General features: G+C 67.1%; 62 protein-coding genes (1 of these 62 running past the window's edge). 22 read left to right on the top strand and 40 right to left on the bottom strand.

The annotated features are described in order from the left end of the window. The 5 genes from cyoB to A7X12_RS08430 form a co-directional block, all read left to right on the top strand. A protein-coding gene (gene cyoB, locus A7X12_RS08450; RefSeq protein ID WP_064311227.1) for a cytochrome o ubiquinol oxidase subunit I crosses the window boundary here: on the top strand, positions 1-892 show its 3' end. It extends 1,106 nt beyond the left edge of the window; 892 of the gene's 1,998 nt are visible here — the last part of the coding sequence; its start codon lies off the left edge, out of view; its stop codon occupies positions 890-892. Position 893: 1 nt separating this feature from the next. Beyond that, positions 894-1,529 (top strand): cytochrome o ubiquinol oxidase subunit III, encoded by a 636-nt coding sequence (cyoC, locus tag A7X12_RS08445; protein ID WP_064311226.1) that lies wholly within the window; start codon positions 894-896, stop codon positions 1,527-1,529. Next, entirely contained in the window at positions 1,526-1,909 is a 384-nt protein-coding gene (gene cyoD, locus A7X12_RS08440; protein ID WP_064311225.1) for a cytochrome o ubiquinol oxidase subunit IV, read from the top strand. Before cyoC ends, cyoD begins: the two co-directional genes overlap by 4 nt. A 14-nt stretch (positions 1,910-1,923) precedes the next feature. Further along, positions 1,924-2,637, top strand: coding sequence for an SURF1 family protein (locus A7X12_RS08435; RefSeq protein ID WP_064311224.1), 714 nt, complete (start codon positions 1,924-1,926; stop codon positions 2,635-2,637). An 86-nt stretch (positions 2,638-2,723) separates the two neighbouring features. Next, a complete protein-coding gene (locus tag A7X12_RS08430; RefSeq protein WP_064311223.1) occupies positions 2,724-3,134 on the top strand; it encodes a low affinity iron permease family protein in 411 nt (136 codons plus the stop codon). 42 nt (positions 3,135-3,176) lie between these two features. Here A7X12_RS08430 and A7X12_RS08425 read toward each other — a convergent pair whose 3' ends face one another. Then, positions 3,177-3,587 carry a response regulator gene (locus A7X12_RS08425; protein ID WP_084445235.1) on the bottom strand — a complete coding sequence of 137 codons (411 nt, stop codon included), beginning with the start codon at positions 3,585-3,587 and terminating at the stop codon, positions 3,177-3,179. A gap of 272 nt (positions 3,588-3,859) precedes the next feature. Here A7X12_RS08425 and A7X12_RS08420 point away from each other — a divergent pair, with 272 nt between their 5' ends. Then, on the top strand, positions 3,860-4,096 hold the full coding sequence (locus tag A7X12_RS08420; RefSeq protein ID WP_157105537.1) for a hypothetical protein: 237 nt from the start codon (positions 3,860-3,862) through the stop codon (positions 4,094-4,096). 65 nt (positions 4,097-4,161) lie between these two features. On the opposite strand, the gene A7X12_RS08415 is transcribed toward A7X12_RS08420, so the two are convergent. Then, positions 4,162-4,677: a hypothetical protein gene (locus tag A7X12_RS08415; RefSeq protein WP_084445233.1), complete on the bottom strand. Its 516-nt coding sequence runs from the start codon at positions 4,675-4,677 to the stop codon at positions 4,162-4,164. 53 nt (positions 4,678-4,730) lie between these two features. Between A7X12_RS08415 and A7X12_RS25450 the strand changes: the two genes are divergently transcribed. Together A7X12_RS25450 and A7X12_RS08410 are read left to right on the top strand one after the other, a co-directional pair. Next, positions 4,731-4,892: a hypothetical protein gene (locus A7X12_RS25450; RefSeq protein ID WP_157105536.1), complete on the top strand. Its 162-nt coding sequence runs from the start codon at positions 4,731-4,733 to the stop codon at positions 4,890-4,892. Between the two features lie 48 nt (positions 4,893-4,940). Then, complete coding sequence (locus A7X12_RS08410; RefSeq protein ID WP_064311221.1) at positions 4,941-5,780, top strand: GIY-YIG nuclease family protein; 840 nt, start codon at positions 4,941-4,943, stop codon at positions 5,778-5,780. A gap of 10 nt (positions 5,781-5,790) precedes the next feature. On the opposite strand, the gene A7X12_RS08405 is transcribed toward A7X12_RS08410, so the two are convergent. Then, complete coding sequence (locus tag A7X12_RS08405) at positions 5,791-6,348, bottom strand: hypothetical protein (RefSeq protein ID WP_064311220.1); 558 nt, start codon at positions 6,346-6,348, stop codon at positions 5,791-5,793. Between the two features lie 126 nt (positions 6,349-6,474). Then, positions 6,475-6,831 carry an HNH endonuclease signature motif containing protein gene (locus tag A7X12_RS26755; protein ID WP_443029300.1) on the bottom strand — a complete coding sequence of 119 codons (357 nt, stop codon included), beginning with the start codon at positions 6,829-6,831 and terminating at the stop codon, positions 6,475-6,477. Between the two features lie 335 nt (positions 6,832-7,166). On the opposite strand from A7X12_RS26755, the gene A7X12_RS08400 reads away from it, so the two are divergent. Both A7X12_RS08400 and A7X12_RS08395 read left to right on the top strand, forming a co-directional pair. Continuing rightward, on the top strand, positions 7,167-7,592 hold the full coding sequence (locus A7X12_RS08400; protein WP_064311219.1) for a LexA family protein: 426 nt from the start codon (positions 7,167-7,169) through the stop codon (positions 7,590-7,592). Beyond that, positions 7,589-8,860, top strand: a complete 1,272-nt coding sequence (locus A7X12_RS08395; RefSeq protein ID WP_064311218.1) for a Y-family DNA polymerase — start codon at positions 7,589-7,591, stop codon at positions 8,858-8,860. The genes A7X12_RS08400 and A7X12_RS08395 overlap by 4 nt, the downstream gene beginning before the upstream one ends. Positions 8,861-8,920: 60 nt before the next feature. On the opposite strand, the gene A7X12_RS26575 is transcribed toward A7X12_RS08395, so the two are convergent. Beyond that, a complete protein-coding gene (locus tag A7X12_RS26575) occupies positions 8,921-9,043 on the bottom strand; it encodes a hypothetical protein (protein ID WP_269747810.1) in 123 nt (40 codons plus the stop codon). 122 nt (positions 9,044-9,165) lie between these two features. Between A7X12_RS26575 and A7X12_RS26175 the strand changes: the two genes are divergently transcribed. Further along, positions 9,166-9,396, top strand: coding sequence for an SURF1 family cytochrome oxidase biogenesis protein (locus A7X12_RS26175; RefSeq protein WP_332308531.1), 231 nt, complete (start codon positions 9,166-9,168; stop codon positions 9,394-9,396). A 123-nt stretch (positions 9,397-9,519) separates the two neighbouring features. Then, entirely contained in the window at positions 9,520-9,672 is a 153-nt protein-coding gene (locus tag A7X12_RS25445; RefSeq protein WP_157105535.1) for a hypothetical protein, read from the top strand. A gap of 246 nt (positions 9,673-9,918) precedes the next feature. On the opposite strand, the gene A7X12_RS08390 is transcribed toward A7X12_RS25445, so the two are convergent. From A7X12_RS08390 to atpD, 13 genes are read right to left on the bottom strand one after another with little or no spacing between them, the layout of a single operon-like run. Next, the gene (locus A7X12_RS08390) at positions 9,919-10,611 is read right to left on the bottom strand and encodes a VIT1/CCC1 transporter family protein (RefSeq protein ID WP_084445229.1); all 693 of its coding nucleotides are present in this window, start codon (positions 10,609-10,611) and stop codon (positions 9,919-9,921) included. Positions 10,612-10,651: 40 nt separating this feature from the next. Then, a complete protein-coding gene (locus A7X12_RS08385; protein WP_157105534.1) occupies positions 10,652-11,716 on the bottom strand; it encodes a hypothetical protein in 1,065 nt (354 codons plus the stop codon). Then, complete coding sequence (locus A7X12_RS08380) at positions 11,689-12,066, bottom strand: STAS/SEC14 domain-containing protein (protein ID WP_064311215.1); 378 nt, start codon at positions 12,064-12,066, stop codon at positions 11,689-11,691. Before A7X12_RS08380 ends, A7X12_RS08385 begins: the two co-directional genes overlap by 28 nt. 58 nt (positions 12,067-12,124) lie before the next feature. Further along, positions 12,125-13,147, bottom strand: a complete 1,023-nt coding sequence (locus A7X12_RS08375; protein WP_064311214.1) for a zinc-dependent alcohol dehydrogenase — start codon at positions 13,145-13,147, stop codon at positions 12,125-12,127. Then, positions 13,138-14,058: a F0F1 ATP synthase subunit gamma gene (locus A7X12_RS08370; protein ID WP_064311213.1), complete on the bottom strand. Its 921-nt coding sequence runs from the start codon at positions 14,056-14,058 to the stop codon at positions 13,138-13,140. The genes A7X12_RS08375 and A7X12_RS08370 overlap by 10 nt, the downstream gene beginning before the upstream one ends. Beyond that, positions 14,055-15,569 (bottom strand): F0F1 ATP synthase subunit alpha, encoded by a 1,515-nt coding sequence (locus A7X12_RS08365; protein WP_064311212.1) that lies wholly within the window; start codon positions 15,567-15,569, stop codon positions 14,055-14,057. Before A7X12_RS08365 ends, A7X12_RS08370 begins: the two co-directional genes overlap by 4 nt. Beyond that, positions 15,556-16,302: a F0F1 ATP synthase subunit B family protein gene (locus tag A7X12_RS08360; RefSeq protein ID WP_064311211.1), complete on the bottom strand. Its 747-nt coding sequence runs from the start codon at positions 16,300-16,302 to the stop codon at positions 15,556-15,558. The genes A7X12_RS08365 and A7X12_RS08360 overlap by 14 nt, the downstream gene beginning before the upstream one ends. Positions 16,303-16,306: 4 nt before the next feature. After that, the gene (locus A7X12_RS08355) at positions 16,307-16,549 is read right to left on the bottom strand and encodes a F0F1 ATP synthase subunit C (RefSeq protein ID WP_064311210.1); all 243 of its coding nucleotides are present in this window, start codon (positions 16,547-16,549) and stop codon (positions 16,307-16,309) included. Then, the gene (locus tag A7X12_RS08350) at positions 16,546-17,235 is read right to left on the bottom strand and encodes a F0F1 ATP synthase subunit A (RefSeq protein ID WP_064311209.1); all 690 of its coding nucleotides are present in this window, start codon (positions 17,233-17,235) and stop codon (positions 16,546-16,548) included. Before A7X12_RS08350 ends, A7X12_RS08355 begins: the two co-directional genes overlap by 4 nt. Then, entirely contained in the window at positions 17,232-17,495 is a 264-nt protein-coding gene (locus A7X12_RS08345) for an ATP synthase subunit I (RefSeq protein WP_064311313.1), read from the bottom strand. Before A7X12_RS08345 ends, A7X12_RS08350 begins: the two co-directional genes overlap by 4 nt. Next, positions 17,492-17,773 carry an AtpZ/AtpI family protein gene (locus A7X12_RS08340; RefSeq protein WP_064311208.1) on the bottom strand — a complete coding sequence of 94 codons (282 nt, stop codon included), beginning with the start codon at positions 17,771-17,773 and terminating at the stop codon, positions 17,492-17,494. The genes A7X12_RS08345 and A7X12_RS08340 overlap by 4 nt, the downstream gene beginning before the upstream one ends. Then, positions 17,770-18,180 (bottom strand): F0F1 ATP synthase subunit epsilon, encoded by a 411-nt coding sequence (locus A7X12_RS08335; protein WP_064311207.1) that lies wholly within the window; start codon positions 18,178-18,180, stop codon positions 17,770-17,772. The genes A7X12_RS08340 and A7X12_RS08335 overlap by 4 nt, the downstream gene beginning before the upstream one ends. Next, positions 18,177-19,589, bottom strand: a complete 1,413-nt coding sequence (atpD, locus tag A7X12_RS08330; RefSeq protein WP_064311206.1) for a F0F1 ATP synthase subunit beta — start codon at positions 19,587-19,589, stop codon at positions 18,177-18,179. Before atpD ends, A7X12_RS08335 begins: the two co-directional genes overlap by 4 nt. A gap of 117 nt (positions 19,590-19,706) precedes the next feature. Between atpD and A7X12_RS08325 the strand changes: the two genes are divergently transcribed. The 3 genes from A7X12_RS08325 (at position 19,707) to A7X12_RS08315 (ending at position 22,741) form a co-directional block, all read left to right on the top strand. Beyond that, positions 19,707-21,209, top strand: coding sequence for a bifunctional aminoglycoside phosphotransferase/ATP-binding protein (locus tag A7X12_RS08325; RefSeq protein ID WP_064311205.1), 1,503 nt, complete (start codon positions 19,707-19,709; stop codon positions 21,207-21,209). Positions 21,210-21,328: 119 nt separating this feature from the next. After that, positions 21,329-21,775, top strand: coding sequence for a potassium channel family protein (locus tag A7X12_RS08320; RefSeq protein ID WP_064311204.1), 447 nt, complete (start codon positions 21,329-21,331; stop codon positions 21,773-21,775). A 156-nt stretch (positions 21,776-21,931) separates the two neighbouring features. Next, positions 21,932-22,741 (top strand): universal stress protein, encoded by an 810-nt coding sequence (locus A7X12_RS08315; RefSeq protein ID WP_064311203.1) that lies wholly within the window; start codon positions 21,932-21,934, stop codon positions 22,739-22,741. Here A7X12_RS08315 and A7X12_RS08310 read toward each other — a convergent pair. From A7X12_RS08310 to A7X12_RS08280, 7 genes are all read right to left on the bottom strand, one after another. Then, complete coding sequence (locus tag A7X12_RS08310; protein WP_084445225.1) at positions 22,689-23,348, bottom strand: NAD(P)H-dependent oxidoreductase; 660 nt, start codon at positions 23,346-23,348, stop codon at positions 22,689-22,691. The genes A7X12_RS08315 and A7X12_RS08310 overlap by 53 nt on opposite strands. A gap of 123 nt (positions 23,349-23,471) precedes the next feature. After that, positions 23,472-25,850 carry a phosphoketolase family protein gene (locus A7X12_RS08305; RefSeq protein WP_064311201.1) on the bottom strand — a complete coding sequence of 793 codons (2,379 nt, stop codon included), beginning with the start codon at positions 25,848-25,850 and terminating at the stop codon, positions 23,472-23,474. Positions 25,851-25,991: 141 nt separating this feature from the next. Further along, positions 25,992-26,738 (bottom strand): NAD(P)H-dependent oxidoreductase, encoded by a 747-nt coding sequence (locus A7X12_RS08300; RefSeq protein ID WP_084445223.1) that lies wholly within the window; start codon positions 26,736-26,738, stop codon positions 25,992-25,994. Between the two features lie 127 nt (positions 26,739-26,865). Further along, complete coding sequence (locus tag A7X12_RS08295) at positions 26,866-27,684, bottom strand: universal stress protein (protein WP_064311200.1); 819 nt, start codon at positions 27,682-27,684, stop codon at positions 26,866-26,868. Positions 27,685-27,753: 69 nt separating this feature from the next. Then, a complete protein-coding gene (locus A7X12_RS08290) occupies positions 27,754-30,369 on the bottom strand; it encodes a cation-translocating P-type ATPase (RefSeq protein ID WP_269747809.1) in 2,616 nt (871 codons plus the stop codon). After that, positions 30,366-31,355 (bottom strand): zinc-dependent alcohol dehydrogenase family protein, encoded by a 990-nt coding sequence (locus A7X12_RS08285; RefSeq protein WP_064311199.1) that lies wholly within the window; start codon positions 31,353-31,355, stop codon positions 30,366-30,368. Before A7X12_RS08285 ends, A7X12_RS08290 begins: the two co-directional genes overlap by 4 nt. A 57-nt stretch (positions 31,356-31,412) precedes the next feature. Beyond that, positions 31,413-31,943 carry a GNAT family N-acetyltransferase gene (locus A7X12_RS08280; RefSeq protein WP_064311198.1) on the bottom strand — a complete coding sequence of 177 codons (531 nt, stop codon included), beginning with the start codon at positions 31,941-31,943 and terminating at the stop codon, positions 31,413-31,415. On the opposite strand from A7X12_RS08280, the gene A7X12_RS08275 reads away from it, so the two are divergent. Genes A7X12_RS08275 through fabI form a run of 6 tightly spaced genes read left to right on the top strand, consistent with a single transcriptional unit; the run spans position 31,930 to position 38,947 of the window. Then, complete coding sequence (locus A7X12_RS08275; RefSeq protein WP_232318415.1) at positions 31,930-32,757, top strand: NAD(P)H-dependent oxidoreductase; 828 nt, start codon at positions 31,930-31,932, stop codon at positions 32,755-32,757. The two genes, A7X12_RS08280 and A7X12_RS08275, sit on opposite strands and share 14 nt — an antisense overlap. Positions 32,758-32,766: 9 nt before the next feature. After that, a complete protein-coding gene (locus A7X12_RS08270; RefSeq protein WP_232318414.1) occupies positions 32,767-33,741 on the top strand; it encodes a L,D-transpeptidase in 975 nt (324 codons plus the stop codon). A 47-nt stretch (positions 33,742-33,788) separates the two neighbouring features. Next, entirely contained in the window at positions 33,789-35,561 is a 1,773-nt protein-coding gene (locus A7X12_RS08265) for a PHA/PHB synthase family protein (protein WP_064311196.1), read from the top strand. A gap of 4 nt (positions 35,562-35,565) precedes the next feature. Beyond that, a complete protein-coding gene (locus A7X12_RS08260) occupies positions 35,566-36,981 on the top strand; it encodes a bifunctional enoyl-CoA hydratase/phosphate acetyltransferase (protein WP_064311195.1) in 1,416 nt (471 codons plus the stop codon). Next, the gene (locus A7X12_RS08255) at positions 36,978-38,177 is read left to right on the top strand and encodes an acetate/propionate family kinase (RefSeq protein ID WP_064311194.1); all 1,200 of its coding nucleotides are present in this window, start codon (positions 36,978-36,980) and stop codon (positions 38,175-38,177) included. Before A7X12_RS08260 ends, A7X12_RS08255 begins: the two co-directional genes overlap by 4 nt. Then, positions 38,174-38,947, top strand: coding sequence for an enoyl-ACP reductase FabI (gene fabI / locus A7X12_RS08250; RefSeq protein ID WP_064311193.1), 774 nt, complete (start codon positions 38,174-38,176; stop codon positions 38,945-38,947). Before A7X12_RS08255 ends, fabI begins: the two co-directional genes overlap by 4 nt. Positions 38,948-38,954: 7 nt before the next feature. Here fabI and A7X12_RS08245 read toward each other — a convergent pair whose 3' ends face one another. The 8 genes from A7X12_RS08245 to A7X12_RS08210 form a co-directional block, all read right to left on the bottom strand. Continuing rightward, positions 38,955-39,353 carry a hypothetical protein gene (locus A7X12_RS08245; RefSeq protein WP_232318413.1) on the bottom strand — a complete coding sequence of 133 codons (399 nt, stop codon included), beginning with the start codon at positions 39,351-39,353 and terminating at the stop codon, positions 38,955-38,957. A 101-nt stretch (positions 39,354-39,454) separates the two neighbouring features. After that, the gene (locus A7X12_RS08240) at positions 39,455-39,853 is read right to left on the bottom strand and encodes a response regulator (protein WP_064311191.1); all 399 of its coding nucleotides are present in this window, start codon (positions 39,851-39,853) and stop codon (positions 39,455-39,457) included. Between the two features lie 70 nt (positions 39,854-39,923). Beyond that, a complete protein-coding gene (locus tag A7X12_RS08235) occupies positions 39,924-40,493 on the bottom strand; it encodes a response regulator (RefSeq protein ID WP_232318412.1) in 570 nt (189 codons plus the stop codon). A gap of 55 nt (positions 40,494-40,548) precedes the next feature. Next, positions 40,549-42,120 carry a PAS domain-containing sensor histidine kinase gene (locus tag A7X12_RS08230; protein ID WP_443029298.1) on the bottom strand — a complete coding sequence of 524 codons (1,572 nt, stop codon included), beginning with the start codon at positions 42,118-42,120 and terminating at the stop codon, positions 40,549-40,551. Positions 42,121-42,378: 258 nt separating this feature from the next. After that, entirely contained in the window at positions 42,379-42,582 is a 204-nt protein-coding gene (locus A7X12_RS08225; protein ID WP_064311309.1) for a hypothetical protein, read from the bottom strand. A gap of 42 nt (positions 42,583-42,624) precedes the next feature. Continuing rightward, positions 42,625-45,627 carry a MobF family relaxase gene (gene mobF, locus A7X12_RS08220; protein WP_064311188.1) on the bottom strand — a complete coding sequence of 1,001 codons (3,003 nt, stop codon included), beginning with the start codon at positions 45,625-45,627 and terminating at the stop codon, positions 42,625-42,627. Between the two features lie 3 nt (positions 45,628-45,630). Further along, on the bottom strand, positions 45,631-47,934 hold the full coding sequence (locus tag A7X12_RS08215; protein WP_064311187.1) for a type IV secretion system DNA-binding domain-containing protein: 2,304 nt from the start codon (positions 47,932-47,934) through the stop codon (positions 45,631-45,633). Further along, on the bottom strand, positions 47,924-48,214 hold the full coding sequence (locus A7X12_RS08210) for a hypothetical protein (protein WP_064311186.1): 291 nt from the start codon (positions 48,212-48,214) through the stop codon (positions 47,924-47,926). Before A7X12_RS08210 ends, A7X12_RS08215 begins: the two co-directional genes overlap by 11 nt. A gap of 649 nt (positions 48,215-48,863) precedes the next feature. On the opposite strand from A7X12_RS08210, the gene A7X12_RS08205 reads away from it, so the two are divergent. Then, a complete protein-coding gene (locus A7X12_RS08205; protein ID WP_443029297.1) occupies positions 48,864-49,100 on the top strand; it encodes a hypothetical protein in 237 nt (78 codons plus the stop codon). Between the two features lie 114 nt (positions 49,101-49,214). Here A7X12_RS08205 and A7X12_RS08200 read toward each other — a convergent pair whose 3' ends face one another. The 7 genes from A7X12_RS08200 to A7X12_RS08170 form a co-directional block, all read right to left on the bottom strand. After that, the gene (locus A7X12_RS08200; protein ID WP_064311185.1) at positions 49,215-49,439 is read right to left on the bottom strand and encodes a hypothetical protein; all 225 of its coding nucleotides are present in this window, start codon (positions 49,437-49,439) and stop codon (positions 49,215-49,217) included. 396 nt (positions 49,440-49,835) lie between these two features. Then, on the bottom strand, positions 49,836-50,414 hold the full coding sequence (locus A7X12_RS08195) for a hypothetical protein (RefSeq protein WP_064311184.1): 579 nt from the start codon (positions 50,412-50,414) through the stop codon (positions 49,836-49,838). Positions 50,415-50,572: 158 nt separating this feature from the next. Then, positions 50,573-50,815, bottom strand: coding sequence for a hypothetical protein (locus tag A7X12_RS08190; RefSeq protein WP_064311183.1), 243 nt, complete (start codon positions 50,813-50,815; stop codon positions 50,573-50,575). Between the two features lie 274 nt (positions 50,816-51,089). Next, on the bottom strand, positions 51,090-52,067 hold the full coding sequence (locus A7X12_RS08185; RefSeq protein WP_064311182.1) for an SLOG family protein: 978 nt from the start codon (positions 52,065-52,067) through the stop codon (positions 51,090-51,092). A 616-nt stretch (positions 52,068-52,683) separates the two neighbouring features. Beyond that, a complete protein-coding gene (locus A7X12_RS08180) occupies positions 52,684-52,926 on the bottom strand; it encodes a hypothetical protein (protein WP_157105532.1) in 243 nt (80 codons plus the stop codon). A gap of 117 nt (positions 52,927-53,043) precedes the next feature. Beyond that, on the bottom strand, positions 53,044-53,379 hold the full coding sequence (locus A7X12_RS08175; protein WP_064311180.1) for a single-stranded DNA-binding protein: 336 nt from the start codon (positions 53,377-53,379) through the stop codon (positions 53,044-53,046). A 701-nt stretch (positions 53,380-54,080) separates the two neighbouring features. Continuing rightward, positions 54,081-54,374: a hypothetical protein gene (locus tag A7X12_RS08170; RefSeq protein ID WP_084445216.1), complete on the bottom strand. Its 294-nt coding sequence runs from the start codon at positions 54,372-54,374 to the stop codon at positions 54,081-54,083. Between the last annotated feature and the right edge of the window lie 258 nt (positions 54,375-54,632).

Below are 54,632 nucleotides of genomic sequence, written 5' to 3'. Positions count from 1 at the left end.
CAAGATTTTCAACTGGCTGTTCACAATGTACAAGGGTGATATCCGCTTCGAGCTGCCGATGCAGTGGGTCGTTGCGTTCATGCTGACCTTCGTGGTCGGCGGCATGACGGGCGTGCTCCTCGCCATTCCGCCTGCCGACTTCGTGTTCCACAACTCGCTGTTCCTCGTCGCCCACTTCCACAACGTCATCATCGGCGGCGTCGTCTTCGCGCTGTTCGCCGGCATGACGTACTGGTTCCCTAAGGCGTTCGGCTTCAAGCTCGACGAGTTCTGGGGCAAGGTCGCCTTCTGGGGCTGGGTGATCGGCTACTGGGTGGCCTGGACGCCGATCTATGTCGTCGGCCTGATGGGCGAGCCGCGGCGCGTCCACCACTTCGACGATCCGAGCATCCAACCGTACTTCATCATCGCCGCGATCGGCGCCGTCATCATTCTGGTCGGCATCCTCGGTTTCGTGATGAGCATCGTCATGGGCTTCGTGAAGCGCAAAGCGCTTGCAGACACGACCGGTGATCCCTGGAACGGCCGTACGCTCGAGTGGTCGACCAGCTCGCCGCCGCCAGCCTACAACTTCGCGATCACGCCTGTCGTCCACGACCTGGATGCCTGGTACGACATGAAGTCGCGCGGCTATGAGCGGCCCGCGGAAGGGTTCCGCCCAATCCATATGCCGCGCAACACCGGGACAGGCGTGATCCTGTCCGGTCTGGCCCTCGCGCTCGGCTTCGGGATGGTCTGGTACATGTGGTGGCTCGCTGCGCTCAGCTTCGCCGGCCTGCTGGTCGTCGCTGTCGGCCATACCTTCAACTTCAAGCGCGACTACTTCATCCCCCAGGAAGAAGTGACCCGCACGGAAAGCGAGCGGCGGCAGCTGCTGGCTGCTGGAGCCTGAGATGACCGACCACGCACTGAGCGCCCCGGAGACGGGCACCACCTGGCACCTTGCCGAACAGGAAGACCATGATCACGGCGGCAACGGCGCCACCGTGCTGGGCTTCTGGATCTACCTGATGAGCGACGCGCTCATCTTCGCCTCGCTGTTCGCGATGTTCGGGGTGGTGAGCACCAGCTATGCGGGCGGTCCGGTGCCGCGCGAGATCTTCGACCTGAAGCTCGTCGCGCTCAACACCGCTTTCCTGCTCGCCTCTTCCATCACTTTCGGCGAGGCCATGCCGCACATGGAGGCTGGTCGGGTTGGCCCCACCCGCTTCTGGCTGGCGATCACGGGCCTGCTCGGGCTCGCTTTCGTCGTAGTCGAGCTTTACGAGTTCTCGCACCTGATTGCCGAAGGAGCCGGGCCGCAGCGCAGCGCCTTCCTGTCGGCCTTCTTCACCCTGGTGGGAACGCACGGCGCCCATGTGACGGTGGGCCTGATCTGGATCGCCGCCTCGCTGGTCCAGATCGGTCAGCACGGTCTGATCCAGCCCATGAAGCGACGGCTGATCTGCCTGTCGATGTTCTGGCACTTCCTCGACATCATTTGGATCGGGGTCTTCACCTTCGTCTATCTGTATGGAGTGATCCGTTGAGTACCGAACCCTACGACGCCGCGCTCCACGCGCACGGCGACACGCACGGGCATGGCAGCCGGCTCGGCTATCGCATCGGGTCGCTCCTCGCGATCGTCCTCACGGTGGTACCGTTCTGGCTGGTCATGTCGCAGGATGGCCCTGCCCCGGGCTGGATCGCAGCTGTCATCTTCGCGCTCGCGCTCGTCCAGATCGTCGTTCACGTCGTCTGCTTCCTGCACCTCGACACGAGATCGGAAGGTGGCTGGACGCTCTTGGCGTTCCTATTCACCGCCGTGATCGTGGTGATAACGATCGGCGGTTCGATTTGGGTCATGTTCCATCTGAACACCAACATGATGCCGATGCCGGGCGGCGGCCACATAGGACCGGTGCGCTAACCTTCACCTGCGACATGGGCGAGGAACGTCAGTCTCGTAAGCGATGGCTTCTCGCCGGTCTGGCACTCGCCGGCATCGCCTTGTTCACCTCGCTCGGCATCTGGCAGGTCGAACGTCGCACCTGGAAGCTGGCCTTGATCGAGGCTGTGGACCAGCGGGTCCATGCGCCACCGATTGCAGCGCCTGCGCGGTCCGAATGGCAACGCTACTCACCGGCCGACTGGCAGTATCGCCGAGTCGTCGCAGTCGGTCGCTTCCGCCATGACCGGGAGACACTGGTCCAGGCCGTGACGGAGCAGGGCAACGGCTATTGGGTGATGACGCCTCTGGTCACCGACAAGGGAGGAACAATCCTTGTCAATCGGGGCTTCGTGCCGCCCGAGCGCTCGGTCCGTACCGCCCGCTCCGACGGACTGCCCGACGATGTCGTCCGGGTCAGCGGGTTGTTACGCATCAGCGAGCCCGGCGGCCGAGTCTTGCGCCCGAACCGGCCCGAGCAGGACCGTTGGTTCTCTCGTGACGTCGTCGCGATCGCCGCGGCTCGGGACCTTTCAAATACCCTCCCCTACTTCATCGATGCTGACGCAGGTGCGCCGGGCGAGTGGCCGGCGGGCGGTCTGACCGTGATCACTTTCCCGAACAACCATCTTGTCTACGCATTGACCTGGTTCGGTCTCGCGCTGCTCTGCGCCTATGCGGTCCGCCTCGTTCTGCGCCGCCAGCGCTGACGTGCCCGCCTAGCGTCTGTGCCCCGCTTAGGACCGTTCGTGCGGGTGCGCCGACGGCGTCCCCCGCTCTTCTTGAGGAACACACCATGCTCGACAAGGTCTTCACCCGCCTCGCGGGACGGACGGCGCAATTCGCCGGACAACCGCTCGCTTTTGTCGTGGCAGTCGGCCTGATCGTCCTATGGCTTGTCACCGGTCCGCTGTTCCACTTCTCCGATACGTGGCAGCTGGTGGTGAACACGGCCACCACCATCGTCACGTTCATCATGGTGTTCCTGATCCAGAATTCACAAAACAGGGACGCGGCTGCGATGCAGGCCAAGCTCGATGAGGTCATCCGTGCCCTGACCGATGCGCGCAACGAATTCATCGGGATCGAGCATCGAACCGATCGCGAGATCGAGGGAATACGATCACGGCTTGAGGATGAGTGCGCCGTAGCGAACCCGGCGCATTCACCCGCGCTCGCGGTTTCCAGGCTGCGAGAGCGCTATTGAACGCAGATCAAGAAGGCATTCCAGGTTGGTGCGGGATCGCCCCTATCTCACTTGGCGTTGACCGCGGCGATCGCATGCAGGAGCACGGCGGGTGGCAGCAAGGAGACCGGCCTTGATGTTGCTGAGCGTATAGGGCTTCGACACGACCGGAACATGGGCCAAAACAGAGGGGATCGGCTCGGCGGCGAAGCCGGTGACGAAGATGAAAGGAATCGCGCGCTTGTTCAGCTCCTCGGCTGCCGGGTAGCTCATCTCACCGAGAAGGTTGATGTCGAGCACAGCAGCGTCGAGCTCGGAGCATCTGGCTGCCTGCTGTGCCTCCGCCAATGTTCCGGCGGCTTGAACGACATGCGCGCCCAGCTCGCTGATCATGTCGTCGAGCAGCGCCGAGATGATCGGCTCGTCTTCAACAATGAGCACTCGTGCACCTTGTAGCCCCATTGCCGTCTCCATGGCGTCGTGCCGGGCGACACAGCGAAAGGCAACCTGAGCACCATATGGTTAACGCGTCGTTGAAGACCGGTCGCAGAGCGCCCGGGTAGCACAGGTTTCGACCACGGAAAGTCGAGCTCGCCGGGCACGTTCGAGGTTTACGCTGGTCGCGTTCGTGAAGGGCGATCGGACCGATTCGGGCCCGATAGAACCTTGTCTCATGAGCGCAATCGGAGGAGTCCTAACCCGGGTTACAAGTTCGATGAGGTTCCGATGCCAGAACGCAGGAAGTGTTGACCGCTGCAATCGAGCTTGTCCGTGAGGCGCTGGACCGTCTCGACAGCATCGATGCGCGAACCCCGGCGATCCACCTTCAGCATGCCATCGCGTTGATGACCAACGAGCCGGTGCCGCTGACCGAGGAAGACGCCGAACGAGCTCTCCAAGGCGAGGAATGTCAGGCGTTGATGCGGCGCTTGGGGTGGTCCCCCGGTGACCCCGATGCCGTTCTCGCGCTTGAAACTCGGTGAAGCGTTCAGACCGCGAGATTTTGCTTACGCGCCGATGGGCAGCACCAGAAGCTTGAAAGCCAATTCTAAGCTGTTCCGGTGAGCGATGAACCGGGCGTGAGCATCCGGATCTTCAACTGACCGTGCGTGCCGAGCTGTTCGAGCAGCGCAGCGCTGTGTTCCTTGAGATCGTCGAGATGCTCGAAGACCTCCATCGTGTAGCAATCGCGCGCCATGTCGCAGCCGGGGCTGTCCGAAGCGATGCGCGCGTACGGCTCGGGCCATCGGCAGACGAGCACCCAAGGCCATCCGTCTGCGGGTGGCTCATAGCGCGAGATGATGACGTGATCCGACACCACGGACGATGGACGCGTGTCGAGGAGGTCGGGCGCGATGACCGCGGGGCGCGGCTCGTCGAGGAACCGGTCGAGTTCGCCCCGCTCCTCGTCCGTCTCCAGGATGATCGCATAGTAGCGGCCGAGTGCCAGTCCCTCCCCGCGGTGTCGGACGGGCATGTCGATCAACATCACGCTCGGCGCGGCGATCATCGGCGAGGCGTAGAGCATGCGCTCGCGCGCGAGGGTCTGCGAAAGGGGGTACATGGTGCTTGTCGGCCATTTCCAATTTACCTGTGCGGTCGGTGAGATATGGTCGCATGATGACCGACACCGAGCAACTCTCCGCGGAGCAAGGGCGCGAACGGATCCAATCGCTTGGCGATCGTGAGGTGATCGCGCTGTACGAGGGGGAGGAAGGACGCGGGCCGATCGCCGACTTTCCCGCGGATGAGATGGAGCGCCGCAATCTCGATTATTGACGCTCGGCCGACCCGCGCTGCCACAACCTTGCTCGTGATCTTCAACACATGGCGCTGACGTTCAATGCCCTGCTGGACGACGCCGGCGTTGCGCCGGCTGAGGTGCGGCTCCTCCGGCATCAGACCCAGGCGGGCGCTGGTCGCACTCCCTATTCCCTGTGGCGCGACGATCGAGCGGGCTTCCTGACCTACCAGAGCCTGCAGACGGCGCAGAATCGGCCGCGCCTCGCCGGCAGCTATTGGGCGAGCTTCGTCGTGACGCCCGCGGCCGCGACGCTGTTCGTCGGTCTTTACGAGGTATCCCTGATCGGGGACGCTCCTGACGATCTGGTCGACCCCTTACGTCACAAGCTCGCCACCGAAGGCGGCGCGCGGCCGCTTGATCTCTATGCGCAGCGCTCGATTGCCGCCCTAGAGGACCTGGTCGGTCGCGTGACGATCGACTGGGGTGCCGGCACCCGCAGCTGGATCCAGCGCGCTGGTAGTCAGTCCAAGCCGATCCTCGAACTGAGCCGGTCCTTCCAAGAGGAGGCCTTCCCCGGCTACGTGCGGTTCCTCGGCAATTTGTCGACGCTCGAGGCGCTACCGAAAGGGTGGATCGCGGCGCTGATGGCCGCGCGCGGTGTGTACCTGCTGACCTGCCCCCGCACCCGCGAGCAGTATGTGGGCTCGGCAACCGGCGAGACCGGGTTCTTCGGCCGCTGGCTGACCTATGCCGGCGACGGTCACGGCGGGAACGTCGGATTGAAGAGCCGCGACCCGAGCGATTATCAGGTGAGCATCCTCGAGGTGAGCGGATCGACCGCCACGGTCGAGCAGATCATCGGCGCCGAGCAGCTCTGGAAGGCCAAGCTGCAAAGCCGCGAGATGGGCCTCAACCGGAACTGAGCGCCGGCCATCAACGCCCGGGGTGAAGCGCGCGACGCGCCTCGTCCGTGATGGTGTAGACCGCCTGGCGTTGGGCGCCGCGGTTGTGATGATCGACCCTGTAGCCCTGATAGTGTCGGCGGACCAACCCGGCCCTGACGAGCTCGGAGACAGCACGGCTGACGTTCGTCCGGCCGGACTGGCGGACCCGCTTGCGGACCTGCGCGTCGACGATCCGCTCCGCCGCGTCGGGGTCCAGCGGGAGCGCGCGCTTCGCTTCGAGCTCCTGGCGCACCTTGTCCGCGATCGCGCGTCGGCGGGGATCGCGCTGCGCGACCGGCACCAGCGCGTCGCAGAGCCAGTCGCGCACCGGAATGCGCCGGCTTCCCTCTCGGATGTACGGACCGGCCGAGCCCGTTTGCGCGCTCGCCTGGGCGATTAGGTTCAGCACCATGAAGCTGTAGCGCGGCCGCTCGCAGACAACGGTCAACCGTTCGAGGATCGCCGGCAAGTCCAGCGGACGCTCCTGCACCTCCGCTTCGACTGGCCGAGCGCGCTCCTCAAGGGAGAAGAGGTCAGGCTGAAACATGGAACATTAAGAGCACAGACGGCCCATCAAGTGAATCCCGCACGGCACACCGGGATGAACTTTGACCGCTCGCGGCACTTCACCGGGAGGCAAAGTGCCGCTGGCGATCCTGTGTTTGGCACATCGTCACGCCGTTGAGGCGTTGCTGCTTTCCGCGCCGTTAGAGTTGGACGACTGACGACGGCGAGGCGGAGTGCCGCCTCTGGCAACGTCGACTAGCGGCCAGAAGCCGTGCCAGGCTTTGCGCGCCCGGCGGCGCTGAACGTGGGCGCGGTACTTGGCCGGTGACAGAGCGGGTGTTGCGCGGCCCCGTCGGTGCCGGTGATGGTTGCAGTAGGAGCACGCGGCGGCGATGTTCGCCGCGACGTCTCGTCCTCCATCGCTTTTCGGTCGGAGGTGCTCGGCGGTTGCCTGATGGCGGGCGGCTTGCCTTCGCGACAGGCCCCATCGCGCTGCAAAAGCCGTCGGATCGGCCAGCCACATCGGCTGATCGCAGTAGAGGCACCGTCCTTCTTGCGTGTGAAAACTGGCTGAGCGGTGGTTATTGATACTCGGCATGACCGGGCTCCTTGATGTTGATCAAGGTGGTGCGCCGCGGCTTACGCCGGTTGGGAGATGAGCTGCTGCTCGCGCACAGACGGCCTTCGGCTCGTCCCACGATCCCATGAACGTGGCTGTTGCCTCCATTCCGGTGCAGAATGTCACGCCGGAGCGGCGGCCGCAAGCCACCGCTTTGCGCTAGTCCGATCCGCTACCCCGTTCCCAAAATGTTCTCATGCGCGTTATGACGGGTCGATTGCCCGCACGAGACCCGATTCATGTATGCCGTTCGCCTGACAGAGATCCCCTATGAGATGGTCCCGCGCGAGGTCCGCATCCTGCTGTGCCGGACGCCCGCCGGCTTTCCCTCCCCTGCGCAGGACGATCTCGAGGAGCCGATCGACCTGGGCGAGTGGCTGATCGAGCAGCCGGCCGCGAGCTACGTCATGCGGGTGGACGGTCACTCCATGACCGGCGCCGGCATCAACGATGGCGATCTGATCGTCGTCAGCCGCGCCAAGGCGCCCCGGCCGGGGCATATCGTCGTCGCCCTGGTCCATGGCGACCGCACCCTGAAGCGGCTGAAGCGGATGGATGGTCGCCTCTGGCTGGTCCCCGAAGCGGAATGCTATCCGCACACCGTTGTTGACGAGTACGTCGAGATTTGGGGCGTCGTCGTCGGTCTCGCGCGTCGGTATGTATGAGCACCCCGATCGCGCTTATCGACTGCAACTCCTATTACTGCTCGGCCGAACGCGCCTTTGATCCAAGGTTGAAGGGCGTGCCCGTGGTTGTCGCCTCTAACAACGACGGCTGTGCTATTGCTCGTTCCGACGAGGCCAAGGCACTCGGCATTAAGATGGGTGATCCCATCCACAAGATCAAAGATAAGATCAAAGCGCACGGCATCCATGTTCTTTCGTCAAACTACACCCTCTACGGCGACATGCAGCGTCGGGTGCTTGCAGCGGTCGAGCCGTTCGCTCGGGACATAGAGGTGTATAGTATTGACGAGAGCTTCTTGGATCTTGCGGGCTTCGAGGATCGTGATCTTGTGGCGCACGCGCAGGCGATGCGCGCCCAGGTGCTGCGGTGGACCACCATCCCGACCTGCGTGGGCATCGGTCCGACGAAGACGCTAGCGAAGCTCGGCAATGCGGCTGCCAAAAAGAACCCGCTGTTCGACGGTGTCGCCGACCTCCGTGACGAGCCGATCCGCGATTGGGTGCTGGAGCGGTTTCCTGTGGAGGACGTCTGGGGCGTGGGCAGCGCAACGGCGCGCAAGGTGAAGGATCTCGGCATCCACACCGCGGCGGCGCTTCGCGACATGCCGGTCAAGCAGGCCAGGAGCATGGGGACGGTCGTGTTGGAGCGCCTGGTGGCTGAGCTGCGCGGCGTGCGGGCAGCGGTGGTCGAGACGATCGAGCCCCAGCGGAAGGGGATGGCGGTGACGCGATCGTTCGGTCAGCCGGTTACGGAATTCGACGTACTGATGGGCGCGATTGCCCAGTACGCAATGCGCGCCGGCGAGAAGCTGCGGTCGCATGGCCTGGTCGCTGGTCGACTCACGGTCCTGTTCCACACCAACCGCTTCGCCGATCGCCCGCAATATGGAGCGTCGAGGACGCTGGGCCTCCACCCGATGACGGCCGACGGGCTGGAGCTGGTCCGTGTAGCGCGGAAGGGAGCCGAGCATGCCTGGCGCGATGGCTACGCATACACCAAGGCCGGCGTGATGTTGGAGGATCTCGTCTCGGCCGAGCTACGCCCGCGCACGCTGTTCGAGGGCGATATCGACACAGGGCGGCGCGAGCGGCTTATGGCGGCACTGGACGACATCAACGGCAAGTTCGGTCGCTTTACCGCCGTTCCGGGCACCCAGGGGTTCAAGCGGGAGTGGCGGATGCGGGCGGCCGCGAAGTCGCCGGCGTACACAACGCGGATCTCCGACGTGCCGGTGGTGCGCGCTTAGCGACCGGGCGCGAGTCCGACCGGCGCTTGATCCCGCCCGGTGAAGCGCCTCGCATCGCCGCTAAAGCAGGCCGCGTCGGCCCAGTTCGTCACGGCCGACAAGTCGCGCCAAAAGATCGATGTGTCCGGCTTTGAGTTCAAACGCTTCCTGCGTCGGATCGGCACCTGGGATCAGCGTAGCCATTTGTGCTTTCACCAGATCGCGTGCGACGCCATTTTCAATGATCGCGACAATGCCCTGATAGGAGAAGACCCGAGGGACCCTTCGTCGGGCTTCTCCGGGTCAGCGAACCGCACGGCCGCTTTCTGCGCACCAATCAGCCGAGCGAAGATCGTTGGTACTCCCGCGATGTTCTGGCGATCGCAAGGGCGCGCGGTCTCACCTTTGTGGCTCCGTTCTTCATCGATGCGGACTCCACACTCAATGCCGGCGGTTGGCCGGTAGGAGGACTGACGGTCATCTCCTTCCCGAACAACCATTTGCCTATGCCCTCACTTGGTTCGGGCTTTCGCTGCTCTGTGGATATGCCTTCTTGATGGTTTGGCGCCGCACACTTTGATTTGGCGGCACGGTTCCGGTGACAACGTCGAAGCGGTCCAATCCGCTACTGTCTCCAGCTCGACCTTTTGCCGCTTTCCAAGACACTCGACCCGGCGCACATGCGCGACAACGCTGCAGCAGACTTCACCATCTCCGATGACGACATGGCCGCACTGCACAGCACCCGCGAGAGCACCGACTATGGCGAGGCGAGCGTGTTCTCCGTCTTCGGCAAGAAGCGGCAGCCCGGGCCTGCTAGGCCGGATGGCTGAAACATGAATGACGGGATCTGAGCCACGTGAGGAACAGGCGCGCGGCATGGTACGAACCTGGCGGAGCATTTCCAGCCCGGCGCCGCTCCGCTAACCAGGAATGGCATAACATCGACCGCGACGTCCGGCGTTCCGGCGGCGCTGTCATCGGTAAGAGTGGGTCCTGTCACAGGCCGCATCACCCTCGTTCCGCACGCGACCGGAGCGAAAGCGGCTCAATTTGGGGAGTTCCACAGACCGGCGGCATCACACTCCGCCGACCACACTCATGCCACGCAGCATAACGCCCACCGCATAGGCCAGCGTTGCGGCTGAGCCGCCGATCAGGGCGGTGATCGCTGCCGACCAGAACCAGTTCTGGCTCAACGCCAGTCCCTTCCCCGCCCCGAGCGCGAAGAAAGACGCCAAGGCCAGCGCCGCACTGACCCCGAGCGGGTAGGCCTTGCCGCCGAGAAGGAAGGGCAGCAAGGGCATCAGCCCGCAAAGCACGAACGCGCCGAGCGTTGCCGTCGCGGCGCGGAGAGGACGCACCACGGCATCGTTGAGCCGCAGCTCCTCCGACATCATGGTGTCGATCCAGACGTGCCGATCGGCCGTGATGCGGGCCACGACGTCGTCCAGCAAGTCCCCACTCAGCCCCTTATGCGCGAAGATCTCCCGTACCTCGCGGCGCTCCCCTTCGGGAAAGGCGTCGATCTGGCGGGCCTCGTCGAGCCGCGCCCGCTCGATCGCCTGTTGGCGACTGCGCGTGCCCAGATAGCTGCTTGCCGCCATGCTGAACCCGTCCGCGAGCAGGTTGGCGACGCCGAGGACGATGATTGTCGCGGCCGGCAGCCGACCTCCCGCGCTTCCGGCGATCACTGCAAAGGTGGTAACCACGCCGTCGACGCCGCCCAGCATCAGGTCGCCGAGGATGCTCTCCGCCGGCGGGTTCGCCAACCGAGAGCGAACGTTCTCCGGCTCATGCGCCACTCGAGGATCAGGCGTTCGCGCCGCCACCACGACCCTCCGCAATATGCTCCACGACCTTATTCCATTCTCGAGAGCAGATCACGCACCGCGATCGGTACGACCGCGGCATAGCTGTCGGCGACGCCATAGGCCAGAACCAGCCAATTTCCGTGGACCAGCCCTTCGCAGCTATAGACGGCGTTGGGCACATAGCCGCGTCCGTCGGCACTAGGATCAGTTCACGGTTGCGGGCGAGCAGTCTCGTGGGGTCGCGCTTGTCAAGCAGGCACGCGCCCAGGCGGTAGCTGCGGATCGCACCGACGCCGTGTGTAATGACCAGCGATCCCTGGTCCAGCTCGATGGGCGGGCCGCAATTGCCGATCTGGATGAACTCGTACGGCCAGCGCGGCGCGACCGCCGCACCTGCTTCCCAGCGATACAAGTCGTTGGAGGTGAGCAGCCAGATATTTTCATGGTTCTGCCGCCCCAGCATCGCGAACCAACCCCCGATCCGGCGCGGAAACAACGCCATCCCCTTGGTCGGCGCATAGCGGCCTTGCAAGCCCACGAGGTCAAAGCTGTCGAAGTGCGTGGTACGCAGCAGCTCCCGGCCGACACCGGTATAGGCGCCGAGATAGACGGCGTGCCCGCCCTCCTCGACGAAGCGCGTCAGGCGCGGGTCCTCAGGGCCATGGCGATGGCGGTAGGCGACTGGAAACAGCACGAGCGAGGACAGGTGGCCGTCCGGCCCGCAGCTGAGGGGCGCGCCCGGATCGTCAGGCGCGCCGCCCGGTATCCGTTCGACGGTAGGGGAGATCACCATGCGGCCGGGCTCGGCGATCGTCACGTGGCCGGCCGCGCCCACCATGCCGACGCGGAAGATGGTAGACGAGATATGTCCCTCTCCCACCGCGCGCAGGGACATCAGCACGCGAAGCTCGCCCGCGCCGACGCCGTCTGGTCGGGGTGCCGCGCTATACTGGGATTGAACAGCGCCGCGCCAGGAACGCATGTTCGATGAGGAGATACCCGAGCGAAACGGATCGACCAAGGCACGAGCCGGCTTCACGACGCGGTCGTGCCGCGCACCCAAGCCAGCGCCTCGTCGCGCTGGTCGGGCGTGAAGGTCCGGTAGCTGATGAAGGGAAGCAGCAAGCTCTCGACGCGCGCCGCTATCCGAACCCAGGTCTGGTCGGCGACGATCGCCACGCGGCCGAAGCGCGGCAGCCGGGTGAGGATCGGCACGGCGCGGGCAAGATAGGAAGGCAGGCCCGACACCTCGATCCCGTCGATCGTCCGTGTTTCGACGAAGACATGCGTCTTCTCGTTCTTCGCGAGGGCCGGCTCCAGGCGGTCCATGATCGCGTCAAGTTCCGCCGTCGTGATCTTACCCGAGATGCTCAGGGCGATCACGTCGTCGGCGCTGTCGATGAATTCGAACATCTGGTTACTCCACCTGTGTTGTTCGTCCCGTCGGAGCTCCCTTTCAGCCGATAGCCGTTCAGGGCTCCAGGACGATCCGGCCCTCGACCTTGCCTGCGCGGAGCCGGTCCAGCACCTCGTTGACCGCGGAGAGCGGCTCCACCGCGACGGTGGTCCGCACCTTGCCTTCGGCAGCGAACGCCAGCGCCTCGGCGAGATCCCGGCGCGTGCCGACGATCGATCCGCGGACGGTGATGCGCTTCAGCACCACGTCGAAGATCGGCGTCGGGAAGTCGCCCGGTGGAAGGCCGACCAGTGCGACGGTGCCGCGGCGGCGAGCACAGCCGATGGCCTGCGCGAAGGCGGCGCGCGACACCGCGGTGACGAGCACGCCATGGGCGCCACCGCCGGTTGCCGCGACGACCTTGGCGACCGCGTCTTCGGTCGCACAACTGGCGACGAGATCGGCGCCGAGCTCGGTCGCGAGGTCCAGCTTGTCCTGCGCGACGTCGAGCGCGGCGACGTGCAGCCCCATCGCCTTGGCGTACTGGATGGCGACGTGACCAAGTCCGCCGATGCCGGAGATGACGACCCATTCGCCCGGCTTCGCTTCGGTTTCCTTCAGGCCCTTGTAGGTGGTGACGCCGGCGCACAGGATCGGCGCCAGTGCGGGGAAGTCGGGGTTCGGCGGCAGGTGGCCGACATAGGGTGCGCTGGCGATCGCATATTCCGCATAGGTGCCGTTGACCGAATAGCCGCTGTTGTTCTGCCGCTCGCACAGCGTCTCCCAGCCGGTCTGGCAATATTCGCAGGCCCCGCAAGCGTCGTGCAGCCACGGTATGCCGACGGCATCGCCTTCCTTCAGGCCGACGATGCCCGCACCGAGCGCCGCGACATGCCCGACGCCTTCGTGGCCCGGGATCAGCGGCATGATCGGCTTGACCGGCCAGTCCCCGTCAACCGCGTGGAGATCGGTATGGCAGACGCCCGTCGCCGCGATCTTGACCAGCACCTCGCCGGGGCCGGGATCCGGGATCGGAAGTTCGTCGATGCTGAGCGGCTGGCGGAAGCCGTGGGCCACGGCCGCCTTCATCATGGGCATGTTATCTTCTCCTCTTGCTGCGGGGCGGCGGGTGTCGAGGCTGCCGCATCGGGATGGGTGCGCGCCGATCGGGCTCGGGAGCGCGCACCGGCCGCGAGTTCGACGATCTCGGCGGTGATCTCCTCCTGCCGGGTCTGGCGTTCCTCCGCCTGGAGCGCGGCGAGGCGGGATTCGACGTTCGCCTCCGCCGCCGCCATGGCTTGCAGCCGCGCCTCGTTCTCCGCGGTGAACGCCTCCGCGGCGGCTTCGCAGAGCTGGGCGAAGACATGCTCTTCCCCGAACTGCGCGAGCAACTGGCCGACGGACAAGTTGATGAGCGGCGGCTCGGCAGGCGCTTGCGGCAGCGTGGCGGCGAGATCGAGCGGAAGCAGGCCGCGCCGCGTCATCGTCGTGCCCCGTTCGGCCGTGGAGATCGGGTAGATCATGCCGATCGGCACGGCCCCGGTCCGGTCCAGATAATCCTCGATCGCAGCGGCGATCAGGATGGCGGTGGCCGGCAGCGCCTCGGCCCGGCTCGGCATCGGTGCCGTCCAGGCGACGGCATAGCCATGCTCCCCGGCCAGTATCGCCGCACGTGTCCCCAGCAGGAAGAGGTCGGCGCCGTCCAGTTCGGGCGCGGCCGCATCGAGCGCCTGCTCGACGAACGCGCCGGCGAAGCCCTGCTCGGCCCCGAACACGATCAGGCCGCGCCTGCCCGCCGTCCTGAGATCCGCCATCGCGGCACCCCCCGCAAGCCGCTGCGCCTCTCGGATCGCACGCGCCGTCGTCTCGGCATAGGCTTGGATCGCCGGGAGCAGCGCACGGCCCTGTCGCGCACGCGCCGCCGCGATCCCGCGCATCGCGTTCACCACTGCGCCGAGCTGGCCGATGGCAGCGATACGCTGGCCGATCTCCGCCAGCCGTTCGCTCATGCAGCCGCTCCCGTCGCATTGCGGGGAAGGCGGCCGACCGTCGCGACCAGCTCCGCGCGTTGCGCCTCGTCGAGCCGCCCGCCCGCTTCCACCTGCCGCACGAGGCCGGCGGCCTGGGCATCGAGCCAGGCCGGCAGGGCAGCGCGGACCTCGCCGATCTCGGCCACGGGCGCGGCGTCAAACACTCCAGCGTTCAAGGCGAGCGCGAGCGCCACCTGATCCGCCACGCGAAGTGGCTGGAACTGCGGCTGCCCGAGCAGCGCGCGCAGCCGGCGACCACGCTCGATCTGAGCCTTGACGCGCGGCTCCGGCTGTTCCCCGAAGCGGGTGAACATCTCGAGCTCCAGGAATTGCGCATAATCGAGCCGGATCGTCCCCGTCGCGTCGCGAAGCTCACGCGCCTGCGTCTTGCCGCCGACTCTGCTGACGCTGGTGCCGGCATCGACCGCAGGCTTCTGCCCCTCGGCGAACAGCCTGGCGTCGAGCACGATCTGCCCGTCGGTGATCGAGATCAGGTTGGTCGGGATGTAGGCGCTGAGATTGCCCGCGTCGGTCTCGGCGACCGGCAGCGCGGTGAGCGACCCGCCGCCCCTTTCCGGCGAGAGCTTGGCCGCGCGCTCCAGCAGCCGCGAATGGAGGTAGAAGACATCGCCCGGATAGGCCTCGCGGCCCGGAGGCTGGCCGGTGAGCAGCGCGATCTCGCGGTGGGTGGCGGCATGCTTGGTAAGATCGTCGAGAACCACCAGCGCATGGCCGCCACGGTCGCGGAAATATTCGGCGATGGTGAAAGCGGCGAATGGCGCGACCCACTGCAGGCCCGGGGCGGCGGCGGGACTGGCGACGACGAAGATGCACCGCTCCGGGGCGCCATGGCGGCGGACCTGATCGATCACCCGCGCCACGCTCGACGACTTCTGCCCGATCGCGACATAGACACAGACCATGTCGCTCGATCGCTGGTTGATGATCGTGTCGACGGCGAGCGCGGTCTTGCCGGTCGCGCGGTCGCCGAGGATCAGCTCGCGCTGGCCGCGTCCGAGCGCGAACATCGCATCGACGACAAGGATGCCGGTCTGGACCGGCTGGGTGACCAGATCGCGGTCGATGATCGCCGGCGCCGGGCGCTCGACGGGGTCGAAGCGCGCGGGCCGGATCGCCGCACCGCCGTCCAGCGGGCGGCCGAGCGGATCGATGACGCGGCCGAGCAGCGCCTCGCCCACGGGCACGCGGACCACCTCGCGCGTGCCGGTGACGAGGTCGCCCGCCTTCACGCCGTCCGCATCGTCGAGGAGCACGCAGCCGATCGCGTCGTGATCGAGCGTCTGAACGAACCCGGCCTGTCCGCCCGCGAAATGCAGCAGCTCTTCCAGCCGCGCGTCGGCGAGACCCGAGACGAGCGCCACGCCGTCACCGATCGATTCGACGCGACCGACCTGATGCACGCTCGCACCGATCGCCGTTGCCGCCACCGCCGCGCCGGCCCGCGCCAGCCAGTCCTCAGCCGCCGGCATGATCGGCCTCCTGCCGCACATGGCCGAGGAGATCGTCCAGGTCCGCCCGCCAGCTGTTGCGGACCAGAGCATGCCCGCCGCGAAGCTCGAATCCGGCGATCAAGTCCGGTTCCACGCGGAAACCATCGAGGCGAAGTTCCGGCAATGTCTCGGCGAGCGACGCCACATATCGCGCCTGGTCCTCTTCGCTCAGCGGCTGCGGGGTGACGGCTTGCAGCTCACCCTGAGCGAGCTTGCGACGATCCTCCTCCGGCAGGGACCGGAGCCGGTCGAGCAGCGTATCGAACATCGGTCGCGTCGTGCTGTCGGCGGGCAGCCGCCCGAGCAGCTTGCCCGCCATCGCCGCCGCCAGAACGGCCGCCTCATCTTCCAGCACCCGCTGCTGCCGCGCCCGTTCCGCTTTGGCGGCCGCCTCGGCCTGCACGGCCAATGCTGCCGCCTCTTCGCGTGCCTTGTCGACCAGGCGGACCCGGTCGGCCTCCGCGCCGGCGCGAACCTCGGCCCGCAGTCGCTCGGCTTCTTGCGCGAAAGCCTCGTCGCGGGCGAAGAGTGCCGCCTGCTGCGCTTCCGCCGCCGCCTTTGCCTGGGCAGCGTCGGCCAGCAGCGCTTCCGCCGCCGCCTGCCGGGCTGCGATCGCATCCGTCACCGGCCGGAACAGGAAGCGCTTGAGCAGCCAAACGAGGATGAGGACGTTGATCGCCTGAAGCGCCAGCGTCCACCCGTCGATGCGCATCGCGTCAGGCGAACGGGTTGGCGAAAAGGAGCAGCAGCGCGATGACGAGACAGTAGATCGCCATCGTCTCGATCATCGCGAGGCCAACGAACAGCGTCCGCGACACGGTATTCGCCGCTTCCGGCTGGCGCGCGATCGCGTCCATCGCCGCGGCCACGGCGCGCCCCTGCGCCAGTGCCGGCCCAATTGCCCCGAACGCGACCGCGAGCGCGGCGCCGAGAATGCTGGCGAGCTGTATCCAGTTCATGTCGTGGCCTCTCGGCTGGGTTCGTGGGCTTCGGAGAGGGCACCCCCGATGAACACCATCGCGAGCGCGCCGAAGATGTAGGCCTGGACGGCGCCTGTTAGCAGTTCGAGCGCCATCAGCGGGATCGGCACGAGCAGCCCGGCGAGGCTGAGCACGACGCCAATCATGAACACGCCGCTCATCACGTTGCCGAAAAGGCGGATCATCAGCGAGAAGCTGCGCGTGAACAGCTCGATGAGGTTGAGCGGCGCGAGCAGGATCGAGGGCCGCGCGAAGCTGCGCAGATAGCCGGCCGCCCCCAGCTCGCGCACGCCGAACCAGATCGTTGCGCCGAACACGATCAGCGCAAGGGCTGCATCGGTCTCCAGTGCGGCCGTGGGCGGCTCCACGCCCGGGATCAGCGAGGACCAGTTGGCCACCAGCACGAACAGGAACAATGTCCCGATGAGCGGCAGATAGCGCGCCGGCGGCACCTCCATCGTTTCCTGGATCTGGAGGCGGATCGTATCGACGACCAGTTCCAGCGCCGCCTGCGCGCGGGAGGGGTGCAGCGACGGCTGCCGAGTGACGCCCCAGAAACCGAGCGCCAGCACTGCCATGATAGCCCAGGTCGTCACGACCGGCTGCGCGATCGGCACAGGCCCGATCGAGAACAACACATGGCTTTCAAGCGGCGAGGCGATCATCCGACCACCCCTCCGATGCGACGGATCACCAGCGTGCGCGCGACCGCGAAGCCGAGCGCCGCGGCGAGCAGCGTCGGCCAGCCCTGCCTGGTGGCCAGCACCAGTACCACGACGATGAGCGCGATCCGCGCGAGGCGCAGCGCCATTGCCAACGTCGGCGATTCACCCCGCACCAGCAGGTCGGTGTCGCGGGCGAGCGCCACGAAATGCACCGCGCCCGCCACAACGCCGAGCGTGAGGAAGAGAGGGATCGCGATCATTGCCGCCGCACCCACCGCCACGCCGACCAGCAGCCCGCCGCCAGCCCCAGCAGCATCAGCGGCGCGGTCCAGAAGATCCCGCCTCCGAATCTGCCATCAAGCCAGCGCCCGAGCGCCATCCCGACCAGCGCCGGCACGACCACCTGCCAGCCGAGCACCCCGATCTGGCCGAGGTTGCGTGCCACCGACGGCAGCCCCCGTGCCCGGCGCCGGCGTTCCGCCCGCACCTCGACGGCTTCGGCGAGCTTCTTCGCGCTCGGTGGAAGCTTCCCGGTCACAACCCGATCTCCGCGGGGCCGCCCTGCAACGCCTCCACCATACGCCGGATCGCCTGCATCCGGAGCCTGGCCGAGGCTGTGCGGCCGGTGCGTTCGGCCTCAACATGCGCGCGATAGCCGGCAAGCACGACGCTCTGAAGCGCGTCCAGATCGTCGCCGACATGGGCCTCGCGCGTCGCTACGGCGACATCCTCGCCGCCGCTGACGGTCAGGATGCCGCCGCGCACGGCGCAGTAACCGGCCCGGCCGTCCGCCTCGCGCCACGACACGACCGAAATGGCAAGCGCGGTGAGGAAGTCGGCATGGCCGCGCAGGATGCCGAAGCTGCCACTGGCATCCTCGGCACGGACCGACACGACCTCACGATCGACGACGATGGCCATGGGATCGGTGATGCGCAGCCTCATGCGGCCACCCCCGCCTTGACGCGCGCCTCCTCGATGTCGCCGACCATGTAGAGCGCGCTCTCCGGCCAGTCGTCGGTCTCGCCAGCCAGGATCGCCCGCACGCCCGCCAGCGTCGCCCCCAGCGACACCGATCGGCCGGGCTGGCCGGTGAAGGCCTCCGTCACCACGAACGGCTGGGTGAGGAAGCGTTGCAGCCGGCGGGCACGGGAGACGATCAGCCGGTCCTCCTGCCCCAGCTCTTCAAGCCCTAGCAGCGAGATGATGTCCTGGAGCTCGCGGTTGTGGGCGATCGTCTCGCGAACCTTCTGCGCCAGCGCATAATGCTCCTCCCCAACCACCAGCGGATCGAGCAGGATCGAGGAGGAGCCGAGCGGATCGACCGCCGGATACATGCCCTCCGCCGCCATCGCCCGCGAGAGCAGGACATTGCTGTCGAGGTGCGCCGAGATCGCGGTTACGGCCGGATCGGTGAAGTCGTCGGCGGGCACGTACACCGCCTCGATCGCGGTGACCGAGGCGCCCTCGACCGAGGCGGTCCGTTCCTGCAGCGCCGCCACCTCGCTCGCCAGTGTAGGCTGGTAGCCGACGCGCGACGGAAGGCGGCCGAGCAGCCCGGACACCTCGCTGCCCGCCTGGACGAAGCGGAAGACGTTATCCATGAGCAGGAGGACGTTGCGCTTCTGCTCGTCGCGGAAATGCTCGGCGATGGTGAGCGCGGTCATGCCTACGCGCCAGCGCGCGCCGGGCGGCTCGTTCATCTGGCCGAAGACGAGCACCGTCTTGTCGATCACGCCCGATCCGCGCATGTCGGTGAGCAGTTCATGCCCTTCGCGCGACCGTTCGCCGATCCCGGCGAAGACCGAAACGCCCTCGTAGCGGGCGACCATCGCGCGGATCAGTTCCATCACCAGCACGGTCTTGCCGACCCCGGCACCCCCGAACATCGCCGCCTTGCCGCCCTGGGCCAGCGGGCTGAGTAGATCGATCACCTTGATGCCGGTCTCGAACATGCGGGTGGCGGCGCTCTGCGCCTCCAGCGGCGGGGGCGCGCGGTGGATCGGGCGGCACGGCACGTCGGCGGGCAAGGCCCCGCCGCCATCGCCCACCTCGCCGGTCGCGGTCAGCAGCCGGCCCAGTACCGCATCGCCCACCGGCACCGCGATCGGCCCCGCCGTCGCCTCGGCGGCAATTCCGCGGGCGAGACCGTTCGTCGCCTGCAGGGCGACGGCGCGCACGGTCTCCTCGTTGACATGGCTCTGCACCTCGGCGATCAGCGGGGCCGCCCCGGCACGGATGCGGATCGCCTCGTTGACCGGCGGCAGCGCACCCGCGGCGAAGCGGATGTCGATCACCGGCCCGCGCACGGCGACGACACTGCCCATCCGCAACGCGACGTCCGCCTGTCCCATCCAGCCTTAGGACCAGCATCGCCGTTCCCTTTCCATGCGGAAAATCCCGTATGGCGCGGGCCCGAGGAATCGCTACGCCAAGGGCGTCGGCGATCCGGACCGGGGGTGAAGCCATCCATGCCCGCATCTGACGATGCCTATGGCCGTGCGCTCGATCTGCTGGAGGCGATCGCGCGGGCGGGTGCAGATTTCGAACGGATCGACACTCACGCCGCCACCATCCTGCTCCACGGGAAGAGCGCCTGGAAGCTGAAGCGTCCGATACGGTTCGGCTATCTCGACTTTTCGACGGCGGACCGTCGCCATGCCGCCGTTCAACGCGAATTGGAGCTCAACCGGCGGACTGCACCCGGGCTCTACCATGGCCTGCGCTGTGTCCGACGCGACGAGGACGGAACCCTCTCGCTGGACGGCGCCGGCACAGCGGTCGAGTGGCTTCTGGAGATGGAGCGCTTCCCGGATCGGGCGCTTCTCGCCCACCTCGCCGATGCGGGAATGCTGGACGACCGGCTGCTGACCCGGCTCGCCGACACGCTTCATTCCTTCCACGAGCACGCGCAGATCGTGCCCGGCGGCCGCGGAGCCGAGCGCCTGGCGCGGGTGGTCGAAGGGAATGCGGCCAGCATCGCGGCCTGTCCCGAGGTGCTCGACACTCGCCAGGCACAGGCGTTGATCGAGCGGCAGCGGAGCCTGATCCGCCGCTTCGCCCCGCTGCTGGACGCGCGCGCCGAAGCGGCACGCGTCCGCGTTGGACACGGCGATCTCCACCTCGCCAATATCGCTCTGATCGCCGGCGAGCCCGTACCGTTCGACTGCCTGGAATTCGATGAGGCGCTGGCCTCGATCGATGTGCTCTACGACCTCGCCTTCCTGCTGTTCGACCTGTGGCGCCGCGACCTGCGGCACGAGGCGAACCTGGTGTTCAACCGCTACCTGGACCTGTCTCCTGCCGACGAAACGGGCGCGGCGTTGATCCCGCTATTCGTATCGATCCGGGCAGCGATTCGGGCGCACGTGGCCGCCGCGACCCCCTGCCAGGCGGTTGAGGCGCGCAACCTGCTGGCACTCGCAGGGGCGGTGTTGATGCCGTCCTGTCCCGTGCTGCTGGCGATCGGCGGTTTGTCCGGGACGGGCAAGTCGAGTCTGGCCCGCGCGCTAGGGGATCTCGGCGGCGTGCCGGGCGCGCGCATCCTGCGCAGCGATGTGCTCCGCAAACGGCTGGCGGGCGTCCAGCCCGAAACCCGCCTTCCGCCCGCCAGCTACACCCCGGAGGCGAGTGCGGCCGTTTACCACGCACTCGGCAAGGGCGTGGCCGGTGCGCTCGCCGAGGAGCGGAGCGTGATCGCCGATGCGGTCTTCGCGAAGGAGGACGAGCGCAGGGCTATGGCGGTACTGGCGGAGCGAGCCGGCGTCCCCTTCCGCGGGATCTGGCTAGAGGCGCCGGAGACCGTCCGCCTGGCCCGCGTCGACGGCCGGATCGGCGATGCGTCGGATGCAGGTCGTGCCGTGGCCGCGGCGCAATCCGGCCAGACCCCGGACGGCGTCGAGGGATGGACCGTGCTCGACGCAGCCCGCCCGCTCGCGGCGCTCCTGACTGACGCCCGTGCCCTCCTTCGCTGACCGGCTCCAATGCACGAGCAGCGGCACCGGCACCACTCCTCCTCGACGCGCATGGAAACGACTGCCTACGTACATCCACGCATGGGGACCGTTTTCGCGGCCTCCTACTCTACCTGGCGATGAGCTTGATCGCGCAGCTCGGGATTGCAACCGCCATGGTACTGGCGACCACGCTCGTCCATCTCGCGGGGCTCTCCAGCCTCCTGCTGCTGCTGTCGCGGCAACCGTCGGGCGAGTCGCCCAATCGCGCGTTGCGCTATGAGGTTCTGGCGATCATCGGCGCCGCACTGGGATTGTTCGCGCTGCACGGTCTCGAGATCTGGGCCTATGCTGCCTTGTTTGATCTGCTCGGCGCCGTTACCAGCTTCGAGGCGGCGCTCTATTATTCCACCTCGACCTATACCACGGTCGGTTACGGCGACGTTGTGCTTGGCAGGGCATGGCGGTTGATCGGCGCCATCGAGGGTGCAAACGGGATGATATTGCTCGGATGGTCCACCGCGTTCTTCGTGGCGCTCGTCGGTCGTATCCGTCTGATAGAGCGAATCCTGGAACGCAGGCGCTGAAGACATCGCAGCCGGATCGATCTGACTACCAGGGGCTCGCCTCGTCTCGCGACGACCGAGTCCTCGCCGCGTAAGCGGCTCCGTACAATCCCGGATGCCGAACAGTAGATCGAGAGCATAACAACGTAGCGCCCACGATATGCTGGATGGCAACCGATGAAAAACGTTCTCCTTCTCGTCCATGACGATGGCGGGCAAGAGGCGCGCTTCCAAGCTGCGCTGGACCTCAGCCGCGCGGTCGATGGCCACCTCACCTGTCTGGACGTGACCTATACTCCGACGTTCGCCGGCGGCGATCCCTTCTACAACGACGCCTATCTGACCGCGGACCTGGTGACGGAGGAGGCAGCACGCGAAGCCTCCAACAAGAACAAGCTTCAGCAGCGCCTCGCCGCTGAGGACGTGGCCTGGGACTGGGTTGATGCGAAGGGCGATATCGCCGGCTGCCTGAAGAATGCCAGTGAACTGGCCGATGTCATCGTGACCAATCGCGAGCTCGAAGCATACGGGGCTCCCGACATGCGCGCGGCGACCGGCGATCTGGTGGTGCGCTCGGGCAAGCCGGTGCTGGCTGTCCCCGCCGACCTCAATCGTCTGGACCTCAGCAACGTTCTCGTCGCCTGGGATGGCTCGCTATGTGCGGCTTGCGCCCTGCGAGCCGCCGTGCCGCTCCTCAAAGCGGCAAGCGGGGTCACGATCCTGGAAATACAGGACGGTTCGGTGGCGGCTCCCGCCGAGGAGGCGGCGGCGTACCTTTCGCGCCATGATATCCACCCGACGGTTCGCCGGCTTCCAGTTGGCGCGCATGGTGCTGGCAAGGTGCTGACCGAGGAACTGTCGCGCGGGGAACATGGCCTACTGGTCATGGGCGGCTTCAGCCATCTCCGCTTCGTCGAGGCGCTCTTCGGCGGTGTCACTCGCGAGATGCTGACGAACAGCCCGGTTCCGCTGTTCCTCGCTCATTGAGCAGGCCACACATCCGGTCGGCAGCCGATGAGACCTCCGCCAACGCCCGCTCGGCGTGGGCGGTGCTCATGTTGGAGAAGATCTCGTCGAAGCTGACGTGGCCGGCATCGCGCAAGCCGAAACCACGCTCGATATAGACGTCGAAGCCCTCGCGCAGCGCGCGCCGCTGGCCCCGCTCCTCCAGCCAGCCGGCCGGGGTCCCGGACGTCGTGATGCTGAGCAAGAATCGTCCTCTCAGCGGCGGCTGGGCGCCGCCGTCGCGGAAGGAACGAAAGCCGCAATGGGCACCCATGACCCGGTCGACATAACCCTTCAGGATCGCGGGAGGCCCGCCGAACCAGATCGGATAGATGAGCACCAGCGCACCACTCGCCGCGAGCCGTTCGAGCTCAGCAGCGATCCAGGGATGGTGCCGGTCGCCATGGTCGAAGCGCTCCGAGTCCCGCAGGACCGGATCGAAGGCCATCGCGCACAGATCGCAGATCGTTGCGGTGTGCCCAAGACGCTCGACCGTCGCCGCATATCTGCGAGAGAGAGCGTGACAAAAGCTCTGCGGCGAGGGGTTCGCGAGGACGATGTAGTGCTGAGGTGCGGACGGCTGTTGCATGGTTCGACCATCACCCTCGGAGAAATGGAGGGAATGCGTAATGTCCCGGAGCCCCGGATCGCGGCAGCGAGACGAACGCTGCCGGCTTCAACCACTCCGTCCCGTCGGAACATCCGCGACCATTCACGGGCACCAGCGCCACTCGGCCACTTCGGGCATGTCCTCGCCGTGCTCGACGATGTAGCGCCGATGGCGATCGAGTGCCCCCGTCAGGTGCTGGCGGGTGTGAGAAGCCCGTTCCGCCAACCCCGGCACAAGGTCGATCGCGGCGATGGCAAGATGGAAGCGGTCGACCCGGTTGCGCACCACCATGTCGAACGGGGTGGTCGTCGTCCCCTCCTCCGTATAGCCGCGCACGTGGAGGTTGGCGTGGCCCCGGCGTGAGTAGGTCAGCCGGTGGATCAGGTGCGGATAGCCGTGGAAGGCGAAGACCACCGGGCGATCCGTGGTGAACAGCGCGTCGAAGGCAGCGTCGGAGAGACCGTGCGGGTGCTCGCGCTCCGATTGCAGCACCATGAGGTCGACCACGTTGACGACGCGGATCGCGAGCGTCGGGCAATGGCGCCGAAGCAGATCGACCGCCGCCAGCGCCTCCATCGTCGGCACGTCGCCGCAGCATGCCATCACCACATCGGGCAGCGCCCCGTCGCGATCGCTGCCCGCCCATTCCCAGATGCCAGCACCCGCCGCGCAATGCGCCTCGGCCGCCTCGGCGTCGAGCCATTGCGGCATCGGGGCCTTGCCGGCGACGACCACGTTGATCCGGTCCCAGGTGCCCATGCAGTGATCCATCGTGCGCAGCAGGCAATTGGTGTCGGGCGGCAGATAGACGCGCACCACGTCGGCCTTCTTGTTAGCGCCGTGATCGATGAAGCCGGGGTCCTGATGGCTGAAGCCGTTATGGTCCTGCTGCCAGACATGGCTGCTCAGCAGCGTGTTGAGCGAAGGGATGGGCCGGCGCCAGTCGAGGCCCCGCGTCACCTTCAGCCACTTGGCGTGCTGGTTGACCATCGAATCGACGATCGGCGCAAAGCCTTCGTAACAGTTGAAGAGGCCATGCCGGCCGGTGAGGACATAGCCTTCCAGCCATCCCTGGCAGCAGTGCTCGGACAATATTTCCATGACGCGGCCGCCGGGCGCCAGATGCTCGTCATAGGGTTCGACCGCCTCCAGCCACGCGCGGTCGGTCTGGTCGAGCACGGCACCGAGACGGTTCGAGACGGTCTCGTCAGGGCCGAAGATGCGGAAGTTGCGCGAGCGCGCGCTCATCCGCATCGTCTCGGCGAGCCAGGAGCCGAGCGTGCGGGTCGCCTCGCCCGTGACACCGCCGGGCTGCGGCACCGCGATGGCATGGCTGCGCCAGTCAGGCCGGGCAAGAGGCGAATGGCGGCTGCCGTCGCTATAGGCGCTCTTGCTCATCGGACGATCTGGAGCGAGATCGAGCAGATCCTGCCTCGGGCTGCCATCGATGTCGAACAGTTCGTCGGGACGATAGCTGCGCAACCATCCCTCCAGCTGGTCCAGGTGGGCCGCGTCGCCCCTTGCGTTGGCGATCGGCACCTGATGGGCGCGCCAGAACCCCTCTACGCGAAGGTCATCGACACGCTCGGGGCCGGTCCATCCCTTCGGGCTGCGCAGCACGACGATCGGCCACCGGGGAACGCCTTCGGGTGCCGTACCCGCGCGCGCCGCAGCGCGGATCGCGTCGATCGTCGCGAATGCCTCGTCCATCGCTTCCGCCATACGGCGGTGCATCGGTGCCGGATCGTCGCCCACGACAAAAATCGGCCGGTAGCCGAGGCCGGTGAAGAACTGCTCCAGCTGCGCATCGGGCATCCGCCCGAGGATCGTCGGATTGGCGATCTTGTAGCCGTTCAGGTGCAGGATCGGCAGCACCGCGCCATCGCGTGCCGGATCGAGAAACGCGATCGAGTGCCACGCCGCGGCGAGCGGTCCAGTTTCCGCCTCCCCGTCCCCGACGACGCAGGCGACCGTCAGGTCCGGATTGTCGAAGGCCGCGCCGAAGGCATGGGACAGAGCATAGCCGAGTTCGCCGCCCTCGTGGATCGAGCCCGGCGTCTCTGCCCCGGCATGACTCGGCACCCCGCCGGGAAAGGAGAAGCGGCGGAACAGTCGTGCCATGCCGGCCTCGTCGCGGGTCACCTCCGGGAAGACGCGCTCGTAGCCACCATCCAGCCAGGCACAGGCGAGCACCGCCGGGCCTCCATGGCCGGGTCCGCAGACGAACAGCACATCGCGATCGTCGCGCCGGATGATCCGGTTGAGGTGTGCCTGGATGAAGGTCAGTCCGGGGCTCGTTCCCCAGTGGCCAAGTAGCCGCGGCTTGATGTCCGCCGGTGCCAAAGGCCGACGGAGCAAGGGATTGTCGAGCAGATAGATCTGGCCGACCGACAGGTAGTTGGCGGCGCGCCACCAGCGGTCGATCGCGGCGAGTTCCTCGTCGGCGCTGACCTGGGTGGGCAGTTCGACCAGCGCACTCATCGACACGACCTCGTCGGCAGAGCTCTTACGGCTTGCTTCGGTCCGGTCGCGATCAGATGGCGGGACTGGAATAAGGGAGCGGCTGCAACGATCGACCGGAACATGAGGGACACCCCTTGTGAAGCGATGGCACTGACCACGCTAGGACGACAGCTTGGCGCGCTTCTCGCGCTTGTGCGCCTCGCTCAGCAGCACGCTGCAGGTCGCCCGCGCACGATCTGCTGCCCGGCCCAGGCATTCCGCGGCGTAGGAGGGCAGCAGCGGAGAGACGATCGATTCAAAATGCTCATGCTCGCAGTTCGCAAACGAGAAGATCGATTCGAGGTAGAAGTCGAATGCTTCGCGCAGTCCGTGCCACTGCCCGCGTTCCGCGAGCCACGGCAGTGTCGAGCCCGAAGTCGTCAGCAGCACCAGTTGCTTGCCGGTCAGCAACGGATTGTCCTCGCCCGCCCGGATCTGCCGGGCGCTGAACCCCGCGCCCAGCACACGGTCCACATAGCCTGTGATGACGGCCGGCGGCATCCCGAACCAGATCGGATAGACGAGGACGATCGCGCTCGCCCGCTCGACTTGGGCCAGTTCCTCCACCACATCAGGCGACAGGCGAAATTCTGGGGTTTCTGGCCGTTCGTCCGCTCTGAGCAGCGGATCGAAGCCGGCAACGTAGAGATCGCGCAGAACCGCCGCCTGCCCGGTTGCCTGGACGGCGTCGCAATAGGCCGCGGCGAGTGCATGATTGAAGCTCCCCGGGGCGGGGTGCCCGACGATGACGAGATGACGGAGGTGAGCGGGGTCCGCATCGGTGCCGAAGGAGGGAGTGGAGTGGTGGCACGCAAGCGCCGGCGCCTGGTCTGCCTCACGCCGCTCGCTTTGATCGACGTCGTCCATATTACCTCCTCTTGCCCCCGGCGGGGTGGGCTAAGTCTGCGACCCGCCGTCCCCATCGCGTCAGTGTTCCCCGTGCTGAGCGCCATCCGGCTGCCGCACGCGCCTAAGTTTATCAGGCTCCCCCTTATCAGTGGGCGAGGAGCAGCGGCACGGACGCCTCATCGATCAGGTCGCGGGTGATGCCGCCGAGGATCATCTCGCGCCAGCGCGAATGGCCATAGGCGCCAATCACGAGCAGGTCCGCGGAGCGACGTCGCGCGTGCGAGACCAAGACCTCGGAGACAGGCGCCCCGTCCGAGGAGATGCCGAACACCTCGACCTCGTGGCCGAGCCGCACCAGGTGACGGGCAATGTCGGCACCCGGCTCGGAGCCGTGGGTCTTGCCGGACGGCTCGGCATCCACCGCGACGATGTCGACGCGTGCCGCGGGCGCGATCAGCGGCAGCGCGTCGTTGAGCGCCCGCGAGGATTCCCGCGTCGCGTTCCAGCCGACAGTGATGTGATCGAATGCGCGTGGCGTCACGCCCGCGGGAAGAACCAGAGCCGGCCGCCCCGACGTCAGAGCGACTGCCTCCAGCGCCTGTCGCCTGAGGCCCTCCGAACCATAGGCATCGGCCGGCCCGAACAGCACGGCGTCGAAGTAGCGCGCCTGCACGACCAGTGTCTCGATCATGGCCGCCATTTCGTCGCTCAGCGTGCGGACTTCGACAGCCGCCTTGCCGGCCGGCTTCGCCAGTCTGGCCTCCTTCTCCTCGCTGAGCCGGACGAACTCGTCGAGGATGATATAGGGCGAGCCGAAGGCGAGTGCGTAATCAGGGGTGGGAATAGGCGAGAGGATGGCAATGCTCAGATGCGCACAGTGAAATTCAGCGAACGCGATCACATCCTTGATGAACTGATCGTCCTTGTCCGCGGTGTCGACAACTGCCAGCAGGTCCTTGAGCATCGCTACCTCCTTGTTGCCCAGGAACGTAGCAGCGGCCCGAAATCGGCTCGCTTGGGACATATACGTAGATCAGGGTAGCGAGCGGGCGCACAGGCGCTTGGTCCCCTCGATCACCACGGCCAGCCCGATCGCGGCCGCTGCGCTGAGGGCGTAGAGAGGTGCCCCGAGCGGCTTCGTGCCCAGGATCAACGCACCCACGGCGAGGTGCTGGACCAGGATCTGGAGCAGCAGGGCGCCCGCTACCCCGGCGACCAGCCAAGGGTTCGACAGCAGCGGGATACGCGTCACCGGCCGCGTCTCGGACCGCATGCAGAGCACATAGACGTTCTGGAACAGGACGGTCGTGAACAGCACCAGGTTGCGCGCCACCTCCACCGTGTCGCCCGCCCCCAAACGCCAGTGGAAGAGCAGGATGGCCGCGGTCGCCATGTAGAGCGCGGGCGGCGCCATCAGGCGCAGCGCGCGGCCGTCGATCAGACGTGAGCCGGGGGATCGAGGCCGACGGGAGAGCGCGTCGCCAGCCCCGCGCTCGAATCCCAAGGTCACATCCTGCAGCCCGTTCGTCACCACGTTGAGCCAGAGCAATTGCACCGCGGTCAGCGGCATCGGGAGCCCGACGAGCAGCGCCAGCAGGAACATCGCGATCTCGCTGAAGCCGGTCGCGAGCATGATCATCACGATCCGCCGGACATTGTCCTGCGTAACCCGTCCTTCCTCGATGCCGGCGACGATCGAGGCGAAATTATCGTCGGCGAGCACCAGATCCGCCACGCCGCGCGCGACGTCGGTGCCGCCGCGCCCCATCGCGATGCCGATGTGGGCAGCCTTAAGCGCCGGGGCGTCGTTCACGCCATCGCCGGTCACCGCGACCAGCTCGCCCTGAGCCTGCAATGCCTCGACCAGCGCCAGCTTCTGCGCCGGGGCGAAGCGGGCGAGGACGGTCGCGTGCTTCAGCCGCTCCCGGCCCGCCGCACCGCCCGACGTTTCCAGCTCCGCTCCCGTGACGACGATCGCGCCGTCATCGGCAATCCCAAGCCGGCGGGCGATGGAGAGCGCGGTCGCGGGATGATCGCCGGTGACCATCCGCACGCCCACACCCGCGCTGCGGCAGGCGGCGACCGCAGCCGGCACTTCCGGTCGCAACGGATCGGCGAGGCAGACGACGCCGAGCAGGGTCAAGCCTTGCGGGTCGGCGACGTCCGCCTCCGCTGCTGACGGGCCCGACGCGAGGGCGAGCACGCGATAGCCCTCTCTGGCGAGCCGCGCAGCAGCGGAGAGGGCATCCTGTGGGGGAGCGTCGCACATCGGCAGGACGACCTCCGCCGCGCCCTTCACGTGGAGGCATGCGCTGCCGTCGGCGCCGATCAAGGCGGCAGCGAACTTCAGGGCGGGCTCGTAGGGGCGGCGCGCGCGGCAGACTTCATGGGTGCGTGCAGCGTCCACATCGATGCCGGCCTCCCCGGCAAAGCGCAGCAGGGCCACGTCGACTGCATCGCCGGTGAAGGTGTCACCGCTGCCGCTCGCCTCGTTGCACAGCACCGCGGAGCGGGCGAGCGCGACGAGAGCCGGGACGGCCGGTCCGCTTCTCCAGTTCTCAGGCGCGTATTCGCGCCCGTCGCCGAGCCACACGCGCTCCACCGTCAGCCGGTTCATGGTCAGCGTGCCCGTCTTGTCCGTCGCGATCAGGGTGCAGGCGCCGAGCCCTTCGACCGCCGGCAGGTTGCGCACGATGACGTTGCGGCGCGCCATGCGCCAGGACGCCGCGGACAGCGCCACCGTCACGGCAATCGGCAAGCCCTCCGGGATCGCGGAGACCGCCAGCGCGACCGCGAGCAGGAACACCTCCTGCACCGGCGTGCCGCGAAGCAGCAGCAGCCCGGAAACCGCTGCGATCAGCAGCATCACCCCTATAGCGATCTGACGGCTGAGCTGCGCAATCCGCAGCGTCAGCGGCGATGGTGCGTCGGCGGCGCGGGACAGCGATCCCGCGATCGCTCCGAGCGCCGTGTCCGCTCCCGTAGCGACCACCACGCCATGCGCCCGTCCTTGCGCGACGACCGTGCCGGCGTGGAGCAGGGTCACCCGGTCTGCCACCGGCGTGTCGACGGCAATCACCGCCCCTGCGTCCTTGGCGACCGCCACCGACTCGCCGGTCAGCAGGCTCTCGTCGGCAGAGAGTCCTAGTGCATCAAGGAGGCGGAGGTCGGCCGGCACGTTCATGCCGCCTTCCACTTCCACCACGTCCCCGGGGATCAGCTTCTCCGCCGCGATCTCGGTTACCTGCCCGTCCCGCCGCACGCGGGCCACATCCCGGATCAGCTTACGCAGCGCCGCGGCGCTCGAATCCGCCTTCTTCTCCTGAACGGCGCCGACCGCAGCGTTGAGTAACAACACGCCCAGGATGAAGGCCGCATCGACCTCGTCGCCGACGAGCAGCGCGACCAATCCCGCGGCGAGCAGGAGATAGATGAGCGGGTTGACGAACTGCCGCGCAAAGAGCCGGCCGAAACTCGCTGCCGCTGGCTGCGGCAGGATGTTGGGGCCTGTCCGGAGCAGCCGGGCTTCCGCCTGCGCGGCATCCAGCCCTTCGTGCCCGCTGCGGAGCATATCCAGACACTGCCCGGCCGTCCTGGAATGCCACGGCTCGGCCCCAGCCGAGATGGTTCGGTCGCTGCCCAAAATCACTCGTCCGCCGGCAGGAGAACGGCAGCACCGTCCAGTGCGCCCGCCCGCACCGCGTCCAGCGCCTCGTTGGCGCGGGCGAGCGGAAACGTCGTGACGAACGTCCGCACCGGCACCCGGGCGGCGATGTCGAGGAAGGCATGGCCGTCGGCACGGGTCAAATTGGCTACGGAGAGGATCGCACGCTCGCCCCAAAGCTCGGCATAAGGAAAGCTCGGGATGTCGCTCATATGGATTCCGGCGCAGACGACTCTGCCGCCCTTGCCGACTGCTCTCAGCGCGGCTGGGACGAGGGCTCCGACCGCCGCAAAGATGATGGCGGCGTCGAGCGGAACCGGCGGGGGCTGGTCCGATCCCCCCGCCCAGACGCAGCCAAGGGATCGGGCGAACGCCTGACCGGCATTGTCTCCCGGCTTGGTGAAGGCGAACACTTCGCGTCCTTGCCAGGCGGCGACCTGAGCGACGATGTGCGCGGCCGCGCCAAAGCCGTAGAGGCCGAGCCGACGTCCCTCTCCAGCCATCACCAGCGATCGATAGCCGATCAGGCCGGCGCAGAGCAAAGGCGCCGCCTCCGCGTCGTTGAAGGAGTCAGGAATGGGAAGGCAGTAGCGGGCATCCGCCACGACATGCGTCGCATAGCCGCCGTCGCGGCTGGCGCCCGTGAAGACCGGCCTGTCACACAGATTCTCACGGCCAGCATGACAATAGCTACATAGGCCGCACGTCCCGCCGAGCCATGGCACGCCCACGCGATCCCCGACGTGAAAGCCACGCGCAGCCGAGCCAATCGCCGCCACCACCCCGACGATCTCATGCCCTGGCACGATCGGTCTCTTCGCCGCCACTTCGCCGTCGACGATGTGTAAATCGGTTCTGCATACGCCGCATGCCTTGACCCGCAGCAGCAATTCGCCGGAAGCAGGCTCGGGCATCACCCTGGTCGATCGCACCAGCTTTTCGCCGGTTGCCCGCAGTTCCATGGCGATCATCGGGTCACGATCGCTCCGCTAGGCCGTCGCCGGGTCCGATCCTCCCGGTCACGTCGCCTAGTCATCCGGAGCGGCGTTCGCGTTGAGCACGCGCCGCACCATGACCAGCGTCGGATCGCCGGGATAGTCGCTGACCGAGAAGCCCATTTCGCGCTCGAGTTCGATCGCCTCGCGATTGGCGCGGCTCTCGATCGAGATCAGCGACCCGACGCCGAGCGCCTCGTCGAAGCGCGCTGCATGATCGAGGAGCGTCCAGGCGACACCTTTGTGCTTGTAGTCCGCGCGCACGCTGATCGCGACCTCGGCGGTAGACAGCTCCCGATCGCCTGCCAGCATAGCGACGGCGACCAATGTTTCGGTGGCCGCCTCGAAGGCGACGAAGGTCTCCGCCTGCCTGTGGTCGACCGACAGCATGGCGACGAGTTGCTCGTGCCGCACCTTTGCCAGACCCGTCAGGAAGCGGAACCTGAGATCGTCGGGCGCGACATGCGAGAAGAAGTCAGCAAGCTCGGGCTCATCTTTCGGGCTCGCCGGGCGCACGCGAAGCCGAACCCCGCCTCTGGTGGTCAGTTCGGTGCTCTCACTCATTGCGGCACTCCTCGTTCGAGGAGGTCCTGCCCCGAATCCGCCTGTCGGCTCCATCCGTATCAACCCGTATTTCGGCGGCTCGCATCAACCGGCAACGATGCCTGGTGCGGCACAGCAGGGAGGAAATGCCATGGCAGGGAGGCGACCACCGAAGCATGTCGTGATCCTCTGCCATCCGGAGGAGGGCAGCTTCAATGCGAGCGTGGCGGAACGCTACTGTGCCACGGTCCGCACTATCGGGCATGAGGTGGTTCTCCGTGATCTCTATGCAATGGGCTTCGATCCCGTGCTTCGGGCGCGTGAACAGCCGGGCAGGGCCGACTTCGAGCTGAGCTCGGATGTGGCCGAGGAATTGACACTGCTCTCCGGCGCCTCGGTTTTCGTGCTGGTCTACCCGATCTGGTTCGGCGCGCCGCCCGCGATGCTGAAAGGCTATGTCGAGCGGGTTCTCGGCGCCGGTTTCACGCACCGGAACGTTCGTGACCGTGCCTTCCACCCGATCGCCGAGGGCGCGCACCTGCTGAGTTTCACCTCGTCCGGCACGACATCGCAATGGCTATCCGAGCAGGGCGCAATGCTCTCGCTCCGTCAGGTATTCGACGAGTATATCAAGAACGCCTTCTCCTTTGCCTCGACCGATCACGTGCACTTTTCGGCGATCGTGAAGGGCACGCGAGCCAACTATATCCGCGAGTGCCTCGCTGAGGTCGAGCAGAAGGCACGTACGATCGCAAGCATCGCTGCCCGCGATGGGTGGCGCAGTGCGCGTGTGTCGGTGCCCGCCGCTGACGATCCGTCCCCACATTCTGGCTGAAACCGCAGCATGATGACCCATCGCTTGTTTCATCTTCTCCTGTCCGGCCTGGCTCTGGCCACGGCGCCTGCCGTGCCGGTATCGGCGCAGGCTGTGCTTCCGGCGAACGTTTCCGACGCGGTCGCGCGATTGAAGCCGGGCGAGTATCTCTGGGCGCCGCAACTCGCCCCCACCGGACCACTGCTGATCGTTGTCAGCCTGGAGCGCCAGCGGGCCTATGTCTACCGCAACGGGGTGATGATCGGCGTGACGACCGTGTCCACAGGGGTCGAGGGGAAGGAGACGCCGACGGGCGTGTTCACGATCCTGCAGAAGCATGTCGAGCACAAGTCCAACCTGTACGACGATGCCCCCATGCCATTCATGCAGCGGCTGACCTGGGACGGGATCGCGATGCACGCGGGCAAGCTGCCGGGCTATCCTGCCTCGCATGGTTGCATCCGCTTGCCCAATGCCTTTGCCAAGTTGCTGTTCGAGGCGACCAGCAGAGGCACGACGGTCGTCATCACGAAAGATGCGCCCATCCCGCGGGTGGCGCCCACCCCAGACCTGCTGCAACGAGGGACAGTCACGGTGCCGATACAAGCGGAGCAGCCACCACGCTGGCAGCCCGAGCTTGCCCCCGAAGGTCCGGTCTCGATCATCATCAGCGGCGCGGACAAGCGGCTTGTTGTCCTGAGGAACGGGGTCGAGATCGGCGCTGCCGCGGTTACCATCGCCGGCGGCATCCCTGCGCCCGCGGCTTACGTCTTGCGCAACACCGATGCTTCGGGCCCACACTGGCTCTCGCTCGCCCTCCCTTGGAGCCCCGCGGCCGGTGGCGAGGAGATCGTCGCTGCCGATCGCGCGCGGCTCGGATTGGCCGAGCCCTTCCGCCGGAAGCTCCTTGCGATCCTCGTTCCCGGCACGACTGTCGTCGCCACGCCCGATTCCCTGAGCAGTGGCGGCACCGGAGCGCCGATCACGGTGCTGAGCGACAGGTAGGCAGGTCCTGGCGAACGATGATTTCCCAGAAAACTTCAGGATCTACCGTGAGCCAAGTCCTTCGCGTAACCACCCCTGGCACAGAGGCGCCCGACCCTACCGACGGCATCGCCGAAACGCTGAACCGCGCCGCGACCGCGGCGGTGGCACAAGCAACACATGGCCTTTCGCCAAGCACGCTCATCCAGTCTTTCGCAGATTGGTGGACGCATCTCGCTGCGGCTCCCGGCAAGCAGTTCCAGCTCGGCGTGAAGGCGGCAAGAAAAGTCGCCCGAATGACGGGCTATGCGACGCGCACCGCCACCGGGGAGGATGCCGAGCCCGCCATCACGCCGCTGCCGCAGGATCATCGCTTCGACGATCCCGCCTGGCGCCAGCCGCCGTTCGACCTCATCGCGCAAGGCTTCCTGCTCCAGCAGCAATGGTGGCACGCCGCCACGACCGGCCTGCACGGCGTGACGCGGCACCACGAGGCGGTGGTCGAATTCGCCACCCGGCAGCTGCTCGACACGATCGCGCCAACCAATTTCATCGCGACCAATCCGGCGCTGCAGCAGCGGCTGCTCGAAAGCGGAGGGCTCTGCCTCTGGCAGGGCGCACGCAACCTCATCGAGGATGCGGGACGCACGATGCGCGGCCAACCGCCGGCCGGAGCAGAGGATTTCCCGGTCGGCGGGAAGGTCGCCGTCACGCCCGGCGAGGTGGTCTATCGCAATGCGTTGATCGAGCTGATCCAATATGCGCCGACCACCGAGCGGGTTCGGCCCGAGCCGGTGCTGATCGTGCCGGCCTGGATCATGAAATATTACATCCTCGACCTGTCGCCGGAAAATTCACTGATCCGCTGGCTGGTCGGGCAAGGCTACACCGTCTTCGCCATCTCGTGGCGCAATCCCGGCCCGGCCGACCGCAATCTCGACATGGAGGATTATCGTCGCCTCGGGCCGATGGCGGCGCTGGACGCGGTGACGGCAATCACCGGCGCCGGCAAGGTCCACGCCGCCGGCTATTGCCTGGGCGGCACGCTGCTCGCGATCACGGCGGCGGCAATGGCGCGCGACGGCGACGACCGGCTCGCCTCGGTCACGCTCTTCGCGGCCCAGACGGAGTTCAGCGAGCCCGGCGAGCTCGGCCTGTTTATCGACGAGGCGCAGCTCGATCTGCTGGACGGCATGATGTGGAGCCGGGGCTATCTGGATTCGTCGCAGATGGCCGGCGCCTTCCAGTTGTTGCGCTCGAACGACCTCATCTGGTCGCGCCTGCTCTCGACCTATCTGATGGGCGAACGGGAGCCGATGAACGACCTGATGGCGTGGAACGCCGATGGCACGCGGATGCCATACGCGATGCACAGCGAGTATCTTCGCCGGCTCTTCCTCAACAACGACCTCGCGGAGGGCAGCTTCGCCGCCGACGGGCACCCGATCAGTCTATCCGCGCTCCGCGCGCCCATGTTCGTGGTCGCCACGGAGCGCGACCATGTCGCGCCGTGGCGCTCGGTCCACAAGCTGCACATGCTGACCGGGGCCGAAATCAGCTTCGCGCTCACCAGCGGCGGACACAATGCGGGCATCGTCTCGGAGCCTGGCCATCCCCACCGCAGCTTCCGCCTGCTCACGCGCCCACTCGACGGTCCCGCCCTCGACCCCGACGAGTGGCTCGCACGCGCCGAGCGGCGGGAAGGATCGTGGTGGATCGCCTGGGGCGAGTGGCTGGACCGGCAGTCGGGCGAGCCGGTGCCGCCGCCGCCGACGGGTGCGCCGGACAAGGACTACGCGCCGCTTGGGCCGGCCCCGGGTCGCTACGTTCTGGAGCGCTGAAGCGATGGCCGATCCGGAGATGATCGAGAACCGGACCTTCGACGAGATCGAGGTCGGCGCCACGGCCCGCGTCTCCCGCACCCTGACCGAAGAGGACATCCAGCTCTTCGCGCGCGTCTCCGGCGACGTAAACCCCGCACACCTCGACGCGGCCTATGCCGCGACCGACATGTTCCACCGCGTCATCGCCCACGGCATGTGGGGCGGCGGCCTGATCTCAGCGGTGCTGGGCACCGAACTTCCCGGTCCCGGCGCCATCTATCTCGGCCAGAGCCTGCGCTTCGTGCGGCCGGTCAGCCTTGGCGATACCGTCACCGCGACCGTGACCGTGGTCGAGAAGCGGCCGGAACATCGGGTCGTGATCCTCGATTGCGCCTGCACCAACCAGAAGGGCGAGGAGGTCATCACCGGCCGCGCCGAGGTGAAGGCGCCGACCGAGAAGGTGCGCCGGCCGCGCATCCCCGTTCCGGAAGTGCGGATCGCCGGCCATGGCCGCTACCGCCGGCTGATCGAGCGCGCGCAGGCGGCGGAGGCACCGCTCACCGCGGTCGCCCATCCCTGCACCGCGGCGGCGCTGGACGCGGCGCTCGAGGCGGCCGAGGCAGGCCTGATCCGGCCGATCCTCGTCGGCCCTGAGGCGAAGATCCGCGCGGCGGCCGAGGCAGCGGGCAAGGACATTTCCGGCTACCGCCTCGTCGCGGCCCCGCACAGCCACGCTGCGGCCGCGGCTGCGGTGGCGCTGGTCCGCTCCGGCGGGGCGGCGCTGCTGATGAAGGGGTCGCTCCATACCGATGAGCTCATGTCGGCGGTGGTCGCAAGCGACGGCGGCCTGCGGACCGAACGGCGGATCAGCCACGCCTACCTGATGGACGTGCCCGGCCACCCCACACCGCTCATCATCACCGATGCGGCGATAAACATCGAACCGACGCTGGAGCAGAAGGCGGATATCGTCCGCAACGGCATCGATCTCGCCCATGCGATCGGCATCGACGCGCCAAAGGTGGCGATCCTGGCGGCGGTGGAGACGGTCAACCCCGGCATGCGATCGACCCTGGATGCCGCTGCCCTGTGCAAGATGGCCGATCGCGGCCAGATCGCCGGCGGCGTGCTCGACGGGCCGCTCGCCTTCGACAACGCCGTCAGCGAGGCCGCCGCGCGCGAGAAGGGCATCGTCTCGCCCGTCGCCGGCCGCGCGGATATCCTGGTGGTGCCGAACCTGGAGGCCGGGAACATGCTGGCCAAGCAGCTTACCTTCCTCTCCGGCGCGGACGCCGCCGGCGTGGTGCTGGGCGCGCGCGTGCCAATCATCCTCACCAGTCGCGCCGACAACTTGCGCACCCGCCTCGCCTCCTGCGCCATCGCCGCCCTGCTGGTCCGCGCCGCGTCCGAGACGGCGCTTGGGACGATCAAAGAATGAGCCAGGCCGTCGCCTGCATCAACGCCGGTTCGTCCAGCATCAAGTTCGCTCTCTTCATGCTTGGGAAGGACGGGGTGGAGCCCGCCGGCGCCGGCAAGATCGAGGGGATCGGCACCGCACCGCACCTGATCGCGCGCGAGCCGGACGGCAGGATTTCCACCGAGCGGCGCTGGCCCCAGGGGGCGGCGCTTTCGCACGAAGCCCTGTTCGGCGATCTCCTCGGCTGGATGCGCGAGCATCTCACCGGCCAGGAGGTGATCGGGATCGGCCACCGCGTCGTGCATGGCGGCACGCACTTCTTCGCGCCCGCGATCGTCGACGATGCTCTACTGGAGGCGCTCGACGCGCTCTCGCCGCTGGCCCCGCTGCACCAGCCGCACAACCTCGCCGCGATCCGCGCCATCCGTGCAGTTGCGCCCGACCTGCCACAGGTCGCCTGCTTCGACACCGCCTTCCACCATGGTCATGCCGACCTCGCCACGCGCTTCGCCCTGCCGCGCGCGCTCCACGATGAGGGCGTTCGCCGCTACGGCTTCCACGGCCTCTCCTATGATTATGTAAGCCGCAGACTCCGCGAGCTGGATCCCGGCCTCGCCGCCGGCCGGGTGATCGCGGCGCATCTCGGCAACGGTGCCAGCCTCTGTGCGATGCTGGCCGGGACCAGCGTCGACAGCTCGATGGGCTTCACAGCCCTGGAGGGATTGATGATGGGCACGCGCTGCGGCACGCTCGATCCCGGCGTGATCCTCTATCTGCTTCAGCAGAAGGGCGTGAGCGCCGCCGAGGTCGAGGATCTGCTCTACCACCGCTCCGGCCTGCTCGGTGTCTCGGGAATCTCCGGCGACATGCGCGACCTCCTCGCCAGCGCCGATCCGCATGCCCGCGAGGCGATCGATCTCTTCACCTGGCGGATCGCCCGCGAGGCTGGCGCGCTCGTGTCGACGCTGGGCGGGCTCGACGGGATCGTCTTCACCGCCGGCATCGGCGAGAACGCGCCGCAGGTGCGCGCTCTGGTCTGCGAACGGCTGGCCTGGCTCGGCATCGAGCTCGATCACGCTGCCAATCGCGGGCATGCCCCGCTCATCAACACCAGTGCGAGCCGCGTCGCCGTGCGCGTAATCCCGACCGACGAGGAACGTATGATCGCGCTGCACATGATTAATCTGCTCTTGCCCACGCGGGAGGAGGTGGCATGACGCCCCTTGTCGATCTGGCCGGCAAGCGCGGCCTCGTCGTCGGCATCGCGAACGAGCACAGCATTGCCACCGGTTGCGCCGAAGCCTTCGCTCATTGCGGTGCGCGCCTTGCCGCCACCTACCTCAACGCCAAGGCCGAACCGTTCGTGGCGCCGGTCGCCGAGCGGCTCGGCATCGAATGGACAGCGCCCTGCGACGTACGCGTACCCGGCGAGCTCGATGCGCTGTTCGACCGCGTCCAGAACGAATGGGGCGGGCTCGACTTCCTCCTCCATTCGATCGCCTTCGCGCCCAAGGAGGATCTGCACGGGCGCGTCGTCGACAGCTCGGCCGAAGGCTTTGCGCTGGCGATGGACGTCTCGTGCCACAGCTTCCTGCGGATGGCGAAGCGCGCCGAGCCGCTGATGGCGAACGGCGGCTGCCTCCTCTGCGTGACGTTCTACGGCTCGGAGAGAGTGGTGGAGCACTATAATCTCATGGGACCAGTCAAGGCGGCGCTGGAGAGCGCCACCCGGTATGTCGCAGCGGAACTGGGGTCCAAGGGCATACGCGCCCACGCAATCTCGCCCGGCCCGATCGCGACGCGCGCAGCGAGCGGTATCGACCGGTTCGACGAACTGCTCGACCGCGCGGCAGCCGCCGCTCCCGAGGGGCGGCTGGTCGACATCGCCGATGTCGGATCGCTTGCCGCGTTCCTCGTCAGCGACGCTGCGAAGCGGATCACTGGAACCGTGATCCCTGTCGACAGCGGCCAGCACCTACTCGGCTGACGATATCTCAGACTCCCGCGCCCGTCGCTTGTTCCGGCTCGGCTCCGCCTGATCGGGCATCCCGCCACGCCCAGGCCGTGTAGCGCGCGAAGTCGCCCGGACTGCCGTCGGTAGTTCCCGTCAGGGACGCGACGCAGTTCGACTGCCACTCGGCGAAGGCGCCCCCTACTTCCTCGAGGCTGTCCGAGATGGTGCGGGCGAGCTGCGCGATCCCTTCGTCTTGCTGCTGGGGAGCCTCGGCTGCCATCGCCGCCGCCGGCTTTGCCTGGGAGAGCAAACGCTCGACCGAGCGCGCATTCGCCTTCATCCAGTCCTGGTTTGCCGCTTGGGCTACCTGTGAAAGGCGCGCCGCGAGTCTGCAATTTGCCCGCATCATCATCGCGGCCTGATCAAATGGAAATGTCACAAGCGCTCCTCCATCTTCAGGATGAGTGGATAGCTATCCGCTCGCATGCGGATCGTGACATACGGGGAGTCCCGTAGCGTGCCATTGACGAACGAACGCCGTTACATTCGGGATAGCGAGCGGCGTACCACCTCTATCAAGCTATGCTCGTCGACCGGCTTTTCGATGACCAGCTCGAAGCCGACACTTCCCGCATCCGCCGGTTCCAGGCTTGCGTGCGTTGCGGTGAGAAGGATTGCGACACCACTCCAGCCCAATGCCCGCAAGGCACGCAGCAGCGAGATGCCGTCGATGCTCGCCATTTGGTGGTCAGTTATCAGGCACATGACCTCCTGCGCCGCCGGATCCACCAACACGCGACGACCATCGGCATAAGCGCGAACATCATAGCCGCAGCCGCGTAAGAGCAGCTGAAGCGATCGTCTGACCGGAGCGTCGTCTTCAACCAGAAGCAGCCTAACACCCGACGGAGCCCGATCACCTCGCAAATGCTCCCCCATTGCACCCTCCAACGCAGGCGCAACGGCGCGCGGAAGAGGGCGATCATGGCAGGGCCGTCGATCCTGATCGCTACGTAGAGCTACTACGCTCCTCCGGCGGCAGTCCTGCGGCGAAGGCGATGCGAAGCGCGTCGGATAAGCTGGTCACGCGAAGCTTGTTCATGAGGTTCGCGCGATGAACCTCGACCGTTCGAGGGCTGATCGCGAGATCATAGGCAATGGTTTTGTTCGGATGGCCTTTCGCCAGCCCCTCCAGCACCTCGCGCTCGCGCGCCGTCAGCGCGGCGATCCGGGTTTCCGCTTCCGTCCGATCCTTAAGGTGGCGGTCGACATCCACGAGTCGCCCTATAGCCGCTGCCACGGCGCGCAGCATCGCGCCCTTCTCGACCGGCTTTTCGAGGAAGTCGATCGCACCCGCCTTCATCGCCTGCACTGCCAGCGACACGTCACCATGGCCCGTCATCACCACAACTGGCATGATGATGCCGCGCTCGCGAAGCCTGGTCTGCACCTCCAGTCCGTCGATGCCTGGCATCCGGACGTCGAGCAGCACGCAGCCTGGGTCCAGCGACGGCACAGCCTTCAGAAACGCGTCGCCGGACTCGTACGTGCGTACGGCATAGCCCGAGGTGCGCAGCATGAATGACGCCGACCTGCGAATGGATGGCTCGTCGTCGACGATGTAGATCGAGCACTCAGGCGCCAAGATCTGCCTCCCCTGCTGCCTGCATCAAGGTGAACCGGAAGCAGGTGCCCCCACCCGGCGGCGTCTCCGTCCAGATGCGGCCGCCATGCGCCTCGATGATCGTGCGACAGATCGACAGGCCGAGCCCCATGCCTTCCTGCTTGGTGCTGAGGAAGGCCCGGAACAGCTCGGCCAGCACCTCGGGCGCGAGCCCGGGCCCCGTGTCCGCCACAGACACCTCGACCCACCCGCCGGCGCCTTGAGCGGTCGCCACGGTCACTCGCCGGACCGCACTTTCCGCCATCGCCTCGACGGCATTGCGCAGGAGATTGATGATCACCTGCTGGATCTGCACGCGATCAACCAGCACCGGCGTCGCGGCCGGATCGAGCGCCACCACGACCTCCACCCCCTCGGTGCGCGTGCCGACGAGTCCCAGCGCGCAAGCCTCTTCGACGAGCGCCGGCAGGTCTTCGATCCGCTTCTCGACCTCGCCGCGGGCGACGAAGGCGCGCAGGCGACGGACGATCTGCCCGGCGCGAACCGCCTCGGAGGCCGCTTCTGCGAGCACCTCGCGAACCTCGGCCACATTGGCTTCGGTCGGATTGCCGAGAAGGTCACGCGCGCCCTCGGCATAGTTGACGACCGCGCCGATCGGCTGGTTGAGCTCATGCGCAAGCGTCGAAGCCATCGCTCCCATGGCGCTCACGCGCGAGACGTGGATGAGTTCGGCCTGCAGCGCATTGAGGCGGGACTGGGTCGCCTCACGCTCGGTCAGGTCCCGGATGAAACCGGTGAACAGGCGCCGCCCGCCGCCGATCGCCTCGCCGATCGCAAGCTCGTGCGGGAAGGTCGTGCCATCCTTGCGCTGGCCGATCACCCGCCGGGTCGTGCCGATGATACGTGCTTCGCCGGTTGCAAGATAGCGCGCGATATATGCGGAATGCCGCTCGCGGTCCGGCGACGGCATCAGCATGCCGATGTCACGACCGAGCACCTCGCTCTCGGTGAAACCGAACAATCGCTCAGCGGCCGCGCTGAACGACTGGACGGCGCCCCGATCGTCGATGACGATCATCGCGTCGGGAACGGTGCCCAGGATCGAACTCAGCTGCGATTCCCGCGCTTCCAGTGCCCGTTCCGCCGCCCGCTCATCCGTGATGTCGCGCAACACCTTTCCGAAGCCGATCAAGCTTCCTGCGTCATCGGCAAGGGCGGTGATGGTGACGTTGGCGAGGAACTCCGATCCGTCCTTGCGGACGCGCCAGCCTTCCTCCTCGACGCGGCCAAGTTCGCGCGCGCGAGAGAGATCGCTTTCCCATTTGCCATCCGCCTGTTCCTCGGGCGGATAGAAGATTGAGCAGTGCCGGCCGACGATCTCCTCCTCAGTCCAGCCTTTGATCCGCTCCGCACCCTTGTTCCAGACCGCGACGTTGCCAGCCACGTCCAGCATGTAGATGGCGTAGTTCGTCGCCCCGTCGATCAGGAGGCCAAGCTCGGCTGCGAGCATCTCGGCGCGCGTCGCGGGGTCGATGCTCCGGCTATCCGGGCGCATACGGCCGGCACGCGATCGGGCACCCATAGTGCCGGACTCCAGGCTTGATGGTTCGTCAGACATTGCGCTGATCTAGTATAAATTGCTGTCGTTGTGCAGGCAGCGACGCCGGGAGAGGCTGCATGCGGCAAGCCCATTGGCCCAAGGCCTACCGGCGACGAGCGGCTAGTGTGTCGAGCTTTTCAGCCGGCGGATGGACCGCCGCTGAGACCAGTCGAGCAGATCGGGATCAATCTCCCCGTCAGGTCATAGAAGCTTTGCCCCGCTCGCAGCGCCGATCGTCGATTAGCTCCAGCCGTCGCGGCGCCCCTCGCCGCTGTCCTTGAGTTCGCGGTCGCCCAGGCTCGATCGGCGGATTTCCAGCTCCACGCCATCGCCCTTGTCGCGGGTACGGATGTCCCGAGGATCCACGTTGTTGCGTTTGGCGAAGTCCTCAGCAGACTGCTTGCTGCCGAACTTGCCCACCTCATCGAAGTCCCATCCACTCATCGTCGTCTCCATCGTCATTCCGGCGGTCCGGCCGGTCGGTCGTCACAGGTCGAGCCCCAGGCTGCGCTCCGGCAGCGGCGGCAGGATATCGCCGCGGTCGGGCTTGAGGTCGGGCGGTGATTTCAGGTCATCGACCCGCGGCAGCGGCGGCAGGTCCTTGGGGTCGAGCGGGCCGGGGTCGAACTTCTCGCGCGGGCCCGCGCCCGGCACCCGCGTGCGCTCGCGGTCCACGTCGAGCCGGCCGATGGTCTCCAGCGCGGAGGTCTTGTTGCCGGCATTGTTGTCGAGCTGGCGCTCCAGCTTCTCCTTGTCGTCGACGACCATCGTCAGCTCGTCGCGGACGCGGGTGACACCGACGTTGAACAGCCGCTGGTTGGAGAGATTGCGCTCCTGGCTCGACATGACGGTGATCGCCTTGTCGGTCGTGATGCCCTGAGCCATGTGCATGTTGAGCGAGTAGGCGAGGTCGAGGCGCGACAGCATCGGGTCGCCCAGGTCGAGGGTCAGCCGCTCCTTGCCGGCGGTCTCGACCGTGACGCCGTTCGCGTCGATCGTGAGGACGCGCGCGAGCGCCGAGTTGTGGAGGCCGCGGTCTTTGTCGTTGGCGGTCCAGCGGATGCGATCCCCCTCGCGGAGATGGAGATCCTTCTTCTCGCTGAGCTGCAGGCGGTCGCGCTTCTCGGTCGGCGACAGCTTCTGCGGGTCGAAACGGATGCGCTTGGTGCCGAGTTTGAGGTCGACCCTGCCGTTGGGGTGGACCTTGTCGACGTCGTAGCGGCCCGCGACCAGGCCGACGTCCTGGCCGCCGCCCCTGCCCACCTCGAGCGTCTGCCCGGGCTGGTAGGTCGAGGCGTAGCGCAGTTCCTCGCGGGTCGTGTTGACGCGCTCGTAGACGGTCAGGTGGATGCCCTCGCCGCGAACGCTGCCCTCGCTGGCAAGCCCGTCCTGGATGCGCTGGTTGATGATCGCGCGCGAGGAGCGGCCGGACGCGAACACCGCGGTCGCCTCACGCTCCTCCGGCGAGAGACCAAGCCACATCTCGGCCGCGTGGAGCGCCGGGCTCTGATGCTCGATGACGCTGTCGCCAAGCACCTTCATCGCCTGGCCCGCCTCGCCGACGTTGGCGAGGGCAGCGACCGTGCGCAGCTGGTCGGTGCGCTGGCGGATGTTCTCGTCCATCCGCGCCATCATCCCGCCGCCAGCCTGGATGAGCGCGAACGACTTGCCGGCGTCGATCGAGGAGAGCTGCTGCCGATCGCCAACGAGGACGAGCTTGTCGACGCCTAGCGCGGCCGAGATCTGGTGCAGCTTCAGCATGTCGTCGCTCGACACCATCGAGGTCTCGTCGACGACGAGCATCTGGCCGGCGAAGGTGGCGCGGGCCTGGTCGTAGGCGTCGGTCTGCCGGTTGGTGAGGTGGCGCTCGTTGGCGAGGATGAAGGAGGCGATCGTCTGCGACTTGATCCCGGCACCCTCGGCCAGGTCGGCGACCATCTTGTTCTGGAAAGCGAGGCCGGTAACGGTGCGGCCTTCGGCTTCCGCGACGCGCGCGACCGAGTGAAGCATGGTCGACTTGCCGGCGCCGGCGATGCCCTGCACCACCACGGTCCGATCCTCGGACGAGACGATCAGCGTCGCGGCCGCGAGCTGGCCGGGGTTCAGTTCGCGGGTCGCGACCGCCTGAAGGCGCTCAGGAGCCGTGCTGGCGTCGATCATGGGGGTGGCCTGCCCCCTGCCCTGCTCGACCGCCTTGAGAATGCTCTCCTCGGTCCTGAGCGCCTCGTGCGTCGTCACCATCAGCGGGCGCGTGTCGCCTTCTCGCACCTGCCCCGCGACAAGCTGTCCGCGTTCCACAAGTTGCCCGATACGGCGCTCGACATGGTCGATCGTGACGCCCTTCAAGCCGAGATCGAGGGCGGTCTTCCCGAGCAGATTGACGTTGAACGCCGCTTCACGCTCCGAAAGCACGCGGACGGCAGAAGCGACGGCGAGCTGGGCGCGTGCGTCTGTTGGCGATCGGGTGAGCCGATCAAGACCCCTGCTGACCAGCGGATCGCGAGGCTGTAGGTAAGCCCCGAGCTTGTCCCAGGCACCCGCGATCGCTTCCGTTACGGCCTTGTAGCCCCGCTCGACGGCGCTGTCCGGAAACGCGGGGTCCGAGCGACCGAGCGCGGCCGCCATGACCGCTCTACCGTCAAATCCCAGCGCCGCGGCCTTCTCGATCCATGACTTGCCGAGCGCGTCTCGATCCTCGACGTTGAGCTTGGGATCGCGGGTCCGGGCGGTGACGTCCCGGAGGCCCTGGGTGCTCTTGATGCCGAGCTCCGCCGCCTTCGCCAGGATGTCTGTCCGGCGCTGGCTGAATGCCTCGATGACCGCCTTTGGCACGCCCGCGATCTCGAAGGTGCCGTGCTTGCCTTTGAGCTCCACCTGGTAGCCCAGCTTTTCCATCTCCTCGCGCAGGAAGGCGTGGTAGATCGAGCCGATCACGGAGTTGTTGCTCCAGATCTTGTCGGCATGCAGCGCCTGCCACTTGCCGTCGGGCATCTTGGTCAGGTTGGCTATGACCGCATGGATGTGGGCCTGCGGATCGAGCGACCGGCTCGTGTCGTGCTGGAATAGCGCATAGACGAGGTTGCCGCTCTGGACGGGCTTACCCTGTAGGTCCTTACGCCCTTCGGCGAGGCTCTTCTCGACCCAGGCCATCGCCTTCGCGACGGCCTTCATGTTGGCGCCGTTCTCGCCGAGTATGCGCTTGTCGCCGGTGACGTAGGCGAGGACCGAAACCGTCTTCGGGGCCGAGAACGTCAGGTCGTAGCCGGACCGCCGATTCTCGACCTGCCGGATGGTGTCGTCGCCGGGCAGGATGCCGTTGAGGATGCCCTCGAACGCATCCTTCGTGACCTCGCCCGACAGCCCCAGATCGGCCGCGCCCTCCCCGCCCCACGCGCTGATCTCCGAGCTGCCCTCGGCGGTGTAATAGTCGTCCTTCGCGAAGTAGTTCGCGGCACCGGAAGCGGAGCGGACGCCGGCCATGGAGAGCATGGGCTAGATCCCCATGTCCATGCCGTCAGAGTCGCGGCCGGCGGAGAAGTCCTGGCGCAGCTCGACGATGGTCTGGTCCTCGACCTGGGGGGCGGCGTGGTGGCTCCGGGCGTCCCGCCGATCGTCGCGATCGCGGGCTTGCGCGGTCTCCTGATCCGGCCCGCCACGCGCCGCCTGGGCACGATCGGCGGCATGCTCGCGGGGCATGTCCCCTTCGTTCCGATCGCTGTTGTTGTCGCGGGTCCGGACGGTGCCTTCCTTCTCCTCCTCGACATCGCTCAAGAGGATCCGGGCGGCCATGTCTTTCGCCACGTTGACGGGGTCGGAAGCCTCCTCGATCACCTGCAGCGAGCCGTCACGGCCGCCGGCTTCTTCCCCCTCCTCCCCATCGAACACCGCATCTCCGCGCTTGGACCGCACAGGCTTCATGTCGGGGCGCGGCAGGAAGCCGTCGGCGACCTGCGGGTAGTCCTTCCAAACGAGCTTGATGCGGGCGGCGGGGAAGCCGTCGGGGAACTTCACAAACCCGTTCATCGACGGCAGGTTCGTGATGTCGTCGGCGATGACGAGCGGCTCGACCTGCTTTCTCGGGGTCAGGGTCGAGGCGTCGCGGGTGTTGTTGTAGCCGTAGCTGTAGGCCTCATCCATCTGGCGGACCTCGCGGTTGCCGATGTACCGGGCACACTGCTCGGCCGTGTCGAGATCGGCGGTCGCGAGGATGAGCTTGGAGCGGGCGAGCGAGGCGAGGTTCCGAGCGCCTTGCTCGCCGTAAACCTCGACCAGTTTCTCGAAGCTGTGGATGCCGAGGATCATGGCTCCGCCGAAGGCGCGGGCGGTCTGGAGGCCGTTCTCGATCGCGGGCAGGCGGTGGAGCGCGCCCAGCTCGTCGAACATGAACCAGGTCCGCAAGGAACGGGTTCGGGGCATCGTCATCAGGCGGTTGATCGCGAGGTCCATCCAGAGCGTCAGCAGCGCCCGGTTCATCGGCAGGTCGACGTAGTTGGAGGTGATGAACAGGATCGAGCCGGGCTTCTTCTCGCCGGTGATCCACTCCCGGATCGAGAAGCGCGGACCTTCGTCGGGGAGGAAGCGGAGGACCTGCGCGTTGGTGTTGAAGACGGCGCGGATCGACTCCGCCATGCGGGCCGCTTCGGGGGCCGTCAGCGGGTCCGCGATCGTGTTCTGGAGGTAGCGGTGGACTCGCTTCAGGTCGGCCGTCATCAGGTGCTCGGAGAGCGCCAGATTGGTGGTCTCGCCCTTCTCGATCAGCTTGACGCACATCTCGATGAAGAGGGTGCGGGCGGCCAGCGCCCAGAAGGGTTCCGACGAACCGCCATCGGACGGAATCAGCGCCGCTGCGGCGGCCGTGAATTCGCTGTGGGTCTGGCAGTCGTTGAAGATGGACCAGGCGGGACAGCGCCGGTCCATGGGGTTCAGGATCGTGTCCCGCTCAGGGTCGTAGAAAGCCTCGACATAGGCACCGGTCAGATCGAAGATGACGGCGCTGTCGTGGCGGTCGCGCATCTGCTTGACGAGGCTGCGCAGCTCGGTGGTCTTGCCCGAGCCGGTCGTGCCGATCAGCATCGTGTGCGACTGCTCCATCCGGTGCGGGAAGGGCACGCCGGCGAGCGTGTAGGGGTGGTGGAGTCCGCCCGCCTTCCGTTCCACGAACGGCAGTTGCAGGACCCGCTTCGGTGGCACGCCTGGGAAGCACTCGCGGGCTTCCATTTCGAAGGCCGCGTAGTTGTGCTGGCAGACCTCGGCGAGGAGCACGTCGCGCTCAACCAGCATGGCTCCGCGCTCGTGCCGCTCCTGCAGAATCGACTTGCCCCGTCGCCGCGAAATATCGACGAACCAGATGGTCAGCGGAATGGTCAGGAAGATGCTGACCAGGAACGCGCCGAGCAGCCCGCGCATGGCGACGCTCCACGCCCGCTGGACGTCGGGAATCTCCTGCACGACGGCCATGATCGTGTGCCGGATTTCACCGCTCGGGAGGGTCACGTTGACCTTCTTGGTCGGGTCGAAGCCGATCCAGTCCCAGAGCATCGCGTAGAGCTTCATGCAGATGAGCTGGAAGCCGTGCTCGTCGAGCTTCAGCCCCATGATGACGAACCATGCCGCGGCGAAGGCAAAGAACCACACGACGACGGGCATTTTCGCGCCCGAGAACCACATCAGAAGCTCGTGGGTGAGCAGCTGGCTTCCCCGGGTGAAATTGCCCGAGTTGCGCTGGACCTTGCCCCTGGCGGAGTGGTGGTGAAGCGGGATCGCCCGGCCGTCGGTGCGGATGTCGCTACGCGCCATGGTACTGCTCCAGGCGCTTGTCGGCGTTGGCGATGATCCGTTCGCGGAACTCGGGATATTGCTCGCTGATGATGACGTCGAGCGCGAGCTGCATGAACTCGCTGATGCGCGCCATTCGGCGGCTGCTCAGGGCGGTCATGTTCGACGTCGCTAGGTAGGCGTTGACGGCCGCTCGGATCACGTCCGAAGGGTTGCAATCCTGGTTGCGCGCGAGGCCTTCGATCCGTTCGCAGACCCTTGGGTCGAACCGGATGGTGTACCGTCGAGAAGAGGTATTCAAACCAACCTCCTAGCAGGGAGGCTGGTGGGGATCGAAGAAAGCGGTTGCATCTATATGCCATTGCGGCCAACCCCGCAAAGGAAATCGGCAGGGTGCCGGTCGGCGGTGCCAACGTCCGACACCTAACCCACTGACACTGAGGCACTTCCCGCCATCCGGGACAGCGGCGGACATCGTCCGACACCCGAACTCCGCGCTAACCTGTTGCAAACAGGGCGTATTGGTCCAGCAGCCACTGCGTTCGGTGTGCATCTCTTATAGGACTGATCAGTTGGTCCTGGGTCGTGTCGGTCGTCCATTCATGAGGGTCGTTCCGGGGTCCGGCTGGGCATCGTCCGCCCTGCGGGCGGAAGGGCTCGCATCGCGATTCCGGTCGCGGAAACGGTGGCGGAGTGACCCCGTCCCGCGCGCCTGGTCGCCAGACCAAGCGCGCTCATCGAGCCCGGAGCAAAGCGACGGGATCGGCTCGGCAGGGATCGTCACCCGAAGGGCGAAGACGGCGCAAGGCGACGGCTTCGTGAGCGGGCCAGCGGCCCGCGAATAGAGCCCGTGCGGCGGACCCGGAGGGGCCGCCGAGCCGCCCGCAACCTTCTTCTTCCTGACCGGCATCTCAACCGCTACAACAGCCTCGTTCGCAGCCCGATCAGCTATGAACAGCGAGGCCATTATGGCGCGTACATTGGAACAGGAACGGCAGGCGCTCGAAGAGGAAGAGCGGCGCCTTGCGGACAAGCGAAAGCTACTCGTGAAACGAGAGCGTGAAGAGGCGATCAAGGCCGTCGAGAAGGCGGGATTGTTGAAGCTCGGATCGAAGCGTCTGGAGGAGCTGACGGGGCGGATCGAGACCCTCGGAATCGAGGAAGTCGAGAAGCGCCTCGCGGCATGAACCGGGTCCGCCGCGACGTCAGTCGCGGCACGGGCATGGGGGGCTCGATGCCCCTCATGCCCGTGTGCCTCGACAGCAAAAAAAGGGAGAGGCGTTGCCGCCCCTCCCTGTCGTTCAGAACTCGTCGGACATGCCGCCCGGAACCGTGTGGACCACCCGGTCGATGATCCCCATCGGGAGGGCGTCGTAGTCCCCTTCGTCGATGGCGATGAACCCGTCGTTGTCGTCCTCGATGACATGCTGGTCGAAGAAGCTGTGGAGTGCCCGGCGCTCCGCGCAGGCGACCGCGGCGAGATAGTTGGCGTGGTCGTTCATGGCGGTGTTCGTGGTGATCTGCATGGAAGCCTCCTGCTGTCTTGAGTGACAGCGGAGCGGGCGTCGGGCGTCCGAGATCGGGTCAAGGACCGCCGGCTACGCCGGCGGCCGCGAAGCGGGCGACGGGGGAGCCGATTTTGTCGGGGTTGCCGTGGAGCGTAGCGGAGCGGCGGCCGCGGCAAAATTGGGGGAACCGTCGATCCTTGAGGCGGTCTCGGACGCCTGACAGAATTGGACGTCAGTGAGAGATATTCATTCCTCCGGCCCGGCCGATGCGTAGCGACGTGCGGCCCGTCGGGGCCGTGCGGAAGCGAGCGAGCCGGGCCGGACGCCGGACCCCGGATCGCAAGCCCTGCTGGCAGAAAAAGGGGGCGCCACGCCGATGCGCAGCGCCCCTCCGCGGTGTCGAGCGAGGGAGGCTCAGGCCCACTCGAACCGCGAGCTGTCGTCCGTCTCCGCGGTTGCGATCAGTCGCTCCAGGCGGTCGGCATAATGGTCGATGTTCTGTTCGCGCATCCGGCGTCGAACGGCGGGATTGTCGAGGCGTTTGCGGACCTCCGCGACGGGCAGTTCACCGACGCTGTCGGGGCGCAGTCCGAGGCTTTCCAGCAAGGTATAGGCATTGCCTCTGGCGAGGTCCATTTCGACCCCGAGATCGGACGTGATGGACGGTCGCATCGCGACCGGACCATCCGGCCGGCTGCGGTAGAACGAGACGCGCCGGCTGCGGAACTGAGCCTCGTCGAGGACCGCGATCACGTCGGCGGCGAAGTCGAACACGCGCGCCATGCTGGCGAGAGCCAGCGGGCAGACGCGAGCCTCGAAGGTGTAGGCGAGAGGCGTCTCCTCGTCGTTGTCGGGGTCGATCAGCGCGAGCCCGAGACGGCATCCCTCCGCGCGAAGCAAGGAGCGGAAGGCGGCGAGCTGGCGGGCGTTGATCGTGGCGGTCGGACCGTCCCGATCATCGGCGGCGGTGGCAATGCGAAATACGATGGACATCTCGACCTCCCTTGGTTCGATCACATCCCTCGTTCCCCCTCCCCTTTTGCTTCCCCGGGGCCGTCGCGCTGCGGGGGCGGCGACGGGCGGGCGAGGCTGAGCCAAGCGGGCAATCCGAAGGGATCGCCGCGGCGCGTGCGAGCTCGGCTGTCGGCGGGTCAGCCTCGCTGGGCGTCGGGTGTCGCCGGGCTCTCGTCGCGAATTTCGATGGTCTCGCTATCGCCGTCGTCGCGCACGAGGGCGGGCTTGCCGAAACGAGCTGCGTCGACCGCGGCGTCCTGCGGCCAGTCGCCATTTACGCGCAGCACCTGGATCATGTGCGCCTCGGCGCTGAGGCGGTTCCGATGATCGGTGATGATGGTGTCGAACGAGAGCGACTGGTGGACGGTCCGGATCGGCATGACAGGCTCCGACTGGAAGTGCGGAAAGGATCGTCGGCGAGGCGTAGCGAGTGGCAGGCGTCGGCCTGCCGCGACGCGAGCGAGCCGTGCGATCGTGGGTGAAGCGGAAGCGCAGTCTCAGGCGGCGCGATGGGCGGAGCCGCCCCAAGGTTCCACCGGCGCGAAGCGCCGGTGGAAAGGGCGGTGGAGGGCTCGATGCCCCGGAGCGCCGCACCGGCATGACGTAAAAGGATGGGAGGAACGCCGGCCGAAGCCGACGCCCCTCCCGGGTCGTTCAGGCGCGCTTGGCAGTTGCCTGATGGGCGAGCTTCACGATGTGCAGCGGCACCCCGGCCTGACGCAGCTTCTGCGCGAGATTGGCCTGGATCCCCGTGCCCTCGCAGACGACGGCTTCGACAGGCTTCAGCCCGAGGATGCGTTCGTTGCGGATGAACGCTGACCGGTTGCCCGCGCTGCGGTCCAGCATGAACTTGATGATCTTGACACCCCGCGATGCGGCCCATGCGTGCGCGATGGCGTCGGCACCCTTGGACTGCGCGGTGGTCGCGAGGATCATCTCCGGGATGCGCGCCTTGATGTTGTCGAGGCCGCGGTAGAGAAGGTCGGCGTCGTTCCAGTCCTTCTGGCCGCCCGAGAAGGCAACCACCGGACCTTCTGGTGCGAACTGCTCCCGGCGTTCCCGGCTGCGCGCGGCGAGATAGTCCCGCGCGTCGATCATCGAGGCGGTCAGGCCGCTCGAGACCCGGCTCCCACGGACCGGCGAGAAGGGCTTGCCGATCTCGACACGGTATACCTCGGCGGCGTGGTCGCGCATGCACTCCATCGCCTCGCGGCAACCCTGCAGCGTCTGGCAAAGCGTCTGCGTCTCCTCCAGCTCGGTCGCGTAGATCTCGCTGGGGTCGAAGGCGCGTGCGAGATCCCGCAGCTTGTTCGCGGCGTCGTCCTCGCGTCCCTCGATGCGCTTCGCAACGACGTGGAAGCTGTTGGCGAAGCCCCACGCGAGGTCTGCCGCGAAGGGCTCCATCCGGGTGTCGCGCAGCACGTCGAACATCGTCGCCATCATCATCTCGACGGCGGCCCGCACCTGCTCCGGATCCGGCATGTCCAGCTGCTCCGGCGCGTCGACGACGCTGAGCTTGGCCATCTCGCTGTGCTCGATGAAAGCGCCCTCGTAGGTCTGCGTCAGGGCGTCGTTGCGGCGCTCGTCGGCAACGAAGCTGGCGAGATCGGCGAAGTTCGTGAAAGTGGTCATTTGAGCCTCCAAGGTGTGATGTTCTCATCTTCTTGATGAGGCTCCTCCCCCGGCATTCGGTGGTCAGGTCGGTCAGGGACGTTAACCGGGAAGCCGGCGAGCCTCGTGCTCGCCGGACCCCGGTTAACGCCGCGAAGCGGAGCGTGGGGGAGCCGATTTTCTCGTGGGCGGCCCGGCACGGGTCGGCCGCGTGAAAATTGGGGGAACCGCGCATCCTTGACCGGCCTGAATCCCCGGATGCCAAACTAGGAGGTCAGAGAGAGAGAGTTATTGGTTTGAGGTGGAGTACGACGACCGCCCAGGGGACCCGGCCGCACCAGCGGCCGGTGCCACGATGGCGTCGTCGGATGCGGTTGGCAGTTGAAGCGCTGACCGATCGCCGCCCGACGGCGAGCGGGGTGGCAGTCGCTATCGCCCCGCAAGGGGATCGTCACCCGAATGGGCGGAAACCCGCGTGCGGGGTTCCGGTCGGCGCAGCCGACTAGAGCCCCGGTCCCGGCAACGCCGGGATGCGCCGCTCCACCCCTCTTGCCCTCATCTCTCCTCGACCTGGCAGCCTCGAATGGCCCCGATCCTCCTCCCCTCTCAACCCAGGGGCGGGACCCGTCCGGAGAGGTCAGACCGTTCGTGCCGGGCTGTCCTGGCGGCGACGGAGGAGGGTTCGCACGCGGAGGTAGCGGAGCAGGAGGTGGACCCCCATCCAGCCGAAGAAGGCGACGACGGCGGGCGGGCGGGCGGCGCTCTCCGGGTCGACACGCGTGATCGCGATGACGGCGAGGCAACCGAGGAACAGCATGCGGCCCGAGCTGGCGTCGCGCTGGAACAGGGTGGTGGCGAGAACCTCCAACGTGCGTCGCATGGCGAGCTCCTCCGCTTGGGACCTGTTGGCGGTAGCATCAGCGCGAAAGAGCAGCCAGCGGGTGTCTTTGCATGGCGCGAGCAAGCGGAAAGGGGCGGCTCTCGCCGCCCCCGCGGGTCAGTAGAACTCGACCCGGTCGGCGATGATCTCGCAGCCGTAGCGGTCGACGCCGTTGTCCTGCCACTTCGTGTAGTGGAGCCGACCCTCGACGGCGACCAGGTCGCCCTTCTTGCGGTTGTTGGCGATCGCCTCGGCGAGGCCGTTGAAGGTCGTGACCTTATGGAACTCGACCTCCTTCGCGGTGAAGCCGGTCTGCGGATCCTTGTAAGTCTTGCCCTCCTTGTCGAGCTTGGGGCGGTCCGTCGCGACGATGATGGTGGTGATGTCGGTGCGGCCTGCGGTGCGCAGCTCGGGGTCCTTGGCGATCCGGCCGACCAGGTTCACGTTGTTCATGTAAGCCTCCTTGGGTGCCGGCGGCCTCCCCGCCGGTGCCACTGATGGGCGGCGGCCGGGATCGCGTCGCACCGCGCGGGCGCAGCCCGCGCGGGGAACCTCCGGAGCGAGCTGGCGCGGGCAGGCGCGCCGAAGGCGCGACAACACGGGCTCGCGGAGGGGGTTGCGACGCGGTCGCGGTCGCCGCAGGTGGCACTGCGAGGCGGGGCGGCTTCGCCGGCGCCTCAGAAGAGGCTGGAACGGGCAACGTGGACCGATCAGGGCGGTTCTGTCGCCAAGAGTCTCCCGGGCGATCAGCGCAGCGCGGGTCGCGCCGGCATTGCCATCTGCGCGCCGGACCAGCGAGACGAGGCAAGTCCTACAAGGAGCCGCGATCGGCCGCGAGGGAGGTCGTGGGCCACTCCGGTCGCGGCACGGCCCGCCGGCGAATGCCGGCAATCGCAAGCGGGGCGCTTGCGTCGAGGGTGGCGCTCGCGGGGTGGCGACGCCAGCGCCGACTGCCCGGCGAGAGCGCCTTCGGGTCGTTGCTGATCCGCAAGGGGCGTCTGCTGTCCCGATTGTGCAGGCGAGCGTCATCACCGCAAGGGGATCGTCACCCGTATGGGCGGAAACCCGCGGGCGGGGTTCCGGTCGGCATGGCCGACTAGAGCCCCGGTCCCGCCCGGGCTGAGCGAGGCGAAGGACCGGGCGGGATGCGCCGATCAATGCGGCGTGTAGTCCCGCGGCTGGCGCGCGATGCGGAGGATCGAGTCCGGGCCAGGCGCGTCTGGACCGGCGTCGGCGGACCAGCGGCCGAGATGGTCGATGTAGAGCCAGAGGCTCGCCAGGTCGTCGTTGATGAGGTCGTCGGTCATCGACGCTTCGCGGGCGAATTGATCCTCGAGGGCGGTCCAATCAAGCGCGTCGAGGAACCGCTCGCGTCGAACCGCGAAGCGGGAGAGCGCGGCGTAGTCGCGTATCGCGATGGCGCGGTGGTGTTCGAGGGAGATCGGCACGGCGGCGGCTCCTGTCGGTGAGCCCGTAAGGGCGAACAAAGACAGGGCCCGCCTCGCCGGGGGAGCGAAGCGAACCCTGTAGGTCCGCGCGCGGGGGCTTGGACGCGCGGTGGGGAGGAGAAAGCCGGGGTGGGAAGCACCCCGGTCGATCGGTCAGACCGTCTCGGGTTCGGCCGGCTGCGCGGCGCGGCGGCGGCCGCCCTTGGCGGGCGTCTCCGGCGCGGCGCCGAAGGCGTCGCCGGCGGTGGATTCGCCGAG

It is taken from the genome of Sphingomonas sp. TDK1 (assembly GCF_001650735.1).
Taxonomy (GTDB): domain Bacteria; phylum Pseudomonadota; class Alphaproteobacteria; order Sphingomonadales; family Sphingomonadaceae; genus Sphingomonas.
The sequence above is the reverse complement of the archived record's forward strand: the minus strand, read 5'-3'. Positions and strand labels throughout refer to the sequence as shown.

Bases quoted from the DNA above. Each gene is read 5' to 3' on its own strand.
- A7X12_RS08235 (WP_232318412.1), bottom strand. From the start codon at position 40,493: ATGCTGCGCACCTCGGGCTATGCCGTACGCACGTACGAGTCCGGCGAC.
- A7X12_RS08240 (WP_064311191.1), bottom strand. From the start codon at position 39,853: ATGGGGGAGCATTTGCGAGGTGATCGGGCTCCGTCGGGTGTTAGGCTG.
- A7X12_RS08195 (WP_064311184.1), bottom strand. From the start codon at position 50,414: ATGTCCATCGTATTTCGCATTGCCACCGCCGCCGATGATCGGGACGGT.
- A7X12_RS08425 (WP_084445235.1), bottom strand. From the start codon at position 3,587: ATGGAGACGGCAATGGGGCTACAAGGTGCACGAGTGCTCATTGTTGAA.
- A7X12_RS08190 (WP_064311183.1), bottom strand. From the start codon at position 50,815: ATGCCGATCCGGACCGTCCACCAGTCGCTCTCGTTCGACACCATCATC.
- atpD (WP_064311206.1), bottom strand. From the start codon at position 19,589: ATGGGACAGGCGGACGTCGCGTTGCGGATGGGCAGTGTCGTCGCCGTG.
- A7X12_RS08415 (WP_084445233.1), bottom strand. From the start codon at position 4,677: ATGTACCCCCTTTCGCAGACCCTCGCGCGCGAGCGCATGCTCTACGCC.
- A7X12_RS26575 (WP_269747810.1), bottom strand. From the start codon at position 9,043: ATGGCTACGCTGATCCCAGGTGCCGATCCGACGCAGGAAGCGTTTGAA.
- A7X12_RS08260 (WP_064311195.1), top strand. From the start codon at position 35,566: ATGGCCGATCCGGAGATGATCGAGAACCGGACCTTCGACGAGATCGAG.
- A7X12_RS25450 (WP_157105536.1), top strand. From the start codon at position 4,731: ATGATGACCGACACCGAGCAACTCTCCGCGGAGCAAGGGCGCGAACGG.
- A7X12_RS08355 (WP_064311210.1), bottom strand. From the start codon at position 16,549: ATGAACTGGATACAGCTCGCCAGCATTCTCGGCGCCGCGCTCGCGGTC.
- A7X12_RS08320 (WP_064311204.1), top strand. From the start codon at position 21,329: ATGAGCTTGATCGCGCAGCTCGGGATTGCAACCGCCATGGTACTGGCG.
- A7X12_RS08430 (WP_064311223.1), top strand. From the start codon at position 2,724: ATGCTCGACAAGGTCTTCACCCGCCTCGCGGGACGGACGGCGCAATTC.
- A7X12_RS08225 (WP_064311309.1), bottom strand. From the start codon at position 42,582: ATGAGTGGATGGGACTTCGATGAGGTGGGCAAGTTCGGCAGCAAGCAG.
- cyoC (WP_064311226.1), top strand. From the start codon at position 894: ATGACCGACCACGCACTGAGCGCCCCGGAGACGGGCACCACCTGGCAC.
- A7X12_RS08280 (WP_064311198.1), bottom strand. From the start codon at position 31,943: ATGAGTGAGAGCACCGAACTGACCACCAGAGGCGGGGTTCGGCTTCGC.
- A7X12_RS08300 (WP_084445223.1), bottom strand. From the start codon at position 26,738: ATGGACGACGTCGATCAAAGCGAGCGGCGTGAGGCAGACCAGGCGCCG.
- A7X12_RS08315 (WP_064311203.1), top strand. From the start codon at position 21,932: ATGAAAAACGTTCTCCTTCTCGTCCATGACGATGGCGGGCAAGAGGCG.
- A7X12_RS08405 (WP_064311220.1), bottom strand. From the start codon at position 6,348: ATGTTTCAGCCTGACCTCTTCTCCCTTGAGGAGCGCGCTCGGCCAGTC.
- A7X12_RS08370 (WP_064311213.1), bottom strand. From the start codon at position 14,058: ATGAGCGAACGGCTGGCGGAGATCGGCCAGCGTATCGCTGCCATCGGC.
- A7X12_RS08230 (WP_443029298.1), bottom strand. From the start codon at position 42,120: ATGGGTGCCCGATCGCGTGCCGGCCGTATGCGCCCGGATAGCCGGAGC.
- A7X12_RS08270 (WP_232318414.1), top strand. From the start codon at position 32,767: ATGATGACCCATCGCTTGTTTCATCTTCTCCTGTCCGGCCTGGCTCTG.
- A7X12_RS08295 (WP_064311200.1), bottom strand. From the start codon at position 27,684: ATGCTCAAGGACCTGCTGGCAGTTGTCGACACCGCGGACAAGGACGAT.
- mobF (WP_064311188.1), bottom strand. From the start codon at position 45,627: ATGCTCTCCATGGCCGGCGTCCGCTCCGCTTCCGGTGCCGCGAACTAC.
- A7X12_RS08185 (WP_064311182.1), bottom strand. From the start codon at position 52,067: ATGACCACTTTCACGAACTTCGCCGATCTCGCCAGCTTCGTTGCCGAC.
- A7X12_RS08215 (WP_064311187.1), bottom strand. From the start codon at position 47,934: ATGGCGCGTAGCGACATCCGCACCGACGGCCGGGCGATCCCGCTTCAC.
- A7X12_RS08335 (WP_064311207.1), bottom strand. From the start codon at position 18,180: ATGAGGCTGCGCATCACCGATCCCATGGCCATCGTCGTCGATCGTGAG.
- A7X12_RS08395 (WP_064311218.1), top strand. From the start codon at position 7,589: ATGAGCACCCCGATCGCGCTTATCGACTGCAACTCCTATTACTGCTCG.
- A7X12_RS08175 (WP_064311180.1), bottom strand. From the start codon at position 53,379: ATGAACAACGTGAACCTGGTCGGCCGGATCGCCAAGGACCCCGAGCTG.
- A7X12_RS08180 (WP_157105532.1), bottom strand. From the start codon at position 52,926: ATGCGACGCACGTTGGAGGTTCTCGCCACCACCCTGTTCCAGCGCGAC.
- A7X12_RS08310 (WP_084445225.1), bottom strand. From the start codon at position 23,348: ATGCAACAGCCGTCCGCACCTCAGCACTACATCGTCCTCGCGAACCCC.
- A7X12_RS08305 (WP_064311201.1), bottom strand. From the start codon at position 25,850: ATGAGTGCGCTGGTCGAACTGCCCACCCAGGTCAGCGCCGACGAGGAA.
- A7X12_RS08375 (WP_064311214.1), bottom strand. From the start codon at position 13,147: ATGCCCATGATGAAGGCGGCCGTGGCCCACGGCTTCCGCCAGCCGCTC.
- A7X12_RS08410 (WP_064311221.1), top strand. From the start codon at position 4,941: ATGGCGCTGACGTTCAATGCCCTGCTGGACGACGCCGGCGTTGCGCCG.
- A7X12_RS08380 (WP_064311215.1), bottom strand. From the start codon at position 12,066: ATGTTCGAATTCATCGACAGCGCCGACGACGTGATCGCCCTGAGCATC.
- A7X12_RS25445 (WP_157105535.1), top strand. From the start codon at position 9,520: ATGCGCGACAACGCTGCAGCAGACTTCACCATCTCCGATGACGACATG.
- A7X12_RS08205 (WP_443029297.1), top strand. From the start codon at position 48,864: ATGAACAGCGAGGCCATTATGGCGCGTACATTGGAACAGGAACGGCAG.
- A7X12_RS26755 (WP_443029300.1), bottom strand. From the start codon at position 6,831: ATGTGGCTGGCCGATCCGACGGCTTTTGCAGCGCGATGGGGCCTGTCG.
- fabI (WP_064311193.1), top strand. From the start codon at position 38,174: ATGACGCCCCTTGTCGATCTGGCCGGCAAGCGCGGCCTCGTCGTCGGC.
- A7X12_RS08325 (WP_064311205.1), top strand. From the start codon at position 19,707: ATGCCCGCATCTGACGATGCCTATGGCCGTGCGCTCGATCTGCTGGAG.
- A7X12_RS08200 (WP_064311185.1), bottom strand. From the start codon at position 49,439: ATGCAGATCACCACGAACACCGCCATGAACGACCACGCCAACTATCTC.
- A7X12_RS08435 (WP_064311224.1), top strand. From the start codon at position 1,924: ATGGGCGAGGAACGTCAGTCTCGTAAGCGATGGCTTCTCGCCGGTCTG.
- A7X12_RS08255 (WP_064311194.1), top strand. From the start codon at position 36,978: ATGAGCCAGGCCGTCGCCTGCATCAACGCCGGTTCGTCCAGCATCAAG.
- A7X12_RS08360 (WP_064311211.1), bottom strand. From the start codon at position 16,302: ATGCGCATCGACGGGTGGACGCTGGCGCTTCAGGCGATCAACGTCCTC.
- A7X12_RS08400 (WP_064311219.1), top strand. From the start codon at position 7,167: ATGTATGCCGTTCGCCTGACAGAGATCCCCTATGAGATGGTCCCGCGC.
- A7X12_RS08365 (WP_064311212.1), bottom strand. From the start codon at position 15,569: ATGCCGGCGGCTGAGGACTGGCTGGCGCGGGCCGGCGCGGCGGTGGCG.
- A7X12_RS08285 (WP_064311199.1), bottom strand. From the start codon at position 31,355: ATGATCGCCATGGAACTGCGGGCAACCGGCGAAAAGCTGGTGCGATCG.
- A7X12_RS08345 (WP_064311313.1), bottom strand. From the start codon at position 17,495: ATGATCGCGATCCCTCTCTTCCTCACGCTCGGCGTTGTGGCGGGCGCG.
- A7X12_RS08350 (WP_064311209.1), bottom strand. From the start codon at position 17,235: ATGATCGCCTCGCCGCTTGAAAGCCATGTGTTGTTCTCGATCGGGCCT.